Origin of the sequence: Pantoea agglomerans NBRC 102470, from assembly GCF_001598475.1 — a bacterium.
Taxonomy (GTDB): Bacteria; Pseudomonadota; Gammaproteobacteria; order Enterobacterales; family Enterobacteriaceae; genus Pantoea; species Pantoea agglomerans.
Genome location: NZ_BCZA01000002.1, coordinates 284,619 through 342,289, shown reverse-complemented (window position 1 = coordinate 342,289; position 57,671 = coordinate 284,619). Strand labels below are relative to the sequence as shown.

Here is a 57,671-nt window from a genome sequence, read left to right as displayed (position 1 = left end):
GGGACTGTTTCTGGAGATGGCGGCGCAGGAGAACATCGTGATGGCGACGCTGGAACGTGACGCCAGTTACGGGATGCTGAACCGCCGCAAAGGGCAGACCATCGCCAATGAGGCGATCGCTTCACTCAATATTCGCGTTCCTCACGCTCAGGTCCGGGCGGGCGGTCTGTCGGGCGGTAACCAGCAGAAGCTGCTGATTTCGCGCTGGGTGGCGATTGGTCCGCGCATTCTGATCCTCGATGAACCGACGCGCGGCGTCGATGTCGGGGCGAAAAGCGAGATCTACCGCATGATGCAGGAGATGGCGCGGCAGGGCGTGGCGATTCTGATGATCTCCAGCGAACTGCCGGAAGTGGTCGGGATGAGCGACCGCGTTTACGTGATGCACGAAGGCACCATCGTCGGTGAGCTGGAGGGCAGCCACATCAGTCAGGAAAATATTATGACGCTGGCAACCGGTGCGCACAGCGCGTCAGCAGGCGAAATCTAAGGAGACCACCATGACACAACTGGCCCGCACCAAAGCACCGACGCTGAAACGCGCCCTGATGGGCGATCTGCTGCAAACGGTGGGTATCCTGCCGATTCTGATCCTGATCGTGGCGGTATTTGGTTTCGTCACGCCGAACTTCTTCACCGAAGCAAACCTGCTCAATATCACCCGTCAGGCGTCGATTAACATCGTGCTGGCGGCGGGCATGACCTTTGTGATCCTCACCGGCGGCATCGACCTGTCGGTGGGGTCAATGCTGGGGACCACCGCGGTGGTGGCGCTGGTAGCATCACTGGATCCAATGCTGGCTTCCATGACCATTCCGATGGCGCTGGGCGCAGGCCTGGTGATGGGGCTGTTCAACGGCATCCTGGTCGCCTGGGCCGGATTGCCGCCCTTTATCGTCACGCTTGGCACCTACACCGCGCTGCGCGGAGCCGCTTACCTGCTGGCGGATGGCACCACAGTGATCAACTCCGATATTAACTTTGAGTGGATCGGCAACGGCTATCTCGGGCCGGTGCCGTGGCTGATTGTGATTGCCTTTGCGGTGATCGCCATTTGCTGGTTCATCCTGCGCCGCACCACGCTGGGCGTTCATATCTACGCGGTCGGCGGCAATATCCAGGCGGCGCGTCTCACCGGTATCAAGGTCGGAATGGTGCTGCTGTTTGTCTACGGCATGAGCGGCCTGCTGTCGGGGCTGGGCGGTCTGATGAGTGCCTCGCGGCTTTACAGCGCCAACGGCAACCTTGGGGTTGGCTATGAGCTGGATGCGATTGCGGCGGTGATCCTCGGCGGCACCAGCTTTGTCGGCGGCATCGGCACCATCACCGGCACCCTGATTGGCGCACTGATTATCGCCACGCTGAATAACGGCATGACGCTGATGGGGGTCTCCTACTTCTGGCAGCTGGTAATCAAGGGTGCGGTCATCATCATCGCGGTCCTGATCGACAAATACCGTACCCGTCATCATGTGAGTTGAGTCTTATAAGGGCGGATGTGCTATTTCACCTCCGCAACCTAAAAAACGCCATTAAGTGGTTGGCACCTTGAAAACAGCAGGAGAAGGTCTATGCGTTTTAATCCGATTGTAACCGGGCTGCTGGCGGCGACGCTGTTCAGTACCGGCCTGGCTCAGGCAAAAGAACTCAAATCTATCGGCGTAACGGTCGGCGATCTGGCAAACCCCTTCTTCGTGCAGATCACCAAAGGCGCTGAGATGAAGGCACGTCAGCTGGCGGGCGATAAGGTGAATGTGACGCTGGTCTCCAGCGGCTACGATCTCGGTCAGCAGGTGGGCCAGATTGATAACTTTATTGCGGCCAAAGTCGACATGATTATTCTCAACGCCGCCGACTCCAAAGGGATCGCTCCGGCGGTGAAGCGGGCGCGTGATGCCGGTATCGTCGTGGTGGCGGTCGACGTGGCGGCCGATGGCGCGAATGCGACCATCACCTCCGATAACACCGAGGCGGGCGCAATGGCCTGTAAATATATTGCTGACCGCCTGAAGAACAAAGGTAACGTGGTGATCATCAACGGACCACCGGTCTCTGCGGTGCAGAACCGCGTTGAAGGCTGCATGACCGAACTGAAAACCCATCCTGACATCAAGCTGCTCTCTTACAACCAGAACGCCAAAGGCAGTCGTGAAGGCGGACTGGAAGTCATGACCGGTCTGCTCTCTGCCAATCCAAAAATTGATGCGGTGTTTGCCATCAACGACCCCACAGCGATTGGTGCAGACTTAGCGGCGAAACAGGCGCAGCGCAGTGAGTTCTTTATCGTTGGCGTCGATGGCTCGCCGGACGGTGAAGAGGCGCTGAAGCGCAAGAATTCACTGTTCGTCGCGACGCCTGCGCAGGACCCACAGGTCATGGCCGCCAAAGCGGTCGAGATCGGTTATGACATTCTGCAGGGCAAACCGGCACCGGACAAACCGGTGCTGATCCCGGTGAAACTGATCGATCGTAATAATATCGGCAGCTACCAGGGCTGGACGGTGAAATAAGCTTTAGTGCGGCACCTCTAGGGTGCCGCTCTCAGGAGGCCACCATGCAACGTTCAGAGGTTAATTATTACCTGCAACATACGCGCGAGTTTTTCCGACAGCAGGATGTGCATCTGCCGCCGTGGGCCGATTTCGATGTGAGCCAGTGGCGGGCTCAGGATCGTGAGGTAGCGCAGGAGATTCTGGCGTTGCGGCTGGGCTGGGATCTCACCAGTTTTGGCGCAGCTGATTTTCTGCAGACCGGGCTGACGCTGTTTACTCTGCGCAACGGTTCACCAGGCGGGCAGCCGTGGCATAAACCCTACGCCGAGAAAATAATGCACGTGCGGGAAGGGCAGCAGACGCCCATGCACTACCATCCGCACAAGATGGAAGACATCATTAATCGCGGCGGCGGGAATCTGATTGTCGAACTGCATAACCGCGACGGTGACGGGCTGGCTGACTCGCTGGTGGCGGTGTCGCTGGATGGCTTGCGCCAGACCCATGCCGCCGGTTCACAGCTGCGGCTCTCACCGGGTGAAAGCGTGACGCTGGAGGCGGGCATCTGGCACAGCTTCTGGGGGGAAAGTGGCTTCGGCGACGTGCTGGTGGGCGAGGTGTCGATGCCCAACGATGATGAAAACGACAATGTGTTTCTGACGCCGCTGGCTCGTTTCAACCCACTGGAGGAAGATGAAGCGCCGCGCTGGCTGCTGTGCAACGATTACGCGCACTGGCTATCCTGAGCGCGGCAGGCGTAATCAGGCAATCTGACTGGCACGCGTTGTTGAATCGGGTTTCACCACATCGGCCGAAAAGACATAACCCAGTCCGCGAATGGTGCGGATCAGGTTGGGCTGGTGCGGATTGATTTCGATTTTACGGCGCAACCGCATGATCAGCACGTCGATGGTGCGATCAAACACGTCGAGACTTTCGCTATGGGTCAGCTCCAGCAACTGATCGCGGGTAAGCACTTTTCGGGCGTGGCGAACCAGCGCGCGTAACAGGCTATATTCCCCCTGGGTCAGCGGCACCAGCTCGCGCTGCGGATTAAAAAGCTGGCAGCGGCCATCATCCAGTTGCCAGCCGCCAAAACGCCAGCCCTCCTGTTCAGGGTCTGCCTGGGCAATGCGTCCGCTGCGGCGCAGGGCCGCCCGGGTTCGCGCCACCACCACGCGTGGATTAAAGGGTTTGGCGATGTAGTCATCTGCGCCCATCTCAAGGCCCACCACCATCTCCGCTTCAGAACCCATACCGGTCAGCATAATCACCAGCACTTCGGGTCGCTGACGCTGAAGCTGCTGCAACACCAGTAGCCCGTTTGTATCGGGCAGCATCATATCCAGCATCACCAGCGAGATTTCCGGGTGTTCGCCGAGCATCGATAGCGCCTCGCGTCCCTGATGACAGCGGTAGACCGTTAACAGATGTTCACTTAACGCATCCTGCAAGACGTCGCAGACTGCAGGATCATCATCCACCACCAAAATTGCTGGCTTCATTGCGCGGCCTCAATGTTACGAAAGAGTTAATTCAGGAGTCTACACAGGCCAGAAAAGGTTGCTGAGGCAGCGTGCTGAAACGTGACCAGCTTCGCCTGTGAGAGTGCGGAAGCGTGCGCTGGCGCAGAGTTTTTCGGGGCTGCCTGTTTGCCGCAGGAAAACGATTGCGCGGCATCGGTGCATTGCACCATAATCGCGCCTCGTTTTGGTTCGGAATTCTCTTAGGCGTACCCGGCTCTGCCAGGTAATCGATTGCGTCGGTAGATGGCATGGCAATTGCTTTGGGCAGTGGGTAAGTCAGGGATTTCAGGCGATTCTGGCACGCAAGTATGCAGCGGCCGGCATCAGTGTCCCGGAAACAGAATAATCAGCATGCAAACCCCTTTGGCAAGTGAGACTGATGTCTCCTGTATCGAGAGATGATGATGTTAGAAAAACTATTCAAACTCAAAGCGCATAACACGACGGTTCGTACTGAGATTATCGCCGGGATCACCACCTTCCTGGCGATGGCTTATATTCTGTTTGTGAACCCAAGCATTCTGGGCGCGACCGGCATGGACAAGGGCGCGGTATTTGTTGCCACCTGTCTGGCGGCGGCGATTGGCTGCGTGCTGATGGGGCTGATCGCCAACTATCCGATTGCGCTGGCGCCGGGTATGGGACTGAACGCCTTTTTCACCTACACCGTTGTGCTGCACATGGGCTATACGTGGCAGATTGCGCTGGGCGCGGTGTTTCTCTCGGCGGTGATTTTCTTCGCGATGTCGCTATTTAAGATTCGTGAATGGATTATTGCCAGTATTCCGCTGCCGCTGCGCGCCGGGATTGGTGCCGGTATCGGGCTTTTTCTGGCACTGATTGCGCTGGAAGGGGCGGGCATTGTGGTCGATAACCCGGCAACGCTGGTGGGCATTGGCGATCTGACTAAACCGGGTCCGCTGCTGGCGATGCTCGGCTTTGTGGTTATCGTGGTACTGGAAGCGCGTCGGGTGACGGGCGCAGTGCTGATCGGTATTCTGCTGGTGACCTTTATCTCCATGGGCATTGGTCTGTCGCCCTTTGCCGGGGTCTTCTCTGCACCGCCGTCGATTGCACCGACCTTTATGCAGCTGGATATTGCCGGCGCGTTTAACGTCGGCCTGATCAGCGTGATTTTTGCCTTCCTGTTTGTTGACGTGTTTGATAACACGGGCACGCTGCTGGGTGTGACCAAACGCGCCGGTCTGGCGGATGAGCAGGGTAACGTGCCGAAGATGGGCCGTGCGCTGATTGCTGACAGTGCGGCTGCGCTGTTTGGTTCGCTGCTCGGCACCTCGACCACTACCAGTTATGTGGAATCGGCGGCGGGCGTGAGTGCCGGTGGCCGTACCGGCCTGACCGCGATTGTGGTCGCCGTGCTGTTCCTGCTGGCCCTGTTTTTCTCGCCGCTGGCCTCCAGTGTTCCGGTTTATGCCACCGCGCCTGCGTTGCTGTTTGTGGCGGTGCTGATGGCATCGGGTCTGGCAGAGATTGACTGGAAAGATATCACCACCGCCGCGCCGGTCACCGTGACCGCGCTGACCATGCCGCTGACCTATTCGATCGCCAACGGCATCGCGTTTGGTTTTATTACCTGGACGCTGGTGAAGCTGCTGAGCGGACGCGCGAAAGAGGTGAATGCGGCGCTGGTGATCCTGTCGATTCTGTTTGTGATTAAGCTGGGATGGTTGAGTGCTTAGTTGTTGCCTGGCGGCAGGGGGGCGCTTAGCAGCGGGCGGATTTCGCTGTGCAGCGGGCAGGCACACTGAGTAAGTTTCGCCTGGCAGCGGGCTGGCTGTGAGCAGGTTACGCCGCCCAGGCGTTCGGGAGTTTCAGGTCATTTAGCTGCGCGTTAGCACTGAGCGGGTTACGCCCGCCAGTCGATGGGGAGTTCCAGGTTGCCCGTGCAGGCGGACGCGTTAAGGGTCGGACGCCCGCCCCTTAACAATCCCAGCGTCCGGCGTCCGGCTGTCTGCGCGCCCCGCTATGCGGGGTACCTTCGTCACGCCTTGCGGCCGACGGACCGTCCGGACTCGCCATCCCTGGCTCGTGCCGTCCTTTCGCCGACGTCCTGTCGGCTCCCGGCTTCAGGTTGTTCCTCAGCGCTGCGGACGCCTCTGGCAAACCCCTGCCGGTGGGTTTGTTACCCGGATGGGCAGGGCTCAATTTACTGAAAGCGGGGAAGGAGCAGACTGGTTTCGCTTTGCTGCGGGCTGACACTGAGCGCTTTAGTTGTGAATTAACCCGTGATAATTGCGGTTCTCGCCTGTTTAATAAAAATGCAGCCAGGAGAGCAGAGATACAGAGATATTAAGGCATGGGTGGATTTAGTTGCCGCCATCTCCCCCGTTACCTCCCGTGTTGCCACCATTTCCTCCTGCGCCGCCCGCATCACCTTTACTTGATGTATCAGGATTATCGGCACTCCCACTATTGCCGCCATTATCTCCGTTAGTGCCCTCTCCGGTACGCCTCCTTTGCCTTCCGCGCCTCTGTTTTCACCATTACTTTGTTGTCCGTCTTTTGTGCAGACGGGCAGGCTCATCAACGCACTCAGCGGGTGTTCTGCCTGAAGGCTGGCTCGATACTGCCGGGCTGGAAGAGCATCCTTATGCTTGTCTGTTCTGCCATATTCACCGCAAGAATAAAATTCTCATCGCATGCGTCACATTTCAGCTAAAACGATACGGCTAAAGCAGGGACCAGCACATACTCAGATTGGTCACGGGGTGTTCAAGCCGGTCATAAGCCACAATTGATAAAAAAATGGCTCCCATGGGAGCCAAGTACTGCATGTTTATAGGTCATCAAATATCCCTGGTGAAGGGTATAAAAGTTATCGGCCATCTTTCAGCATAATTAAGCGCAGCCACAATAGATTAAACCTGACAGACATCAAATTTTTCAGATGCCAGTACATTTAAAACCCCATCCTGTAAGCGCCACTCTGCACATCTGAACCAGTGCAACTCCTGCACCCGTGAGGAGCCTGCGATCTCAATTTATTCACCACGTCAGCTTAACTGCAATTTTTTACAGCGGTCGGTAGGTTATTATTATGATGGTTTTCCATCATCTTTTTATAAAAATAAGTGGTTAATTTGCAGGTTAATTTTATTTTTTAAATTATTTTTAAGGGTGGTGTTTATTTAAGCGAATAAAATCATGGGTATCCTGGTCGCGGGTTTTGCTTCAATGCTAAAAATTATTTTAACACGCTGTGCCAGCTGTCTGGCATCCGGAGTGACGTTAATTACATAACTGTTATTACCAGGAAAATTGCCGATAAATTATAAGCCAGGCGCTAACGCCCGAACATCATGCTGAGAGACAAAGAGTTCATTAAGGTTCAGAAAATTTCCGGATTTTCTCTTTGGATGCTGTTACTGACCTGGATAGCTGTTGCGCGAGTCCTGCAGGAGGCCCTGGTAAAACTGCGTAATCTCGCAGGAGAAGTGACCCGTGTCACCAGTCAGATTAGCGATAACAACGACATTCTGGCGGGTCTGACTGAGCTGCAGGCTGCAACGACGGCAGTAAGGACTGCCAAATATCAGATTCAGTCATTAAGCGCCATTACTGGCCGCTTTAAATTGAGGAGGTATAACGTCGGTGAGTGAGCGATTGGTCAGCCTGTTGCTACTGTTTATGCCCAACCTCAGCTGGGTGATGCAATGCAAAAAGGGTGAGATATATTTTTCAATATGAACCAGGCCAACGCGATAAGAACGTCACCATAGTGACTACTGTACTGATAGTATTTCACTATTATGACGATATCTGCGCCTGAGTTTTAACTTAATTAAGTGATGAACGGGTAGCTGAATGCACCAGAAGTATGAGCACGTTAAAGACATAAAGGCACGTATTGACCTGTTACTTTTACAACTCAGCGAGGGCCGTTATACCTCGCTTGATACCTATATCAATAACTTAGCGCTTCTGAAAGTTGCTTATCGTGAATTAGAGCCGTTAACCAGTGATCCTGATTTTCTCTTCTGGTTGCAGCAAAAAGATCCCACATTTCTGCTCGAGATTGCCCTGACTGGAAGGGTGTTAATGGCACTGCAAAATTTCTTCAGGTTAGCGTCCGGTGACAATGAATGAGATCAAGAGAGGGAACAGCCTAATCATTTCTTTTCATCCCTGGCACCCTCGTTTTGCAATACCGATTCCAGAAATTTTCTCTGTTGCTCTGTCAAATCAAGCCGTTTTATTTTCTGAACAAGCTGTTCTGGAGGAACGTCACCATAACTGCGGCTTTTTTTATGATGCTGGTCTGCCGCTAAAGCATGGTTAAAGAAAGAGAATATCAGAATCCAGAACAGCGCACAGAACAGGCACAGCAATGTCCAGACAGTTCTTCGTTTTATTTTCAATGCATGTGCTCCGGTTTTCTATTATTCAGACAGTCTGGTTTTACTAACTCAAATTAGCATGGCATTTTGAATCAAAATTGTTTAGATGAAGCAGTATGCACGGCTGATTTATCGGTGCAATACACCCATAGTGATGTTTTCGATATCTTTTAGTGAAAAATATAAAGGCAAATATATGAAGCTGCATCACCTGCGTTATTTCATTGCTGTCGCGGAAGAAGGGCACTTTGGCCGCGCAGCTGAACGGTTAGGGATTGGTCAGCCGCCTCTGAGTTTGCAGATACAGCGTCTGGAAAAGCAGATGAAAATAAAATTGTTTAATCGTCGTTCCAGAGGGGTTGAACTTACTGAAGGCGGAAGTGTGTTACTTAAGCATGCGCGACATATTCTGGCCAATGTTGATGATGCATTGAGTGATGTGCAACGCTTCAGGCGGGGTGAATGCAACGAAATAAATTTAGGATTTGCAGGCGGAACCTATTTCAACCGGGAAATCGCCGCTCGCCTTTGTCAGTTTAAGTGTAATCATACTGAGTTACTGCTGAAGTCCGTACTTGAAGGCCACACGCCTGATCTTATCCGGAAGCTTCTTGAAGGAACTATAGATGCGGCATTTATTCGACCACTAACGGATACGCTGGATGGCCTTGAGCTTACGCCAGTCTTACAGGAGACGCTGGCTGTTGTTTTGCCGGTAAATCATCGGCTTGCTCTTTCAGGAGGCGCTATTTCGCTGGATATGCTCGCCCCGGAGCCGTTTGTTCTCTGCGAGAGAAACAACATCGGGAGAATGTTCGATACTCTTATGGCTGCCTGTCATCAGGCTGGATTCACACCTGTACATGGGCAGGAGGCGCTACAGATTGAGGCGATCATACCGATGGTAAGTGCCGGTTTTGGCATTTCAGTTGTTCCTGATTCTATGCGAAATAATCTGCATAGCGGGGTCGTGTTCTTATCGATTGAGGGGCAGACACTCAATACTGCCGTCATACTCGCAACCCGGTATCGTGATGCATCTCCGGCAATCGGTAAATTGGTGAATTCGCTTAAGAATGATAATGCGGGCGCTGATGATAAAAGAAAGCCGGTTTGAGATGGCTGAATGGTGGTGAGTTACAGTGCCAGATTATCACCGCTCACCATAAGGGGGAACAAATGATGATTTTTCCTCAGGAATTACTTTTCTGTTTCTGACGTTATTTGTAAGCATGATTTATATATATTTCCGAGGGCTACTTTTTTACAGGTGAAAAATGAAGATGAAATTACCATTAATTATATTCTGAATTTTATGGACGGACAGAGTCTGTGTGTTTTAAAGCCTTACAGATACCGACTGCAAAAGTTAAATGACACTTTTATGACAATCGTGGCAGGTTTCTGAACGTGCAGAGTAACGTAATAATAAATTAATATGAAACATAAGTCGTCTGATGATTTTAAGCCTTAATAACAGGGTTATGATTAATTTCAAAGGCTTCAATGCCTGTAAAATTGATGGTTTATTGTGATATTTTGAAAGTGCTGATTAATTTTTCTGTAGATTTTATACGTGATAAATATTCATTGAAGTTAAAAAAATAGATGCCGATAGATCTGTATCGCCGCCCCCTTTTAAGGAAGTATAATGAAAATCTCTACACGCCTCGGTTCCGGATTTGGCACGTTAATCATCTTTTTCTCCATATGTATCGTTGTCGCTATTCACTCTTTATATCAGGCTAAAAGCACGCTTGAGTCAGTTGTTCAGGGTGATATGAAAAAAACAAAATTAATCAATGAACTTACCCTGGCGCAGCGCGATATGGCGATAACCGTCAGGAATTTATCACTCTTTTCAGATCAGGCTCTTATCCAGGAGCAGTCAGCTCGCCTGGTTAAGCTGAAGGCTAAGTTTGCAGCCAGCAGGGATCAACTGAATACGATGATCAGCCAGTCTGGCGATACGGAAGAATATAAAGCCTTTGCGAAGATCAGTGACAGCGAGAAAAACGCCCTGGACGCCTTCAGTAACACCGTTCCGCTGGCGCTGGCTAAAAACAGTGATATCACCGTTAAGTATCTGTTGGAAAAAGTCAGACCCGCTCAGGTTCCACTGCTTGAAGGCCTTACCCGGATGACTGAAATCCTGGCGAAGCAGTCGGATGACTCAGTTAATCAAAACGCGAGAAATACCGAAAGAGCCTACATCATTTTGGTGACGCTTTTAGTTGCGGCTATTTTGTTCGGCACGGGCACCAGCATCTATCTTATTCGTAAACTCATGAGCGAGCTTGGCGATGAACCGAGCACAGCGCGAAAGCTTGCTTATGCGATCACGAATGGGGATCTGACCACTCCTGTTAACTTGAAGAAAAATGACACTCTCAGTCTCATGGCCTCTTTAAACAGCATGCAGGTTCGGTTACGGGATATCGTTTCAGAGATTAAATCAGGATCTTCTTCAGTCGCCCTTTCTGCGAATGAGATTTCTGAAGGAAACAATGAGCTTGCATCCCGTACTGAACAGCAGGCCGCCGCATTGCAGGAAACGGCTGCGAGTATGGAACAGCTCACCGCTACGGTACAAAATAACAGCAGAACTGCCAGGGACACAGCTAACTCAGCGAGAGATACCGCCTCGATTGCAAAACGAGGCGAAACGGACGTCAAACGGATGTCAGATACGATGAGTGATATTTCAAAAAGCGCGTCTAAAGTCAGAGATATCACCGCCGTCATCGAAAGCATCGCATTCCAGACTAATATTCTTGCCCTGAACGCAGCCGTTGAAGCGGCACGAGCGGGAGAGACGGGAAGGGGCTTCGCTGTCGTCGCGTCTGAAGTCAGAACGCTTGCACAACGTAGTGCGACTGCCGCAAAAGATATTAAAGCGTTAATAGAGCAGGCTGTCGGACAGGTTGAATGCGGCGTCACTGTTGCCAGTGATACGGGTTTGAGTATTCTCAAAGTCGTGCATTTAGTGGATGAACTGGCTGAATCCATGGATGCTATTGCGCTGTCGTCGGCTGAACAGATGCAGGGGATTTCTCAGGTGAGTATTGCAGTCAGTCAGATGGATGGGGTGACGCAAAATAACTCTGCTCTGGTAGAAGAATCATCAAGTGCTTCTCAGTCACTCTCTGAGCAAGCGCAGTCTCTCAGGCTGATTGTAGAGACCTTTAAAGTATAAATTGTCCCGGCACTGACATGCGCGTTGGTTAAATTCCAAAGCAAGAGGCCGGTACTGCCTGTCAGCAGTACCAGCCTTATTCCCCGCATCAGGCGGTTAAACGCTTACCTGAAAGGCGGCTCATTAAAGGTACGCAACTTACGCGAATGCAGCTTATCGCCCTCGGCGCGCAGCAACTCAACCGCGTGAATACCAATCTGCAGATGCTCCGAAATCGCCCCTTCATAGAAACGGTTCGCCTGACCGGGCAGCTTAATCTCACCGTGCAACGGCTTGTCTGAAACGCACAGCAGCGTGCCGTATGGCACCCGGAAACGATAACCCTGTGCGGCAATAGTGGCGCTTTCCATATCGACCGCCACCGCACGGCTCAGGTTAAAGCGCAGTGCCGAAGCGGAGTAGCGCAGTTCCCAGTTGCGATCGTCCGTGGTCACCACGGTGCCGGTACGCAACCGCTGCTTCACCTCTTCGCCTGGCATGCCGCTCACCGATTTGGTGGCGTCATACAGCGCGCGCTGCACTTCGGCAATGCTGGGTACCGGGATATCAGGCGGCAGCACGCTGTCCAGAACGTGATCGTCGCGCAGATAGGCATGGGCCAGCACATAATCACCGATCCGCTGGCTCTCGCGCAGACCGCCACAGTGACCAATCATCAGCCACGCATGTGGACGCATCACCGCCAGATGATCGCAGATGGTTTTGGCATTCGACGGGCCAACACCAATATTAATCAGCGTAATACCGCGACGATTTGGGGAGGTGAGATGCCAGGCAGGCATCTGGTGCTTCTTCCACGCCAGATCCGAGAGCATCGACTCACTGTCAGCGGTGTCGGCGGTCAGCACCACATCGCCCGCGCAGGCCAGGCTGTCGTAAGGGGTACTGGGATCGCGCACCTGCTCGATCGCCCAGCGCACAAACTCATCAACATAACGGGTGTAGTTGGTGAACAGCACAAACGGCTGGAAGTGCTCTACGCTGGTGCCGGTGTAGTGGCGCAGGCGGGCCAGCGAGAAGTCGGTTCGCAGCGCGTCGAAGTGCGACAGAGGGGATTTTGCATCGGCATGGAACAGGCCGTCGGCGGTCTCATCACCAATCTGTGACAGCTCGGTGGTTGGGAAGTGGCGCGCAATACCGGCGCTCATGGTGCGATCCAGTGACAGGTCGGAACCGTCGATCACGTAAGGGTAGGGGATCTCCTGGCTGGAGGGCCCCACGTCGATCTCCAGCTGATACTCCTTCTCCAGCATCTGAAGCTGTTCCGAAATATAGTGGCGCAGCAATGCCGGGCGGGTGATGGTGGTGCTGTAACTGCCGGTGTGGGTGAAACGTCCCCAGGCACGCGTGCGGTTCTGTTGCGGACCGTCGCCGCGCCAGGTGATGCGCAGCTCCGGGTAAACAAATAGTCCCTGCGCCCGTGCGGTGGCATCGGGCAGCGTGCCGTTTTCGGTAAAGGCTTTAATCGCCTCGCGCAGCGCATCAACGGCGCCATCGTACAGGCGTTCGAGTTCATCCAGCGCCTGCTGGCTGGTCAGGTTTTTCCGTAGTGTCGGCATGGTTTCTCCTTCCATTTTTTTCCGCAATTTGCCCCAAGCTTAGCGGGTTTGTTGCGGAGATTGTTGAAGAATCTGTGATCGCCGTTTTTTTGCGCCAGCGAAGCGGGAATTCTGAGCAGTGCTGTTTTAAGTGAAGATCTGCTGCACTGAAAAACAGTAAGAAAATCTTTACTATCAGAAGGGGCGGTTCGCCACGTTTGAATGCGTTACCGATGAGGAGATGGCGGAAAAACCGCCAGCAGCAAAGCATGGCCAACCGATCATAACGTCAGGGAAATAATCAGGTTTGCTACAGCGGGCGGGGCAGTGAGGCAGATTGTGCCGTGGCGGCATTAAAAAGTTTGTAACCATGATTAATTTGCACCGGAAAGACTTTGCATATTTCCCTGCCCACTATCATCATTAGAACTCCTGTCCAGTCTCTTCTGATTTGGTAATCCTTTGCAAAATCCCGGCGTAGCAGTGATGCAGGCGATCAAGCGCACGGCGTGGTACCCGAAACGCCGTTCGTATCGCACGCTCTACTGGCGTGAGATATCGCCATTAGCAGTGCCTATCTTTTTCGAGAACGCCTGTGTGCTATTGATGGGCGTACTGAGCACCTTCCTGGTCAGCTGGCTGGGTAAAGAGGCAATGGCGGGCGTCGGCCTGGCCGACAGCTTCAACATGGTGATCATCTCGTTCTTTGCTGCCATCGATCTCGGTACCACGGTGGTGGTGGCGTTCAGCCTGGCAAAACGCAACGGCAAGCGCGCCCGCGCCGCCACGCGTCAGTCGCTGGCCATGATGACGATACTCGCCTTTGTGCTGGTGATCGCCATTGAGTTCTGGGGTCATCTGATCGTCGATGCGATTGCCGGTGCCGCCGATCCAAAAGTCAAAGCGCTGGCGCTGAGCTATCTGCAGACTTCCGCCTGGAGCTATCCGGCCGCCGCCATCACCCTGATTGGCAGCGGGGCGCTGCGCGGTGCAGGTAACACCAAGATTCCGATGCTGATTAACGGCGGCATGAACATCCTCAACATCATCATCAGTAGCGTGCTGATTTATGGCTGCTTCTCGTGGGACGGTTTAGGGTTTATCGGTGCCGGGCTCGGATTGACCATCACCCGCTATATCGGGGCGATCGCGGTGATTTACGTGCTGATGATCGGCTTTAACGCATCACTGAAAATCACGCTGTCGAGCTATTTCCGGCGCTGGAACAGCAGCATTCTGATGGAAGTTTTAGGTATAGGCGTGCCTGCCAGTATCGAGTCGGTGCTGTTCAACGGCGGTAAACTGCTGACACAGGTGTTTGTTGCCGGAATGGGCACCAGCGAGATTGCCGGGAATTTTATCGCTTTTTCTATCGCCTCACTGATCAACCTGCCAGGCAATGCGCTGGGTTCGGCTTCGACCATTATCACCGGTACCCGTCTGGGCAGGAATCAGGTGTTCCAGGCGGAACGCCAGGTGCGGCACGTCTTCTGGCTGGCGACGGTCTGCCTGACCGCGATGGCCCTGCTGACGGTGCCGCTGGCCGGATTACTGGCGCGGTTTTATACCAGCGATCCGGAAGTGATTAACGTGACGAAGCAGCTGATCTGGCTTAACGCGCTGTTTATGCCGTTATGGGCCGCTTCCTGGGTACTGCCTGCCGGACTCAAGGGCGCACGCGATGCACGTTACACCATGTATGTGTCGATGTTCAGCATGTGGGGCGCCCGCGTGGTGGTCGGCTACCTGCTCGGGATTGAACTGGGGATGGGCGTGACCGGCGTCTGGCTGGGGATGTTCCTCGACTGGACGGTGCGTGGCATCTTCTTCTGGTGGCGACTTAACAGTGGCAAGTGGCTCAACCGCTATCGAAAAATGATCGCGAAAACCGGTTAGCGCGTTGTTAACGCCTTTCCCCCGCCGTGGGGAAAGGCGTCATACCTCTTTCAGCACCATTAAAAATAACATCTCCGTCACATCTCCAGACTTTCGAACCGAATTTCAGACAGTTGCACAAAGCCAGTCTTCTCAGACAGGGTTAGCGTAATGCCTGCTGCGCAATGATGCAGACACTACTTATCAAGGTGACCCTATGATCCGTCTGAAAACGGCGCTGGCACTCCTGCCGCTGCTGTGTAGCGCCCCGTTATGGGCGACAACCTTTGTCTATGTGTCCAATGCCGAATCCGGCACCGTTTCCCGCTATCAGCTCAGCGAGGCGAATGGCAGCCTGCAATGGCGTGGCGATACGCCTGCCGGTAAAAAGATTATGCCGCTGGCGGCCAGCCCGGATGGTAAACGGCTCTATGGTGCGCTGCGGAGTCCGCCTTACTCGATCATCAGCTGGCGCGTCTCGGGTCCGCACGGTGACTTGCAGAAACTGGCGGTGACGCCGGTTGCAGCCAGCTTTCCGTGGATCACCACCGACAGAAGTGGGCGCTATCTGCTGGCTGCCTCCTATGACAGCGATATCGTCACCAGCAACCGGATTGATGACAAAGGAGTTGTGACACCACAGGTCACTGGCGAGGTGAAAACCGGGCCGCATGCCCACTCGGTGATCACCGACGTCAGCAATCATTCACTTTACGTCGGCAACCTTGGCGCGGATCGCGTGCTGCAATATGCCTTTGCCGATAACGGCGCGATAACGCCGCTGGGAACCGGTTTTGTTCAGGGCGAGAAGAACAGCGGCGCACGACATTCGGTGATTTCGCCCGACAATCGTTTTCTCTATAACCTCGCGGAGATGAGCGGCACCATTACGCAGTTCCGTCGCGCGGCGGATGGGTCACTGACGGAGCTGAAAACGTGGCCGAATGCGGTGGCGAAGAAATATAACCTGCAGCATGGCGAGCAGCGCCCGGCGGGCTACAGCGATCCCACGCCGCGCATCTGGGCAGCAGACATCAAAATCACGCCTGACGGACAATTTATCTACGTGACCGAGCGCACCTCCGGCACCGTCAGCGGCTACCGGGTTGATAAACAGTCGGGTGAACTAACGCTGATCGGCAGCTGGCCGGTTGAAAAACAGCCCCGCAGTATTGCGATTGATGCGCAGGGTAAATGGCTGATCGTCAGCGGGGAGAAGAGCGCGGTGATTGGCAGTTACGCTATCGATCCCGCCAGCGGCGAACTCAAACGGGTTGCTGAAGCCCCGGCTGGTAAAGGCGCGAACTGGGTGACGCTGATAACGCAGTAACCGTTGTGAGCAGCCGGTGTATGGCACTGGCTAAACAGATGGGGGACTGCTTATGCCATTTACGGCATAAGCAGCGCAGAAATTTTTGGTTCTGATCGGGGGCATAAGCGGGTTTACTCAGGGCATCAACTGATGCGGAGAGCCTGAGATGAAACAGAAACTGATAGCCTGGTTTGAACAGCTGCTGAGCGGCCCTGTGGCGAGTGAACGTGTGCATGATATTAACGTAGAACTGCTGCTGCCGCTGAGCCAGCTGTATGGACTGGAATATTATCCGGCAGTGCATCGCTACCATGAAAAATAATGGTTGTTGTATGTTGTCTGGTTAAAGGCCCGCTACGTTGCGGGCCTTTTTGCATCTGTATTGCGCTGGTCATTTCAGCCAGCAGGCTTCACCACGAAAAACAGCAACATCATTATTTTTTATCCCACTTAATATCCCATCGCCGTTATATGAATAATTAATCCGTCGCGCATGTATATTCTTCAGTGTTCGCCTTAACATCCATTCTCTTAACACTCATAAATGACCTCCGCATATAGAAAGTGGCTAAGTAGTTGCTAATTTAGCTTAAAAAAATTTTTATCACCGCTAATTTCCCTTTTTCTGAAACCACATCATTATTTTAAGTCAATAAGTAATTTCCGATTGTTAAGGTGGTAATCTGCACGCCTGTGCTTACGCAAAACTTACAATAAGCGTTGTTAATCCTTCGATGAAAATGCCTGAAACAGGGAAGTGGCTGGTTTTCGGAGCCAGTTTGTTTATCAGCAATGTCATGGCTGCACCGGTCACGCCTGGCGATCTTGACGTTATTCAAAACCAGCAGCAGCAGCGGTTGCAGCAGGATCAGCAGCAGCGTGACGCATTAACACAGGCGCATCAGGTTGAGCTGCAAAAAACCGAGTCGGCGCCAGCCAGCGGCCCCTGTTTTGAAATCAACCAGATTTCACTGCAACAGGCGAGCTTAATCACGCCTGATACACAGAAGAGACTTGTCGCTCCCTATATCAATCAGTGCCTGAGTCTGGACCGTATTAATCAGCTGGTACGCGCCATTTCAGAGTGGTATGTCCAGCGCGGCTATATCACCAGCCGGGCCTTCCTGACAGAACAGAACCTTTCCCACGGGGCGTTAAATATCACCGTACTGGAAGGAAAGCTTGAGGCGATTCATTTGCAGGGTGCCAGTGCACGTCAGCTGAACATGGCGTTCCCGACCCGTGCAGGACGTATTTTAAATTTACGTGACATTGAACAGGGTATGGAGCAGATAAACCGGCTTCGTACTACGCCGGTTCAGATTGAAATCATCCCATCGACTCAGCCGGGCTATTCCATTGTTAACCTGACCAGCACACCCGAGTTTCCTCTGACGCTGGGGCTGAATATGGACAATAGCGGCCAGCGAAGCACCGGCGTCGGTCAGCTTTCCGGCTCGCTGGTGGGTAATGACCTGCTGGGTGTTGCCGATCGCTGGTTTGTCAGCGGTGGCCGCAGCAGCGCTTTCAGCGACTGGCGCGATGCGCAAAATTTCCAGGCGGGCGTCAGCGTGCCTTATGGCTATGGGCTGCTGGATTACAGCTATAGCTGGAGCAACTATCACAGCCGCTTTAACGCCAATAGTTTCGACTGGTATAGCTTCGGCGACAACATCTCTAACCGCCTCAGCGGATCGTGGGTGCTGTTCCGCAACGGGCAAATCAAAACCGGTGTTCAGCTTGGGCTGAACCATTACGTCAGCCATAACTGGCTGAATGAGACCCTGCTTCAAAGCAGTAGCCGCAAACTGACCAGTCTGCAGATCGGTTTTAACCATACGCAAAAAATTGCGGGTGGGGTGGCCACCCTGAACCCGATGCTGAGCCGCGGGATGCCGTGGTTTGATGCGGAAAGCGACAAGGGTAAAAGCGACGATTTTCCTAAAGCTGAATTCCGCAAATGGAGCGTCAGCAGCAGCTATCAGCGGCCTGTCACTCAGAAAATGTGGTGGCTCAGCAGCTTTTACGCTCAGTGGTCGCCGGATCGCCTCTATGGCAGCGAACGCCTGACGATTGGTGGCGATAACTCGGTTCGCGGCTACAAGGAGCAATATCTGTCCGGCGATGTTGGCGGGTATCTGCGTAACGAACTGAATTACTCGCTGTTTACCCTGCCTGCAATCGGCGAGGTCAGCACCACCCTGGCGCTGGACGGCGGGTGGCTCCAGAGCGACAAACAGGATCGCTACGCAGCAGGCACGCTGTGGGGCAGTTCGCTGGGACTTGGCACCCGTAACGCGCATGTCTCCACTCAGCTGTCGCTGGGTATCCCTGTCAGCTACCCCAATTATCTTGCGCCCGATCGCCTCAGCGTTTACGCGCGTGTTGGACTCGTTTTTTAAAAAAAGGCCCCGATTATGGATGATCAATTAAAGCTTTCACTGCCGCGTCGTCTGCTGAGCTATCTCATCTGCTCGCTGATCGCGTTTCAGCCACTGCTGCCCGCCTTTTCTGCGGCGATAGCGCCCGTCACACCAGGGACCAAAGTCGATGCTGCCGGGAATGGTGTTCCGGTCATTAATATCGCGACGCCGAATGCGGCGGGCCTGTCGCATAACCAGTATCAGAATTACAACGTGGGTCAGGAAGGGCTGATCCTGAACAACGCAACCGGCCGGTTGACGCAGACCCAGCTGGGTGGACTTGTCCAGAACAACCCGAATCTCAAAGCCGGGCAGGAAGCCCGGGCCATTATCAATGAGGTGGTGGGTGCTAACCGTTCACAGTTGCAGGGCTATACCGAAGTAGCGGGCAAAGCGGCCAACGTGATGGTCGCTAACCCTTATGGCATTACCTGTAACGGCTGCGGCTTTATCAATACGCCCAACGTTACGCTGACCACCGGTAAGCCGCAGCTTGATGCGCAGGGCAATCTGCAATCGCTGGAGGTGACGAAAGGCGCAATCAGCATTGAGGGTAAAGGACTGGATGGCAGCCAGGCTGATGCTGTCTCAATCATCGCGCGCGCAACCGAAATCAACGCGGGCATCCATGCCAAAGATCTTAATGTGACGCTGGGCGCAAACCGGGTCGGTGCTGATGGCAGCGTGACACCCATCGCGGGCGAAGGTGCTGCGCCATCGGTTGCTGTAGATACCGGCGCGCTGGGCGGTATGTACGCAAACCGCATCCATCTGGTCTCCAGCGAAAACGGCGTTGGCGTCAATCTCGGCAATCTTAATGCCCGTCAGGGCGATATGGTGCTGGATGCGCAGGGTCGGTTAAGCATCAACAACAGCCTGACCAGCGGCACCCTGACTGCAAAAGGCAGCAGCATCGCCCTGCAGGGCGAACATAAAGCCGGGGGCAACGTCGCGCTGACAGCGCAGCAGGATATTGCCTTAAACGCGGCCTCGCTGGGCAGCGACGCCTCGCTGGACCTCAACAGTCAGGGCAGTATCACGCTCAAAGGCAGCAGCGTTAAAGCAGGCCAGAATGTGCGTCTCAGCGGTGCTAACCTGAGTGTTGATAACAGCAGCAGCGGTAGTGCGGTAGACACGCTGCAGCTCTCTGCCACCTCTCAGCTGGACAATGCCGGTCAGCTCGCCGCCGCAAAAACACTCGATATTCAGGCCGCGCAGATCACTAACAGTGGCAGCCTGGCCAGTAATGGTGACGTGCAGGTTCGCACTAATACTCTGCAACAGAACGGTAAGCTGCTGGCTCAGGGTAAAAATACTTTGGCTGTTAGCGGACAGCTGACTAACCGCGATGAAATCAGTGGCAGCAGCCTGAACATTCAAAGCGGCACTCTTGATAACAGCGGCAAACTGATCAGTACGGGTGATGCCACGATCACGGCTAATCGTCTGAATCAGGACGGGATCTTCTCCGCACAGGGCAACACACTATTCAGTGTTGCGGACACCTTCAGCAACAGCGGCAATCTGGTCAGTCAGCGTCTGCAAATCGATGCCCCGACCCTGAATAACAGTGGCGAGATGGTGAGTCATGGCGATGCCGTGATTAACAGCGATACGCTGCAACAAAACGGCTCCATCACTGCACGCGGTGACGCGCAACTGACCGCTCGTGGCAGGCTGGAAAATCAGGGGGCCATCAGCAGTCAGAATGCACTCATCCTGAACAGTGCACAACTGCGTAACATGGGCTCGTTAACCGCACCCAATCTGACGCTGACCACCGGGCAAATCAGTAACGGCGGCCTGCTTCAGGGCTCTAACCAGCTCTCTTTACATGCCGGACAGCTGGATAACCTGGCTGCGGGGACGATCAGTTCCGACAACGATTTTGCGCTCGATTTGCCACAGCTTAATAACAGCGGATTGATCACCAGCGGCAAAACACTGGTTGTAAGTGGCGACCAGCTGAACAATAGCGGGGAAATCAACGCTGCCAGCCTCAGCGCCCGGTACGGGCATCTGGATAATCAGCTGGGTGGCAAACTGCTGGCCAGTGATCCACTCCAGCTGCACGGCGATGTACTGACTAATCAGGGCATCATCGCCGCCGCAACGCTGAATAGCGATGTCAGCCAGGTCAATAACAGCGGAACGCTCCAGGGTGACAAGGCACTATCGTTGCAGGGCAGCAGGTTAACCAACAGCGGCACGCTGCTCAGCGCAGGCCAGCTGAATATGCAACAGCAGACGCTGGATAACAGCGGACTGATGCAGGGCAAACAGCTGACACTGAATGCTGACCGCTGGCAGAACAGCGGCAATGCCCTCAGTGAAGCCGACGCCGACCTGCAAAGCGACATGCTGGTCAATAGCGGCAAGATTCTGGGACAACAGGGCATCGCGCTAAAAGCGAATCACACTGACAACAGCGGCTGGCTGATTGCTCAGGCGCTGACGCTGCGTGGCGACCTGATTAACAGTGGCCTGATTCAGGGTAATCAGCAGATTACCCTGGCAGGCGACCAGCTGGATAATCAGCAGGGCGGACAGTTGCTGAGTGACGGCACCCTGAATGGCAACATCACTTCACTGAATAACCACGGCGCAATGCAGGCCGATCAGATAGCGTTAAACGCGAAGGCGTTGCAAAACAGTGGCACTGTTCGCGCCGGAAAGGCACTGACAGCCCAGGTCGGGGGTGTGCTGGATAACAGCGGAAGTCTGATCAGCCAGCAGCAGATGAATTTACAGGCTGGAGAGATCGATAACAAAGGCACACTGGCGGCGGATAACCTCAGCCTCGGTGCGCCAGTGCTCAGTAACGCCGGTCTGCTGCAGGGCAACAGCACCTTAACGCTGGATCATCAGCAACTCCACAACCTCCATGGCGGCCAGTTAATCGCCGGAGGACCGCTGACGCTGACGTTAGCGCAACTGGATAACGACGGGCTGCTGCAGGTTAACGGTAAGCTTTCAGTCAACGGCAACCGTCTCAACAACAGCGGACGCCTGCTGAGCGATGACCTCGATCTTCAGATTGCCGATACGCTGAATAACAGCAGCACGGGACAGATCGTGACCGGCCAGCAGGCCGACTTGCATGCCCAAACGCTCAGTAACAGCGGCCAGATTGCGGCACAGCAACTCAGCGCCAGCGGTAATACGCTGGAAAACAGCGGGCTGCTTCAGGGCGACACGCTGCTGGATCTCGGATTTGCTCAGACCCTCAACCACAACAATGGGCAACTGCTGAGCGGCGATCGACTGATCGTCAAGGGCGGTAACGCGATCAATGATGGCAGCTGGCAGGGCCAGCAACTCGACGTCACGCTGGATTCTCTCGACAATCGCGGCAGCATCAATGGCATCAGCGCCTTGCGCGGTAATATCGCCAGCGATCTGATCAACAGCGGCACGCTGGTCAGCCAGGGCAATAGCGACCTGAATGCCACCACGCTGCGCAACAGCGGCAAAATAATGGCGGACCGCCTGGGGTTGCAGGGCACCAGCCTGAACAACGACAGTCTGTTACAGGGCAACACGGCGCTGACTGCTCAGGCCGATAACATCACGCAATCTGCCGGTGGCAAAACGCTGAGCGGCGGAACACTGACGCTGACCGCAGGTCAGCTCAACACCCAGGGAACGCTGCAGGGCGAGCAGGCAACGGTTAACGCTGATAACTGGCTGCATCAGGGATCGCTGCTGGGAAGCAAAGATCTGAACGCCAGCATCAGCAATGAACTGTATAACACCGGCTCGTTGATGAGTCAGAACACCGCACAGGTTACGGCGAACACGCTGAACAACAGCGGCTCACTGCTCAGCGAAGGGGCGATGGTGCTGAACGGTGTCGCGCTGAATAACAGCGGATCGGTGCAGGGCAAAACCCTGACCATTTCACCCGCCAGCGTCATTAATCAGGGCAGCCTGATTGGTCTGCAGGCATTGACGTTTGCCGCTGCGCCACAGGTGGCCGGGCGAATGCTGCTCAGAGCGCTGGCCGCGCCATCACGTCAGCTGATCAATAACCAGGGAGGATCGCTGCTGACGCAGGGCACGCTGAACATTAACGGCGGGGACGTTGTTAACAGCGGCAGCTGGCAGGGACAGCAGATCCTGCTGAATGCCCGGAAACTGACCAATAATGGCGCGATCCAGAGTGCGGATGCGCTGCAACTGATTCTGGCGGATCGCCTTGATACGGGCGCTGGCAGTAAGATCTCAGCGAATGGCACAGCGGCACTGCAGGCACTGACGCTGACCAATCAGGGTGAATGGATTGCCAGAAACCTGACGCTACGGGGCGACACGTTAAACAATAACGGCGCAGTGACCGGTGTCGACGCGCTGACGGTTGGCCTTAACGGTGCACTGACTCAGCAGCAGGATAAAACGCTGCTCAGCGCAGGCAGGCTGACGCTTCAGTCCTCCTCGCTTAATAATGCCGGACGCGTGCAGGGCGGCGATCTGCAGATCACCAGTGGTGCGGTTGATAACAACGGGCGCTTACAGGGTGACAACAGCCTGCTGGTCAATGCCGGTGGACGCATCACCAACGGCGGCAATGGCGCCATGATCACGCAAAACGCCCTGACGCTGACCGGGCCTGAACTGTTCAACTATGGCCTGATTCAGGGCAATGGCAACGGTGTCGCGACAATAACCGGTTTAACGCAAAACGATGGCCGGTGGCTCTCGGGTGGCGCGCAGACATTGAATACGCCGCAGCTGAATAACAACGGCTGGTTACAGGCGTCGCAGCTGATTCTCAATGCCACCAATGCCAGCAATAACGGTACGCTGCTGGCCGACGGTCAGGGCACGCTGACCGGCAATGGCTTCAGCAACCAGGGCACAGTCCAGGGCGGCAACCTTGAGGTCAATTATCAGCAGGTAAACAACAGCGGCACGCTGCTGGGTAACAACCGGCTGAGCGTAATGGCCGCTCAGGTCAATCAGCAAAGCAGTGGTCGTCTGTTCAGTGGCGGCAGTTTGCTGGTTCACAGCAATGGCTTTGACCAGACCGGTCAGGTGGTGGCGCTGGGTAATGCCACGCTGGAGATCGCGAATGGTTTTACCGGTCGCGATGTGCTGGCTGCGGGCGGGCGACTCTCCGTCAGCAGTAATGGCGCGATAGATAACCAGGGCACGATGCAGGGCGGCGCGCTGACGCTGAGTGCAGGCGGCGATCTCACTAATAATGGTCAGCTCACCACGGGAACCGGTGACAGTGCGTTAAGCGGCAATCGTATCGCCATGAACGGGAATGGCAGTCTGCAGGGCGGCGGTAACATCAACTTAGCCAGCCGCAGCGATATTGTCCTGGACGGCTTTACCGGTACCCGCGGCAACCTGGTGCTCAGTGCACCTGGCAGCATCGTTAACAATGCGCTGCTCTATGCGGCAGGCAATCTCTCTCTTTTTGCCAACAGCATCCGCAACCAGCGTGCCGATATGCTGGCAGGCGGCAGTATGTGGCTTCAGGGCGACGCGGCGGGGAACGCCAACGGCGAGGTAGTTAATAACTCCGGCACCATCGAAACGCAGAACGGCGATATCACGATTAATACGGGACATTTGCTGAATACAAGGGATGGTTTGAGTACGAGCTCCTCAACTGTTGCAAATTCCGGACTTCCGTCAGGCGCTGATAATGGTTCGTTTGATATGAGATTATCCGAGCTTTCAGTAGATGCTGGCGAGCTCGGCTATTTACTTAAAGATGCCGGCGGCGGCAACGCTGAGGGGGCAGGCAGTGCTGACCGGTATACCTTAGTTCCTACTGAAAAAGCGCGTGTTAAACGCTACCTGGTAAGCCAGACAACTACAACCGCCGTTGCTTCGGGAGGGGCTGCGAGAATTGCTGCGGGTCGCAATTTGTTCATAAGGGCATTGCAATTGGATAATCAGGCGAGCAATTTGCTGGCTGGTAATGATGCTAATTTGTCCGGAGGAGTGCTTAATAATGCCTCCTGGCAAAGTGGGGTTTCCAGCAAATATTTAAGCTTTGCATTGGCCCCGAAAACTTCCCTTGCTCCGCCAAGTGAGCTGATTGTCAGGAAGAAACCCAACCAGGAATATTTAAATCAAACAAATCTGGAATTTTACGCACCAAAAAATTCTACAGGAGCCACGACAAACACAAGTGACGATACCGTAAAATATATTCTCTCCAGTGGCCCCGAGTACGAGACTGCCTATACCGGAAATGGATTACGCGCCGTTATCCAGGCCGGAGGCAACGTCTCAGCTAACTTCAGCGGCGATATCAGCAACACTAACACCACAGCGAATACCGGCTGGAGCGGTAACACCCTTTCGGCCCCCGCTATACGCGGCCTAACAGCAGCAGGCACCGCAGGCGCGCAGTCTCATCAGCAACTGGCTGCTGCCGACAAAGCCGCAATCAATACCCCGCAATGGCGCGATCAGCTCCAGAATGCCTTGCAGCAGGTCAATGGTGCAGGTGCGCTGGAGACCGCTTCACAGGGCAGCGCACCGCTGACGCAATATGCAACTGCGGGTAAACACAACGCAGCGCTGGGTGAAGCCATTAACCTGACGAATGCTGCTCAGGATCCTGCGTCGCTGCATAACTATAAGGTCGCTGAGGTTGATATCAGCGCCTATCCATTACCTTCTGGTGAAAATGGCTACTTTGTTGCGTCGAACACCAATAGCCGCTATCTGATTACCGTTAACCCCAAACTTAATGGCCTGGGTCAGCTGGATCAGAGCCTGTTCGGCGAGCTGAACGCAAAACTGGGCAAACAGCCTGCCACCACGCCTTTACAGGAAACGCGGCCTCAATACACAGACGAGAACGCCTTCCTCGGCTCCTCATACATGCTGAGCCGCCTGAACCTGAAGCCAGATTATGATTATCGTTTTCTCGGTGATGCGGCGTTTGATACCCGCTACGTCAGCAATGCGGTACTGAATCAGACCGGTAATCGCTACATCAATGGCCTGGGATCCGATCTCGCCCAGATGCGCTATCTGATGGACAACGCTGCGGCGGCGCAAAAGTCGCTGGGACTGGAGTTTGGTGTCTCACTCTCTGCCGGGCAACTCGCCTCTTTAGATAAGAGTATGGTCTGGTGGGAAGCCACCACCATCAACGGTGAAACGGTGATGGTGCCGAAGCTCTATCTGTCGACAAAAGATGTGGAGATGCGCGATGGCAGCGTAATTGCTGGTAACAACGTGACGCTGAAAGGCGGGAACATCACCAATACCGGTAGTAGCGTGATGGCCAAAAACGATCTGACTATCGACAGTCAGAACACGCTCAGTAACCTCAACGCCGGTCTGCTCCATGCAGGTGGCGATCTGCAGCTTAGCGCACTGAATGATATCAACAACGTCAGCGCGACTATCAGCGGTAAAAAGGTGGCACTGGAGAGTGTTAACGGTGACATCAACAACCTGACCACATCACAGCTCTGGCATCTGGATGCAGACAACGGTAAGGGTGCGAAGAAATCCTATACCGAAACTCTGAGCGGGCCAACGGCGAGCATCACGTCACTGGATTCTCTGAGCCTTAAGGCGGGCAACGATATTATCGTCACCGGCGCTAACCTCAAAGCGGGTGGCGATCTGCTGCTGAACGCCTGGAATGATATTGCTATCACCGGGAACCAGAACGTCACTGGCAGCGCGCAATCCGGCTTCGGAAACCGCTGGCAAAAAGTTGACCCAACCAGCACCACCTCCGTCACCACGGTCGGCAGCCAGATCGCCGCAGGCGGCAATATGGCGATGCAGGCGGGTCACGATCTGACTGTTACCGCCAGCAACATCAGCGCCGGTAAAAACGCGGCGCTGGCAGCCGGTAACGATCTTAATCTCAACAGCGCGACGACCAGCCAGAATGATGTGAAGGGCAAACGTGAAACCCATTCAACCGGGCTGGATCGCACGACGCTGACCAGCGGAGGCGATTTAGCACTTCAGGCCGGACGCGATCTCAATAGCCAGGCGGCAGGCATCGCCGCAGACAAAGACGTCACCTTGCAGGCGGGACGTGACGTCAATCTGCTGGCAGCTGAAACCGGTTCTGGCAATAGCTACAAATCCGGTAAGAAGGTTGAGATTAATGAGTCGGTACGCCAGCAGGGCACTGAAATTGCCAGTGGTGGGAGTACGACGGTTAAAGCGGGTCAGGATGTTAACAGTGAAGCGGCTCAGGTTACGGCCAGCGGTAATATCGCAGTGGGTGCCGGACGCGACATCAACCTGACCACCGCCACTGAAAGCGATTATGCCTACAAAGAAGAGACCAAAACCAAAAAAGGATTTTTGAGTAAAAAGACCACGCATACCATCAGCGAAGACAGTGACACCCGTGAAAATGGCACCTTACTGAGCGGCGACAATGTCACGCTTAATGCGGGCAACAATTTACTTGTCCAGGGTTCTCAGGTCGTGGGCGATGGCACGGTAGCGCTCAGGGCCGGTAACAACGTGGATATCGTTGCTGCGACCAACACGGACTCAACCTGGCGTTTCTCGGAAACTAAGAAAAGCGGCCTGATGGGAACCGGTGGCATCGGCATCACGGTAGGCAGCAGTAAATCGGTCCATGACTTACGTGACAAGGGCACCACCCAGAGCCAGAGTGCCAGCACGGTGGGCAGTACGGGCGGTAATGTCAGCATTGTTGCGGGCGGACAGGCTCATGTCAGCGGCTCAGATCTGGTGGCGGGGCGCGATCTCGCCATTACCGGCGACAGCGTGATCATCGATCCGGGTCATGATAAACGGACTCATGATGAACTGTTTGAGCAGAAAAAAAGCGGGCTGACGCTGGCGCTCTCCGGGGCGGTGGGTGAAGCCATTAATAACGCGGTTGCCGCGGCGCAGACATCGAAAAAGGAGAGTGACGGTCGCCTTGCTGCCCTGCAGGCTACCAAAGCCGCGCTTTCAGGCGTGCAGGCCGTGCTGGGCGGGCAACTGGCGGAAGCGAGCGCCGATCCCAACAACGGCCTGGGCGTCAGCCTTTCCCTGACCACACAGAAATCAAAATCGCAGCAGCATCAGGCGTCCGACAGCGTCGCCGGATCCACGCTCAATGCCGGTAAGAACCTCTCCATTACCTCTGCCGGTAAGGGCCGTGGCGAGCACAGCGGCGACATTCTTATCGCCGGCAGCCAGCTGAAAGCCGCAGGTGACAGCAGCCTCAATGCTGCCAGGGACATTGTGCTGAGCGGAGCGGCCAACACTCAGGAAAGCAGCGGTAAAAACAGCAGCGGCGGCGGTGGCGTGGGCATCAGTTTTGGTGCCGGACAGGGCAGCGCGGGTATCAGCATTTTTGCCAGCGTTAACGGCGCCAAAGGTAAGGAGAGCGGCAACGGTACTCGCTGGTCTGAAACCACCCTGGACAGCGGCGGCAGGGTAAGCCTGAACAGTGGAAGAGATACCACGCTCAACGGCGCGCAGGTCAGCGGGAATCAGGTAACGGCCGATGTGGGCCGGGATCTGACCATCACCAGCCAGCAGGACAGCGACCGTTACGATTCAAAACAGACCAGCTACGGCGCGGGCGGCAGCTTTACCTTTGGCTCAATGTCGGTGTCCGGCTATGCCAGCGTCAATCAGGACAAAATGCACAGCAACTTTGACAGCGTGCAGGAGCAGAGCGGTATCTATGCCGGTAACGGCGGCTTTGACATCACCGTCGGCAATCATACCCAGCTGAACGGTGCAGTGATTGCCAGCCAGGGCGATGCGGCAGACAACCGTCTGGATACCGGTACGCTCGGCTTCACCGATATCGGCAATGCGGCGGACTACAGGGTCAGCCACAGCGGCGGCAGCATCGCGCTGTCCAGCGGTGGCGGCATGGGTGCGCAGATGCTGTCCAGCGTGGCGTCCAATGCCGCCAGCACGCTGCTGTCGGGCCTGAACAACAACGGCCATGCCGAAGGCACCACGCAGTCGGCGGTGGCAAACGGCACCGTGATCATTCGCGACCGGGTCAACCAGAAGCAGGATGTGGCAGACCTCAGCCGTGACACAGAACATGCCAATGACAGCATCAGTGCGATCTTTGACAAAGAGAAAGAGCAGAAGCGGCTTCAGACTGCTCAGTTAGCCGGTGAAATCAGCGGCCAGATGACAAATATCGTCACGACCATGGGCGATATCAAAGGGCTTGAAAAGGCGCGGAGTGCGAAGAACGCCGAGACGCTGCCCGCCGGAGCAACGGAAAAAAAGCGGGGAGAGTGGCTGGAGAAAATGCGTGATTCGCCAGAGTATCAGGCGGAAATGAAGCAGTGGGGTATTGGCAGTACATCTCAGAAGGTCGCACAGACGGTCGGCAGTATTCTGACGGGGCTGGTGACCGGCAATGCAGGTCAGGCGGTCGCAGGTGGCCTTAATCCGTGGGCAGCTCAGCTGATTAAGAAGGAAACGACCGACGCTTCCGGCAACGTTGATGTGGCAACCAATGCCATGGCCCATGCGGTGTGGGGTGCGGTATCATCGCAGATGTCCGGGGGAAGTGCGGCAGCGGGTGCGGCAGGTGCCTTCAGCGGCGAGCTTGCCACCCGCTACATCGCAGAGAAGTACTGGGGTGCAGATACCCCGGAGAAGATAGCGGCGCTGGGGCAGGAAGACCGCGAGCAGCTGAGCCTGCTCGGCACGCTGGCGGCAGGACTGGCGGGCGGCATGGTGGGCAACAGCAGTGCTGCGGCGACGAGCGGCGCGATTGCGGGTAAAAATGCGGTTGAGAACAACTCTCTCGCTGATATAGCTCAGGCGCAGGCTGAAGGCAAAACGGTTGAGCAGAAGGCTGGTGAGTACGTTGAGGCCGAAAACGAACGCTATAGGAAGGCCAACTGCGGCGGGATGAGCGCCGAAACCTGCTCGGTGAAAATGTACGAAGAGCGGCGTGAGGCGCTGAAAGAAACAGCGTTACTGGGCGCTGACTTTGTGCCGGTTGTAGGCGACATCAAGAGTTTTGCCGAGGCGCGGAGTGCGCTGGATTATCTTGCGGCTGCAATCGGTATTATACCCGGCGCAGGTGATGTGGCAGGAAAGGTCATCAAGGCCGCAGAAACGGCGCTGAAGAAAGGGGATGTGGCTGAAGCATCGAAGCTGATTAATAAGGCCAGTGATCAAATTCAGGCAGTTAAGCCGCTAGATGTTGGTTCATTTAAAGAACTCAAAGATCGTGCCGTGGTTGGTGATGGACTGGAGCACGATCATATCCCATCATTTGCTGCTATTCGTCAGGCAAAAGAAAATGAGTTGGGAAGAAAGTTAACTCCAACTGAAGAAAAAAGCCTATACAATAATGCAACAGCTATTGAAGTACCTAAAGATGTACATCAGGCAGGCCGTACTTATGGTGGTAAAAATACGCCATCCCAAATAAAAGAAGATGCCATAGATCTTTGTGGTGCAGAATGTCGAGATACAGATTTACATAGAAAAAATATGCTGGACCGAGGATATGATCCTAAACTTGTTGATGACGCTATAATAGAAATCAAAAAAAGAAATTCTCAAACAGGAGTAACAAAATAATGTTGATGTGGGATGGGTTTATTAAGTTATTAGGCTGCAAAAAATTCGATGATGATTTTATTAATATTTCAAGTGATTTTAATGAGTTGCCTAAGATTGAGGAGAGTGTTTTAGGTGACAGGAGCTACTATTCATTTTTACAGTCTGGTGTTTTATTTTTGTTAGAAGATAAAATTATCGATCAAATTACATTTTACGCAACAAAGGATGAGGGATTTTCTGAGTATGAAGGGGATTTACCATTATCAATTGATAGTTCGGAGCATAAGGCTGTTCAAATGCTAGGCCACCCCTTAGATTCTGGTGGTGGAAAAATGGATGCACTTATGGGTTATATTGATCGTTGGATAAGGTATGAAAAAGAGGGATATAAGCTACATCTACAATTTAATCAGAATGATAGATTATCCAGAGTTACTCTTATGAGGTCGGTATAAATTCCTATCTAATCCGTTACGCCGATCATTTAAGGCAGAAATGATCGGTTGAATGAGGCGATGGCTGTGTGAAAATCCATAATTTAATCTTGAATGATTACAAATTTTTTAAGCTCATTTCCTACCTCGATGATCGGGCTACTCTTATTGCCTCTGTTATACCACATCCAGTCTGCACCCAGATCTTGTGGAAATGACTGAATAAGCTCTTTCAATGGATAAATACGATGAGTAATAGCAATATAATCATAGATGGTCGTGATATACATACAGAATCTGATGTTCATAGTATTCTGGCTGAGATGATGGGTTTTGGTCCATATTATGGCAGGAATCTGGATTCCCTATGGGATCGCCTGAGTACAGATATTGAAAGGCCAAGAAAAATAACATGGCATCATTCAGATTTATTAAAAAAAAGGCTCGGAGAGCGATTTGATCAAATCATCCAGATTTTCGAACGGACAAAGCAACAGGATATAAAATTTTGCTGTGAAGATAAATTTGAATACTTTCTAAAATGACCTATGATCAATATTAAGGTCATCTATTGAAAATTCTTCCGCATCTTCCCCAAATCTAAAAGATAAAAGCCCATACTTTCGCAGCAGGCTTTTATCTTTCAATGGCATCACGCTTAGTGCATTAACTGACTCACCAGACCGGTAAGATCGGCTTTTTTATCCACGACGCCCGCCGTAGACGCTTTATCCACCAGCTGCGGCAGATATTTTGCCAGCAGATTCAGTGCATCGCTGGTGTTAATACCCATCCGCGCAGCCAGTTGCTCAATCGCCTCAGAGTTAATCATCTTCTGCACCAGGTCGCTGCTCAGCGCAACATTCTGCTCATCACCCAGCCAGGAGTTAACCACCTCACTGTACTCGCCGCTCTGCAGGTGACTCACGATGGTATGTAAACCGCCTTGCTGCTCAACCCACTCCAGCACACCTTTCACTTCCTGGCTGGTCTGATTATTCAGGCCGCACATGGCCAGTACTGTTTCCAGTAAACTCATTCTGTTATCCCCTTTGAAGTAATCTATTAAGACTGTTTACACGCTCTGATTTTATGAATGACAAACAGCACAATAATTGAACCCACGGTGGCAATGCCAATGCTGTAAATATTGAAGCCATCGACCTTGCCAAAACCCAGAGCGGTACTGACGACACCGCCAATCAGCGCACCGATAATACCCAGAATAATGGTCATGAAAATGCCCATATGTTCTTTACCTGGCATAATACATCTGGCGATAATGCCGGCAAGTAATCCGAATACAATCCATGACAATATACCCATCATTAATATCCTCTGTTTTTATATTAATTACAGCAACGTTTAGCAGTGGTTTAACCCATGAATTAGAAGCAGGTGTATCGTACGCCGAGCAGTATTTGCCTGGCAATCCTGTTTTCTTTATTAAACTAAACGTATCAGAAAAGATAGGGGAGTAAATATGAGCATTCTGGATAATATTAAAAATATAGGCGGTGAGTTGTTACATGCTGTGGATAAAAATGTTGATGATAAGTCTGTAACCGCCGCAGGAAGTAATCGTACATATACGGTTAAATCAGGCGACACGCTCAGCGCCATCGCAAAGCAGTTTTACAATGATGCGTCCCAATATATGAAAATCTTTGAGGCGAATAAAAACCTTCTCAGCAGCCCGGATAAAATTGCACCGGGTCAGGTACTGACCATTCCTGAGTAATAATTCGTCACTAGTGTGAGCCAGCCGGCGTAAATATTGCCCGGCTGGTTTTTCATTTAAAGCCATCTCGTCACAACACCATGACAGGGTTGCGCCAGACAGCCTGCGTTGATCCAGACTTAACGGTGGTCTCGGTAATAACAACCGCAGACGAGTTGAGATGAACAGTCAGACAGGAAGAGAATACTGGGATCGCTGAAAAGCAAAAAACCCGCTCAGGTTTCCCTGAGCGGGTTTTTCTAATCTGGCTCCTCTGACTGGACTCGAACCAGTGACATACGGATTAACAGTCCGCCGTTCTACCGACTGAACTACAGAGGAATCGTGTGAACGAGGCGAATATTAACGGCGTCGCTCTAAGGTGTCAACAGCAAAAAATACATTATCATTCAACTGGCTAGCTTTAACGCAAAGCGATCGTGATTTAAGCAGTTTGCGCAGTGTCAGCGGCGATTCTGGGCAGGGGATCCTGCTGGTAAAACTGGCGCAGATGCTGATACATGGCGGGAAAGCGTTCGGCCAGCAGTACCGGAGCCGTAAAGAAATATTCAGAGAGCACGGCGAAGCACTCAGCGGGATCGCTGGCGGCGTAGGGATCGATCGTGGCGGCCTGCTCACCCACCAGTTCAACTTCACTCTCTATCTCCGCCATCGCGGCACGCAAATCCTTCTCCCAGAGTGCGACGTCACGCAGCGGCATGACCGGAATACCGCTGGTGTAACCGCTGCCGCGGGCATCCAGCTTGTGCGCAACCTCGTGGATCACCAGATTAAAGCCGGAGAGATCGAAGGAGTCCTGAATATCGAGCCAGTTGAGTACGACCGGCCCCTGCGTCCAGCTCTGTCCGGCGTGAACCGCAGGCGCGCTGTGAACCAGCCCATCGTCATCCTGCCACTGATCGTCCACCTCGAACGGCTCGGGATAGATCAGCACATCGTGGAAACCGTCCAGCCACTCCAGGCCCAGTTTCAGCACGGGCAGGCAGAACAGCAGGGCGATCCGCACACTGCGCAATTCATCCAGCTGAACACCGTCGAGCGACACCAGCTTTTTCTGCTGCAGAAAGCGCTGCGCCAGCTCAACCAGCGCCTGCTGTTCAGCCTCATCCAGCTGGCTGAATATCGGCTGCGCCAGCCCATGCTGCCATGGCAGCGCGGCCAGGGTGGCGTCGTTATGCGTTTTCCAGGGCCATTTAAACATCGCAACTCCCGCACAGAACCGGACTATTTCGCTATCCTGACGCGCCAGACATAAAAATGCCAGCATCGAAACACCATGCTGGCACTGTTCATCTGGCGACAGGGCTAAGGGCCGTCTATTCAACCTGTTAGCACGGTCGTTGTCTGTGATTCAGCCCGCAAAGCGTGGGGCCGGGGCGTCAGTTGCGCTCAATACGATGAAACTCAATCACCCACACCCAGGGATTCACTTCCCAGCTGGTCGCACCATACTGTTTTTCCCAGGCTTTACGGTACGCCTCTTTGGGCGATTCAGAATTGACGTTCATGGTGAAGAAGTTGTTGAGGAAGTGCGAATCGGTCTGCACGCCTTCCGCCATAATGTCATCTTCACTGATGTCCTGAATTTTCTCGGCGCGCACGCCGGTAATTTCCAGATTGATGCGGCTGGCCCAGCGCGGCATATGAATGGCAGTCTGCCAGCCAAACTGTTCCGCTTCCGGCGTGCTCAGTGCATGCTGGCCCAGCTCGTTGCTGTCTGCACGATACTGGCAATATTCTGGCTGGCGGAAGGGCGTCGGGTCGCGTTCATAATCGGCCAGATACTGCTCGGGTACCATCGGGCCACGCCAGGTTTCACGCACCCAGAGCACGTCACCCGGTTTACCGTAAGGACACTGATAGCTGATGTCCGTCATCGACATCATTTTATAACCATGCAGATGATTAGCACTCACATCGAAAGCGTGTACGCCCTCGTGATGATCCTGTCCCGGACCGAAAGCCTGAGTTTTCATAATGCGCCGGGTTTGCGTTTGCTGGCCAACCAACAGGGCACGAACACGCTGTTCGGAAAAAAGAATCGGCCGTTCTTTCATGGATTACCTCTTTTTATTAGTAGAACCCGGTTACTGCTGTAAAAGTCCATTTGCTTCACATCTGAGAGTTATCATAAAAGCTTTAAATCATTTTGCTTAATAATTTGTAGGCTGACTGTCACTGTATAATTGTCACTTTAGTAGTTAAAAACCAGCAAAATGCAAAAAGCGCACCAAAGCTTATCACGCAACTGGCAAAAAGCGACGAATAGCCCGGATACAGTACGTTATAACCGTAAAAATAGGAACCTTTTCAGACTTTTTCACCTGTCATAACGTGCAGTTTTACACTTAATCGCGTGACAAAAAAACGCTGAACATGAGGCAGGAAGTTGGTTAAGATCGAACCAAACATTACGCCTGTTAAACTAATTTTCTTAGCAGCAATTCACTGAGGAAAGACTGAAAACAGCCGAAATTGCGGTTATTGTGTAACAGAGATGCTATACAGATGATCCAGATCTCATTTTTCTGCCCGGAATTGCTGGCAGCGCTGCTCTTTTCAACTGCACTGTAAAAAAAGTGTCATTAGCCAGTCGCTATGATGGCTTGCCGTTTGCGCACTGATCGCGACAGAAAAACTGCTGTCGATCACTACAGGGAGATAGATTATGTCACTCACACTCTGGCAATCTCGCTATGAAAGCTGGTTTCAGGCGAACTGGATCCACGACGACGGCGCGCACGATATCGCCCATCTGCGGCGTGTCTGGATGAGCGCACAGCGAATCATGAACGGCACGCCCGCTGATCCGCTGGTGGTGCTGACCGCCTGCTATTTTCACGATGTGGTGAACTTGCCGAAGAACCATCCGGAACGTCATCTCGCCTCAACCTATGCCGCGACGGAAACCCAGCGCATTCTGCAGCAGGATTTTCTCGACTTCCCCGCTGAAAAGATTGATGCCGTGATGCATGCCGTTAAAACCCACAGTTTCAGCGCCGGCATACCGCCTCAGACGCTGGAAGCTAAAATTGTACAGGATGCTGACCGGCTGGAGTCGCTGGGTGCGATCGGACTGGCGCGGGTCTTCTACACCGCTGGTGCGCTGAATCGGCCATTATTCGACAGCCAGGACCCGCTGGGTAAAGATCGCGAGCTGAATGATGTTAAGTGGACGCTGGATCATTTCCAGAAGAAGCTGCTGCGTCTGCCGGAAACCATGCACACTGAAACCGGCCGCATGCTGGCTGAGCATAACGCAGATTTCCTGGTACGCTATATGGCTAAGCTTTATGCCGAGCTGCAGGGCAATCTGGTGGGAATGGATGAGGGTGTGCTGCGGGACTTCACACCTTTGCAAACCGAATATTAAATTTTTGTGACAGTGTATTAATCGAAACGGTCATCCGGTAGCTTGTAGCAATAACAAAAAGGAGCTGCCCGATGACTGAAACTGTTAATTTAACAATTAAAATTGATCCTGAGCTGAAAGAAACGATTAAACAGCTGGCGCTGGAAAATCAGATTTCGATGAGCCAGGAGATTGTGCAACGTTTGCAGGCCAGTCTGGAAACGCATCCACATCCGGCGATTGATAATCAGGACATCACTGAAGAGGGGACTGAGGGATCCAGTGCCGCTGACGTGAAGACCGATGCACTAAGTGCAACAGAGCTGAAGCAGATTCGGCTGCTGCTGAAGAAGCAGAGCAAGAAGAAGAAATAAAACAGAAACCCGTCGCCAGACGGGTTTTTTCATTTCACGGTGCTTACGACTTCAGCTGACGGATATGTGGCAGTAACAGCTGAGCCACCGCTGCAAACACAGGCACTACCACCGAGTTACCAAACTGCTTATAAGCCTGGGTGTCCGAAACCGGAATGCGGAACGGCTCGCGGCCTGGCACATCAAAGCCCATCAGGCGGGCGCACTCGCGCGGGGAAAGGCGGCGTGGCCGACGCGCCATGTTATCGGCATCCTGAAACTCCGCTTCGCCCAGCGCACTGTCCCAGCCGCGATCGATCAGAATCTCTGAGCCATCTTTGTAGTAACGTGCTGACAGCGTACGCACGCAGCAGTCAGGATTACGCGGATCGTTGAGGCCAAAGCCAAAGCCATTGCCTTTGGCTTTATGTTTTTTCGCATACTGATAGAGGTAGCGCCACAGGACCGGTGACAGGATATATTTGTCGTCCGGCGAACTCTCCAGCAGGCTCTGCAGGCTGGGTACCTGCGCCGGGTAGAAACGGCGGATATCACGCAGCGTAAAATCCTGCTTTTTCAGGTCACGGCGAATACCCACCAGCACAATGCGTTCGCGATGCTGCGGCAGGAAGTGACGCGCATCGATCACTTTGGCATCCGGGCTGCTGGCACCCGCATCCGCAACGTCATAGCCCAGCTCATCCAGCGTCTCCATGATAATGGCGAAGGTGCGGCCCTTGTCGTGACTCTTGAGGTTTTTCACATTCTCCAGCACAAAGAACGGCGGCTTCTTGGCAGCCAGGATACGGGCCACATCGAAAAACAGCGTGCCCTGTACCTGACACTCAAAGCCATGTGCACGACCCAGCGCATTTTTCTTGCTGACGCCCGCCAGCGAAAAGGGCTGGCAGGGAAAACCGGCCAGCAGCACCTGATGATCGGGGATTGCCGCATCAATCGCGCGGTATATCGCTTCATCGTCAGTCAGACCTTCCGGCTGGGTGACCTGACGGATATCGGTATTGAAGTGATGCTCCAGCGGATCGCTGTAGTGGTTGGCTTTGTAAGTGCGGACCGCCTCTTTATTCCATTCACTGGTAAACACGCACTTGCCGCCGATCGCCTCGAATCCCTTACGAATGCCGCCAATACCGGCAAAGAGATCGATAAAACGAAATTCAGGATTATCATAATGGGCGGGGCGGGGCGGCAGCAGCCCCTGTAACAGCGACAGTTCCGCCTCACACAGCGGTGGCAGGGCGGTTTTACCCTGACGAATCCGGTTCAGGAGTGCCGGCGTCCAGCAGGAAAATCCTGCCTGCTGCAGGCGGGCCGTGAGATCACGAACCGAATAGATTGCCAGCACCTGCTGAAAGAGTTCAGACGCATCAGCAGATGAAAGTGCAGCAGAGAGTGGTTCAGCGAGGGCGGCGGGATGCATGCGTTTTTCCTTAACAGTAAGACGCCTATGCTATCACTCCAGACGCTGTGAGGAAATTGCCTGGATGTGCCCTGTGCCAGCCCCCCGGAATGTTCTGTTTTTGCGGCGCACTGTGTGAAGTCGTCGGGCGGCGGCTTTCACTTTTCGTGGCGCAGGCTAAAGTTGAAGTACCAGCAAAAAAGGAGAGGTTATGGCTGATGTTCACTCCAGCGAAATACGCAGCAAAAATATGCGTGCCATTCGCGCTCAGGATACGGCCATTGAGCAACGTATTGCGCTGCTGCTGAAAGATCGGGGGTTCAGCTTTCGCGTGCAGGATAAAAACCTGCCGGGACGGCCCGATTTCGTTCTGACAGAACATCAGGCAATTATTTTTGTTCATGGCTGCTTCTGGCATCGTCATCACTGCTATCTGTTTAAACTGCCGGCGACGCGCACAGAATTCTGGACCGGCAAAATCAACAGCAACGTTGAACGTGACCGGCGTTATGTGCGCCAGCTGCAGGAGAGCGGCTGGAAAGTGCTGATCATCTGGGAGTGTGCGCTACGTGGCAAACTGCGCCTGACGGATCAGGACCTGCTGGAGCGGCTGGAGGAGTGGCTGCTGGCGATGCCGGAGAGTGCCGAAGTCGACCATCAGGGCATTCATCATTACAACGCCGATTGCTAATCACAGACATAATTGGTTAGATCTGCGCTTTCTCCGTGGCCAGGAGCCTGAAATGAGCAGCATAAAACTGACGGTAAAACGCCTTTACCAGATTCGTGACGAGCGGATGGTGAATACCAAAGCGACCGCGCGGGTTTACTGCGGTGACAGGCTTGTCGCCACGGAGGAGATCACCGGCATGACCGAAAGCCCGGTCAGCAAATATCTGCATGCTGAAGGAGCAGCAGGCGAGACGGTGCGGGTAGAGTGGGATTGTGAGGGCATCGCCGAGATGACCGTTACGGAAATTGAGCGCTGCCCATGTTGTCAACATAACGAACCAGACTAAGGATAAGATTTTGGCGGGAACCAGTTTACTGACTTTACTTGATGATATTGCAACACTTCTGGACGATATTTCCGTCATGGGGAAAGTGGCGGCGAAAAAGACCGCTGGCGTACTGGGCGACGATCTGTCGCTGAATGCTCAGCAGGTCAGCGGCGTAAAAGCCAACCGTGAGCTGCCGGTAGTATGGGGCGTTGCCAAAGGATCGTTTCTTAACAAACTGATCCTGGTGCCACTGGCGCTGATTATCTCCGCGTTTGCGCCCTGGCTGATTACGCCGCTGCTGATGATTGGCGGTGCCTATCTCTGCTACGAAGGCGTGGAGAAGGTGATGCACAGTTTGCAGCATGACAAGCAGAGCAAATCACCGGAAGCGCGTCAGCAGCGACTCGATTCGCTGGCGAATCAGAATGCGGCAGAGTTTGAGAAGAAGAAGATCAAAGGCGCGGTGCGCACCGATTTCATTCTGTCAGCCGAAATTGTTGCGATTACCTTAGGCATCGTGTCGGAATCGCCGCTGCTCAACCAGGTGATTATCCTGGCGGGCATCGCAATTCTGGTTACGGTAGGCGTTTACGGCATCGTGGCGGCCATCGTAAAAATTGATGACTTCGGATTCTGGTTGCGTGAGAAACCGTCCCGCCTTGCGCAGGGTTTGGGTAGTGTGCTGCTGGCTGCCGCGCCCTGGCTGATGAAGATCCTCTCGGTGGTCGGTACCATCGCCATGTTCCTGGTCGGCGGCGGTATTGTGGTACACGGCATCGCACCGCTGCATCATCTGATCGAGGAAGTCAGCAGTGGCTTCAGCGGCTGGATCGCTATGCTGCTCAGCAACGGCGCCAACCTGGTGCTCGGCTTTATCATTGGGTCGATCGTGCTGTTAGTGGTCAACCTTATTGCCAGAGTGCGCGGAAAATCGGTATAAAGCGCACTGTGATTTACGGTCAGGAGAATGACGATGAACGACGACATGTTTGAATTTGATATCGACGCACAGCTGGAGCAGGCTGAAGCGAAAGCAGAGAAAAAAGCCAGCGAAGTGCCGGATGATCTCGGCGACGAAGCCGATTGCGAAGGCTGTAAAATCTGACGTCAGCGTCAATACTTCATCAAAGCGGATAAGTTTTTTTATCCGCTTTTTTTATTTTCCGCATATCCAGCTGATTAATTCCTAATTTGCCCTTTTTTTGCGTGCCTTAACAGGCAGGAACGTTATTCGCCTGCTATAAAGAAAATAATCACTCAGGTTAATAACACTCAGGTTAATAAAAGGAGCGCATCATGGTTTTCGCAATCAGTGAAGAAGTGCAGCATAAGGAAGAAGGGCAGACGATGGTGGTGACCGGCTACGCGAGTGGCATGGTGGAGTGCCGCTGGTACTACGGCTATGCCGTGCGCAGCGAAGCCTTTCGCAGCGATGAGCTCTGCGCTCTGAATCCCGCGCAGCAACTGGCGGGCTGACAGCATCAGGCCTGTGGGTTCTGCGACCCGCCAGGCCCGGTTTCTGCTTTTTCTGGCCCGGCACGCTCCCTGTGCCGCCCTGTTTTCAGACGTTACCGTCGTTATCTTCTTCAACCGCCTGATAGATTCGCTGCAGCACATCCGGGAAGGCTGACTGGACGCGACTCCAGCTTGGTATAAACGGCTTATCGTTAGGACGCTCAATAAACGCCTGACCCGCTTCCAGAATCGACTGGGTAAACATCTCTACCGCTGCCTCTTCCACATGCTGATCAAACTTCAGCCCGTTCATCGCCGCCTCGTGGTTATAGGTCTCCATCATATCCAGCGCATTACGATAATAGGTTGCTTTCAGCACCCGGAACGAGTCGCTGGTCAGCGGCACACCCATGGTGGCGAGCTTACGCAGCAGTGACTGGACGATATCGCTGCTCATGCGCTTCAGGCCGCCGGTGCCATCATCTTCAGCCAGCGGCTGATGCTTGTGATCGTAGTTATCGGCGATCTCAACCTGGCACGACTGGCGGGTGGTGTAGTTACGGTAAATCTCCGACAGCACGCCAATCTCCAGCCCCCAGTCGCCGGGGATTTTAATCCCGTTCAGCACATGCGTCCGCATGGCGAACTCCCCGGAGAGCGGATAGCGGAAGCTCGACAGATATTCCAGATATTCTGAATGGCCATAAACTTTCTGCAGCGATCGCAGCAGCGGACCCACCAGCAGACGTCCCACGCGGCCATTAAGCTTGCCATCCGCGACGCGCGCATAAAACCCCTTACAGAACTCATACTGAAATGCCGGGTTCGCCACCGGGTAGAGCAGGCGTGCCAGCATTCCGCGCTCATAGGTGACGATATCGCAGTCATGCAGAGCCACACAGCTGGTACGGTCTGACGCGAGCGTATAGCCGGTGCAGAACCAGACGTTGCGACCTTTGCCGGGATTAGTGGGTGATAAACCCTCTTTATCCAGCTCGGCATCAATCGCCTTCAGACGCGGGCCATCGTTCCACAGAATGCGATGCCGTTGCGGCAGACGGGAGAAAAACTCGCGGGCAAACAGGAACTGGTCGCGGTCGGCGCGATCCAGCCCAATCACAATTTCATCCAGATAGGGCACTTTAGCCAGCTCATCGACGATTTTCGTCAGCGCCGGGCCTTCAAGTTCGGAAAACAGCGATGGCAGGATCAGCCCCATTTTGCGTTTGCGGGCAAAGCGTACCATCTCTTTTTCCAGCGACTCCACGCTACGGTGGGTGAGGTTGTGAAAGTTGGTGATTACGCCATTCTGATAAAAGTCACTCATCGCATCATCCTTTTAATGCCCGTGGGCAGCTCATTGAGGTTGAGTCAAAAAATAGTCCAGTCCTTCACGCCAGCCCTCAGGGCCATGGTGAGCTGTGTGATAGATCTGCTGCTGATCGGATCGGCTGAGTGTCACCGGTGTTTTACTGTAGCCCTTAATTACGACCGCATAATCAACCGCATCCAGCATCGGCGCATCGTTAGGGCCGTCACCCAGTCCGATGGTCACGCGTGCCTCACCGGGTGAATGCGCCAGCAGCCAGCGCAGGGCTTCGCCTTTGCCGCTGCCCGCAGGCATCACATGCCAGAAACGCCCGCCCTGGGTCAGCGCCAGGCCCTCTGCACGCAGTGCGTCATGGAACTGGTCAAACGCCTCGTCACTGTCGCGCCAGACAATCACTTCTGACGCATCGCGCTGACGCGACAGTTCTGCATCCGCCTCACTCAGGCCGGTCATTGCGGCCACTTCCGGATCAGAGAAATCATGAAAGCCGGTAAAACGGTACGCTGTTTTCAAGGCAGCCAGCCGCTGGCAGATAGCGTCATAGGTCAGGGTGTTATCGGGCAGGCGAATACGCTGCTGATCATGCGTTTGCACCACGGCACCGTTTTCAGCAATAAACGGTGAACCGCTGATGCCAAGCCTTTTTTGCAGCGGAATAATCTCGGCTGCCGTTTTACTGGAACAGATCACCAGCGGAACAGCGTACTGCTTTAGCGTGGTAAGCCATTCGGTGGCCGCATCCCAGCGATAGGTATGATGGTCGAGTAACGAACCATCCAGATCGGTAATTATCATTAACGGCTGGTGGAGATCGGGCATTTACAGGCTCCTTTCATCACATTCGCGGCTAAAGCGGCGATTTTTCAATATTATAGTTGAATATGGCTCACACTTTTTTTCCTGCCACGCTGGCTGGAAATCCAGGATAATTCTTAAAACGAAACCGCAGTAAAAGTGGGTATGCAAGAAGTGTGCAGGGCTAAGTCACTGGCGGGCGCGGTGTTTTTGGTAACTGTCGCTCCATAATTACCCGATCGGTTGCAGAAACGTGCATATCTGATGCTTGTTTCGGAGTCGGGAAAGGGTAATCTGCAGAGGTGTTAAGAATTCCCTGGTGTAACGAATTGATTTTTTACCCGGCCTTCCCGCCGGGTTTTTTTTGAAATCGATTTCAGCGGTTCGCTTCATAGGCGCGATAATCACAAATATCAATTTCAAACGCCTCCGCCAGTTCGCTATAGGAGTGGAAAACCCGGCCTTCTACTTCCAGCCGTGGCGTCTGATCCTGCTCCATATACTCTCGTACCTCTCCCGACGTTCTGGCCTGAATTGCCGCCAGTAAACCTTCGACATCAATCTGCAGATCGGATGGCTGAGCATCGCCGTGCTGTTTTTCGTCTGTCATTTTCTGACTCCTGAGAGCAAACAGAGTAATGAGTATAGAACGCAGGGCAGAAAGGCGGGAGCGGAGAGATCGCAGGCAAAAAAAAAGCCCGCGCTGCGCGGGCAAAATCCTTGTTACTTTCAGGTTGGCTGCACCTATGGGGTGGTGCAGTGAGAAGAGTTTAAAGGTCTGACGCGTAAGAAGTCTTGCGGTGAAATGTTAAGGAATTGCAAAAGTTTCTCCTTACTCAGATTTACCTGACTTTTCGACTAAACAGAGCAGAATCAGCTATAGTTAGCGATAAAGCTGATTTTTATCAATACCTAAAGGAATGGTTATGGACATCTTACGAATTATTATCGCTATTCTGCTGCCACCACTGGGCGTGTTTATGCAGGTTGGTTTTGGCGGCGCCTTCTGGCTGAATATCCTGCTGACACTCTGTGGTTATATCCCCGGTATCATCCATGCCGTCTGGGTCATTGCCCGCCGCTAACGCGCTGCATCGCCACGGTTCTTCGTTTAGACTGTACTCAGTCAATAATCTGGAGAACCGAAATGAAGGTAAATGACCGCGTCAGCGTCAAAACCGATGGCGGCCCGCGTCGTGTTGGCACCATTCTGGCTATGGAGCCGTTTAATGAAGGCACCATGTTCCTGGTGGCGCTGGAAGATTATCCGCTGGGCATCTGGTTTTTTAACGAGACGCAGCAGCCGGATGGGATTTTCGTGGAGCCTTACCACGAAGCCTGAGCCTGACGCGCAATAAAAAAGCCGCCTTTCCGTTTACCGGAAAGGCGGCTTTTTGCTGTCGGAGATTACGCGGCGGACATCAGCCGCTGACGGTTAACCGCTATAACCTCAGAAGGTTTCCCAGTTATCGCTGCCGCCTGCCAGCGCCGGACGGGGTGCCAGAGCCGGTGTCTTTAACGGTGAAGAGACGCGTGCAGCCACACCTGTGGTTGCAGGCGTGTCCTGCAGGCGGAATGCCGCGACCGCCTGCGTCAGTTTACCCGCCTGATCTTCCAGCGAGGCCGCTGCGGCGGAGGCTTCTTCCACCAGCGAGGCGTTCTGCTGGGTGACGTTATCCATTTCGGTGACCGCCTGGCTCACCTGCTGAATACCACGGCTCTGCTCGTCTGACGCCGCCGCGATCTCCGACATAATATCGGTAACGCGTCGTACGGCTTCGACAATCTCACCCATGGTGCTACCGGCTGCGCCAACCTGATGCGAACCGTCATTGATCAGCGTGACGGACTCAGCAATCAGCGATTCAATCTCTTTCGCCGCCTGCGCACTGCGCTGGGCCAGATTACGCACTTCGCTGGCCACCACCGCAAAGCCACGACCCTGCTCACCGGCACGCGCCGCTTCTACCGCCGCATTCAGCGCCAGGATGTTGGTCTGAAACGCAATACTGTTAATGACGTTGGTGATCTCAGCGATTTTTTTCGAGCTGCCGGAAATATTGGTCATGGTTTTCACGACGCTGCTCACCAGCTCGCCACCGCTGCGCGCTTTGCCCGAGGCATCCGCGGCCAGCTGGCTGGCGTGATGCGCATTCTCGGCGTTCTGCTTCACCGTAGCGGTAAGCTGTTCCATGCTGGCTGCGGTCTGCTCCAGTGCCGCAGCCTGCTGCTCGGTGCGTGAAGAGAGATCGGTGTTGCCGGCTGAAATTTCGCTGGAGCCCTGATAAATCGCGACGGCGCCTTCACGCACCGTACCAACGGTGGTTACCAGCGCCTGCTGCATCAGTTGCAGGTTATGGATGAGCGTACCAATCTCGCTGCGGCCATGGGGCAGGGGAGCGGAGGTCAGATCACCCTGCGCAATGCGTTCGATACGCAGCACCGACTGGCGCAGCGGACTAATCACCACGCGGCGCAGGAAGACAAAGGTCAACAGCACCAGCACCAGGGCGGCACTGAATGCTACGGCCATGGAGATAAAGCCGATGCGCGACTGTTGATCGGCCTGGGCGGTAATGGCATTGGCGCGATCAGTTCGGATCTTGATCGCCTTCAGCAACACCGCGTTATAGTCGTCATCCAGCTTGCGGGTTACATCGGTCTCCTGAGCGATGATGCCCTCAAAGCTGCCCTGTTTACCGGATTCAATCATCGGTATCAGGCCTTTGGTAATGTAATCGTTGAAGCGAGCCTGCAGCGTGGCATCCAGTTCCATATCCGCGGGCGTCTTAACTTCACGAGCCTGATAAATCGCGAAGCCAGCTTTTGCCTGCTGGATCCGTTTTTCGGCGGCAGCAATATTGGCGCGAAACTCGTCCATTTCACCAATACGCGCGGCGGCACCGGCCTGAATAATGGTCAGGCGCGCAGTACGCAGATGGTTTGAACTGTTAGAGAGGCCCATACGAACCTGAATTTCGTCCGTGGCATCATCGAGGGAGTGATTGCCGGAAATCAGAAAGTAACTGGCGACACCAATACAGAGTGCGAACAGCAGCAAAATGCCGCCGAAGATCAGGCTAAACAGCGGCACCAGGCGGAGATTCTGCCAGATGCCTGCGCTTTTCTGTCCATTATTATCTCGTGCAGTGTTCATATCCTTGCTCTCTTGAGGCTGTTGTTATAAGGCATAACATCGGCAAAAGAGCGTAAAGGCTTAGCAGTAAGAGTGAGACCTGGATCGCAATTCCGGGCAAAAAAAAACCGGCCAGAGAGGCCGGTTCTTCAGATGTTATGATCAGCGGATATTAACGTAAATACCTGAAGTCACATTATCCGTTAAACGCACCACATGATAAATAACCTGCTTATTATGGGTTTTGATTTTGCGTTTAATATTACCTTTGTGTGACGATACCGTTTTGGCCTTAATTTGCATTTTATCTGAGATCTGGATGGTATCATGACCTGACATCCACATCTTCAGCATGTTTGACTCAGTCTGGCTCAGCGTTAATGGATGTACATCCATGCCCGAAGAGATACGCGCAGACTGGTTAAGCTTCTTCTGCAAATAGGTGCTGAGTAAGGAATCCAGGGTCGATGTCTTCATCGATTTTGATGTAATAATCAGGTTCTTACGAACGTAGAGATATTCCTCAAAATGGATATTGCTAATCGCCATGAATATAAAGAACAGCGTATCAGGATGCTGCGTAATAATGCTGCGGATACGTTCACTGGAATCAGATTCATGAATGAAGCAATCTTCATTAATAAAGACGACACCAGGGTTTAATTGCTCACATTTTTGCTGTAGTTGCTCAATATCGGAGACAGAAGAGATATTCTTCTTCTTAACTCCTTTTAAAGACATGTAGTCTGATAATCCCAGGCGTGTGTAGTTGCAGGAATCCATAATAATAGTTGGCATAATAGCGACCCTCACCAATTTGTTATCCGTTTAAATCAACGATGAATACGCGTTGCGGTACGAGAGAGATTTCTTAGGTACTTTTTTATTCTGCTCGTGCAGTTTGGCAACAGGCAAACGCCCGTAAAAGTCTTCATCCCTGACCCGTTCTGCAAAAAATTTGTGCTGCCATGACGTCACATATTCTCCGGCCATGGCGGGGAGTGCCAGTGAAATGTCGGAGGTTAAGTAAGACTCATTTTTTTGGGAGCCAGGTCACTATCCTTGAAAACGCGGAGTTTTCTGATAGGACAATTCTCAAAAACATTTGTTTTACGAAAGTGTGATGTCTCAGCGTGCGATGACAATGCCGGAAAAAACATTTTTTAACAAGAAAAATCACTTAAAGATTTTTTTCTTGTAAATTCAGTGTCTTGTCGATTTTGCCTGCACATTCACAGTCTGACCGCTCCTGTGAACCACCCCACTAAAATACGCGAAGCCCGGTTTAATAAGAATTATTTTCAGACTCTCCGCACGTTTATCAGAATTTCCTTAGTTGCATTCTGGAAAACATGGTTCGGAAAATGCACGGATGGTTTTGCGCTACTTAAGTATCGTTATGCAAAGATAGTTAGAAACTTAATGTTCAGGGACGGGATAGTTCTGTCAGGAACACGGCGAGTAAATCAAATACTTCACCGAACAAATGCTCACAGAACGGGGCTAGCAGAGGCATCAGCAAGCTGATGGTTAAAATTCCGACTGATAAGGTAATCGGGAAGCCAATTGCGAAGATTGATAACTGTGGTGAAACACGGTTTAACAAACCCAGTACCAGATTTACCATGAGTAACAAAACGATTAAGGGCAGCGCTAACATCATGCCATTAAGGAAAATTAATCCGCCAGATTTCACCAGCGCCATAAACGCATTGGCATTTAGCGGCTGACCGCCAATCGGCAGCGTATGAAAACTGTCCGCCAGCAGCGAGATCAGCCACAGGTGTCCGTTAAAGGTCAGGAACAGCAACATCGCCAGCATGTCGAGAAAACGGGCCAGCACCGGCATGTTAAGACGGCTGCCAGGATCGAAAAAGGTGGCGAACGAGATGCCCATCTGTAAACCAATCACTTCCCCGGCAAGGCGCACGGCAGCAAAAGCGAACTGCATGGTGAAGCCGAGTGCAATACCAATCAGCATCTGCTGAATCAGTAGCAGGAAGCCCTCAGGGGAAAACAGGGTGACATTGACCGCAGGTAACAGCGGCATCAGCAGCCAGGTGATCATTACCGCCAGACCGATTTTGACACGTTTGCTGACGGATCGTTCATTGAGGATCGGTGCGGTGGCGAATAGCGCCATGATGCGCACCAGAGGCCAGAAGAACTGGCTGACCCATTGAACCAGCTGGCTGCTGTCGAGAGTAATCATCAGCCGATGATGTAAGGCAGGTTGGTAAAGACGGTGCGGATATAGTCCAGCAGCAGATTCAGCATCCACGGGCCGGCAATGATACCGGTGGTGGCAACCGCCAGAATCTTAGGAATAAAGGATAAGGTCTGTTCGTTGACCTGAGTCGCGGCCTGGATCAGGCTGATCAGCAAACCGCTGACCAGTGCGGCCAGCAGCAGCGGGGCGGCCAGCATCAGGGCGACGCGCATCGCTTCCTGTCCCATTACCATTACTGATTCGGGTGTCATGTGTTGCTCCGGTAAGAAAAGGGGGATCAGGAGTAGAAGCTTTGCGCCAGTGAACCGACCAGCAGTTGCCAGCCATCGACCAGAACAAACAGCATCAGTTTAAACGGCAGCGCGATGGACGCTGGCGGGACCATCATCATCCCCAGCGCCATCAGCACGCTGGCAACCACCAGGTCGATGATCAGGAACGGGATAAAGACGGTAAATCCAATCTGGAAAGCCGTCTTCAGCTCGCTGGTAACATAGGCTGGCAGCAGAATACGCATTGGCACCGCTTCAGGACCGGCAATCGGGGCGGTATTCGCCAGACGGGCAAACAGGGCTAAATCCGCTTCACGGGTCTGACGCAGCATAAACTCGCGCAGCGGCTGGGCACCTTTATCAATCGCCACTTCCATGCTGATCTTGTCCTGGCTGAACGGCAGATAAGCATCCTGATAAATTTTGTCGAAGGTCGGCGCCATAATAAAGAAGGTCAGAAACAGCGACAGTCCGAGCAGCACCTGGTTAGGCGGCGCAGAGGGCGTGCCCAGGGCGTTACGCAGCAAACCAAACACAATGATGATACGGGTGAAGCTGGTCATCATCAGCAGCACGGCCGGAATAAAGGTCAGCGCAGTGATAAAGACCAGCGTCTGTACCGGCAGTGACCAGCTCTGACCGCCATTCGGCAGCGAGTGACTCACCAGACCCGGCAGCTGGGCATGGGCAACCGGTGCCAGTAACAACAGTGGCAATAAAGGAAGCAGTCGACGCATCATTGTGGTTTTCCGGGACGTTTAACCAGGTTCTGTAACAGCTGACGAAAATCCTGTGGCGCACTGTTAACCGGCGTCACAGAGACCGGTTCACCCGGCGGCAAAGTATGCAGATGGGTAATCTGCTGTGCGGTGACGCCCAGCACCAGACGCGCATCAGCGGTATCGACAATCACCACCCGCTCGCGCTGGCCCACTGAAACGCTGGCTGTGAGTTTAAGCTCCTGGCCGCTGACCTTTTTCGGCGCGAAGCCGACACGGCGTGCCAGCCAGGCGCAGGCCAGAATCAATAAGATAATCACTGCTAACACGCTGCTGACCTGGGCCAGCATGGAGCCGGTCGAGATCGCCTGAGCGTGCGGTGCAGCCGGTTGCAGCGTTTGATTCTGGCTATTCATAATGTAACTCTTTAGCGACTCAGACGACGCATACGTTCAGATGGGGTGATGATGTCAGTGATGCGCACGCCATATTTGTCGTTCACCACCACCACTTCACCCTGAGCAATCAGATAACCGTTGATCAGGATATCCAGCGGCTCACCCGCCAGGCCATCCAGTGCCACCACTGAACCCTGCGCCAGACGCAGCAGCTCTTTGATGGTCATTTTGGTGCGACCCAGTTCCACGGTGAGTTTCACCGGGATATCCATAATCAGATCGATATCCTGCAGCGATCCAGCGACGTTGCCGCTGTCGAATGATTTAAAGACTTCGTCGGTCTGCGGCGCACTGCCGCTGCCGACCTGCTCATTCATCGCTTCAGCCCACAGATCGTCCGCAGAGATATCGTCAGACGGTTTATTACTGTCAGTCATGGGGCTGTTCCTCGTTCAGCGAATTCAAAATCGGGTTAATCAGGTGTTCGACACGGAGCGCGTACTGACCATTCATCGTGCCATATTGGCTGGTTAAGACCGGGACGCTATCGACATGGGCGATAATGCGTTCCGGCTTCTCAATCGGCAGCACATCACCGGGTTTCAACTGCAAAATCCGTGACAGACGCAGTGAGGTTTCGGCAAAGTGCGCGATCAGTTCCAGCTCAGAGTGCTGCACCTGTTTGACCAGGTTGTCGCGCCAGTGGTTATCTTCCTGACGTGAGTTTTCGAGCGGTGGATTCACCAGCAGCTCGCGCAGCGGTTCAATCATTGAAAACGGGATACAGATATTAAACTCACCCACCAGGTTACCAATCTCCACCTGGAACGGCGTGTTAACCACGATGTCGTTCGGTGAAGTGGTGATGTTGGTGAACTTTACCTGCATCTCTGAACGTACATACTCGACGTCCAGTGGATAAATGGCCTTCCATGCGTCGCTGTAACCATCCAGCGCCAGCTTCAGCATGCGGCGAATAACGCGCTGCTCGGTATGGGTAAACTCACGGCCTTCGACTTTGGTCGGAAAACGTCCGTCGCCACCAAACAGGTTGTCGACAGCGATAAACACCAGGCTCGGTGAGAACACCACCAGCGCGGTGCCGCGCAGCGGCTTCAGGTGGATCAGGTTCAGGTTGGTTGGCACCGGCAGATTGCGGGCAAACTCGTGATACGGCTGAATCTTGATCGCCCCGACGCTGATATCCGGGCTACGGCGCAGCAGGTTAAACAGCGCCATACGGAAACTACGGGCAAAACGCTCATTAATAATCTCCAGCGCCTGCAAACGCTCGCGAACCACACGGCGCTGGGTGTTCGGATCGTAAGGACGAATATCGCCTTCCGGTCCGTTTTGTTTCTTTTCTTCTTCCGCACTGCCGCTGTCGCCGTTTAAAAGGGCGTCAATTTCAGCCTGGGAGAGAATGCTATCGCCCATTGATTCACCTCAAAATGAAGGCAGTAAACAGCACATCGTTTACAGCCTGCGGAGGTTGACCTTTTACCAGCGGGGGTGTCAGCGCCTGTTTGACTTGTTCAACAAGCGCCTGCTTTCCTTGCTCTGTCGCCAGCGCCGCAGCGCTCTGACGCGAGAGCAGCAGCAGCAAACGGCTGCGCACCTCAGGCAGATAGTCATTCATCCGACGCCGGGTATCCTCATCGGCCAGACGCAGGGTAAAGCCTACGTAAAGCACGCGGTCGGGATCGTTGTCGGGATTGACCAGGTTAACCGTAAATGTATCAAGTGCAAAAAAGACCGGAGCGGGAGGCGGTTCAACTTTCGCCACCTCAGGCTTATCGCCCTCATGTTTATTCATCATTCGCCAGACTGCATAGCCTGCCACGCTGCAAGCGGCCAGCGTCAAAATGAGCAGCACTGGTATTAAGAGTTTACGTTTGCTGCCTTTTTTTGCTTTCGCGTTATCAGACATGGTGCAGTTACTTCCTGTGAATTATGGGCAAGCCTCTCGGCTCACGAGACAGATTATCCGCGTCTTAAGTCAAACCAATGGGTAGAAAAGACGCGGGTTTTACGCTTACCTTCAGCGTTTGCCGCTGTCAGGCGAAAGTGTCGACGGCGCTGTTGCCGCTAACGCGAGCCTGAAGGGCGGCGGGAACGGCGATCGGCGTAATGTCGGTGTCACTGTCCTGGGTGAGGGAGAAGCGGCCATGTTGTCCATCGCGGCGCGCCTCCTGCTGCTGCTGGAATTGCTGACCCTGCGCGGAACTGTCACTGCTCACCTGACTCTCGCCCAGGTTGATACCGCTCTCTGCCAGCGCGCTGCGCAGCTGCGGTATCGCGGCTTCCAGTGCTGCTCTGACGTGGCTATGGCTGGAAACCAGATTAATTTGTGCCTGGTCGTTATCCAGTTTCAGGCTGATCTGGATAGCGCCAAGGTCTTCCGGATGTAAACGCAATTCCGCGTTCTGCTGGCCGTTGCGACTGAACATCACAATCTGCTGACTCAGCGCCTGCTGCCACTCGTCGCTGCCCAGCTGTGAGTTCAGCATCGGCGTTGACGGTGTGCTGGTGGTCGCGGAGGCGGTCACCGGCGCGGGCAGGCTGCTGGCGGTGGCGATTGGCGTAGCGTTGACCGCGTTATCGCTGGCGCTGGCTTTAATCGCAGCCTGATCATCCTGCTTAACCATGTTGCTCAGCGCCTGCTGGAAACTGCTGTCGAGCGTCAGGCCGCTACTGGTCGCACTCTGCGCCGTGTTGTTACTCTGGCTGGCGGCAGTGGTGACGGCAGGTTTGCTCTGTACGTCGCTTCTGGCGTCAGACTTTTCATCTTCGCCCGGTGCGTGGCTCTGCTGCGCGCTGTTCAGCAGTTGCATCAGCGAGCTCTGGCTTTTCCGACCGGTATCGGTCTGGGCGATCATCTCGCCCGCTTCACTGCTGACCGGGGTCGACGTGGTGGCTGTAACAGCCGCTACACCCGGTAACATGGCGAACAGCGCCTGCATATTCTGCATATCGCTGGCGCTTAAGGGTGCAACGTCCGGCTTGTCTTTATCATCGGCTGATTTTGACCCACCTTTAATATTTTCCGGCTTAAACAGAGCGGTCAGCGCAGCAGGATTTTCCAGTGCTGCCATCAGGGCATTCAGCGGGGCTTTCGGGCGGGCGTCATCGGCAATTTCTGCTTTGACGTCAGCGGATTGCGCCGCTTTTCCCTGCTGTTTAGCCAGGCCGAGTAACTGGTTTCCCAGTGCGGTCAGAAAGTCCTGCGGCAGGGCATCGGCACCCGCAGCAAGGTCAGTTGAGACTGAGGGTTCTGCGTCGGTTTTTACCGTCGCTTTCATAGCAATGTTTGGCAGCGTAATCATTCACCTCTCCTCGATGCGGCCCGTTGGGCAAATTCGTCCATCCGTTTCTGATCGAGACGGTTTTCCTGTCGTAATGCATTTTCCGCTGCGCGCGTAATCAGCGTCTGATAGGCGTTCAGCCGTTGCTGTTTGTCACGCCAGTTGATCAGCGCCTGTTCCAGCCGCTGATTCCAGTTATTAAGCTGGTTGCGGTGCTGCTCAATCGCTTTTTCCAGCGTCTGAATAAACTGGTGATAGTTGGTCCAGCGGGTGCTGGCGATGCCCGACGACATGTCATCGTTGAGCTTGTTGCGATATTCGTCCTGATAGTCGAGCAGCATCGTCAGCTGCTCGTTCGCGGCATGCTGGCCGCGACGCATATCGCCTAAATAGATGGCAGCGCGTTCGAGATCCTGCTCCGCTAAGTCGCGCAGCGTATCGATGGCATTTGCAGTTTTCATTGCCGTTACCTCGCGTTAATTCGTGTGACTAGCCAAACAGCGCATGCAGATGCAGGCTGGCGTCGTCGTAATCACTGCGCTCAAAGATGCCCTGTTGCAGGAAGGCTTCCATCTGCGGATAGAGCGTGATCGCTTTATCAAGCATCGGATCACTGCCCGCGGCATAAGCACCGACGCTGACCAGATCGCGGTTACGCTGGAAGCTGGAGAGCAACTGCTTAAACTGGCGCACTCGCGCATAGTGGTTCTCATCGATCAGCGAGGTCATCGCACGGCTGATCGAGGCTTCTATATCAATGGCCGGATAGTGACCCGCTTCGCCCAGCCGACGCGACAGCACAATGTGGCCGTCGAGAATGGCGCGCGCGGAGTCGGCGATCGGGTCCTGCTGATCGTCGCCTTCGGTCAGGACGGTATAGAAGGCGGTGATCGAGCCGCCGCCGTCGATGCCGTTACCGGCACGCTCAACCAGGGCAGGCAGTTTGGCGAATACGGAAGGCGGATAGCCTTTGGTGGCCGGCGGCTCACCAATCGCCAGCGCGATCTCACGCTGCGCCATAGCGTAGCGGGTCAGGGAATCCATAATCAGCAACACATGCTGGCCGCGGTCGCGAAAATCTTCTGCGATACGCGTGGCGTAAGCGGCACCCTGCATACGCAGCAGCGGCGAAACATCGGCCGGGGCGGCGATCACTACCGAACGGGCGCGGCCTTCAGCGCCGAGAATGTTCTCGATAAAATCTTTTACTTCGCGGCCACGTTCGCCAATCAGACCGACCACGATAACGTCCGCTTTGGTGTAACGCGCCATCATGCCAAGCAGCACGCTTTTACCCACACCCGAACCGGCGAACAGGCCCATACGCTGCCCGCGACCGACCGTCAGCAGGGCGTTGATCGCCCGCACGCCGGTATCCAGCACGTCGGTGATCGGCGTACGCTGCAGCGGGTTAAACGGCGGGGTGTTCAGCGGCGCGCGATAGCCGGTATCCGGAGACGGCAGGCCGTCCAGCGGTCGCCCGCTGCCATCGAGTACGCGGCCCAGCAGTTCCGGCCCCAGCATCATCTGTTTGCCTGCCTGCGGGTTCTCTCCGTTCTGGCGCGCATAGACCCGCGCACCCGGTAAAATGCCGTCTACTTCTTCCAGTGGCATCATCAGCAGCTTCTGACCGTTGAATCCCACCACTTCGCTTTCAATTTCACTGATGGTTTTGCCATCGTTGCGTTCGATTACGCAGGTCGCACCCAGCGGCAGCTGTAAGCCGGTCGCTTCCAGCACCAGGCCGGTGGCGCGAGTCAGGCGGCCATAACGGCGCACCGGCTGCACCTGGGCGATGCGTTTCTCAAAGGCATCGAGCGAGCCGAGCCAGCGATTCAGACGAGTGGTCATTACAATTCTCCCGGTGCGGCAAGACGGCAGAGTTCCTGCCAGCGCGTCGCGACGCTGGCATCCAGGTCACCATCTTCTGCGCTGAGTTTACAGCCGCCAGGATGCAGGGTGCTGTCAGCGATCAGCCGCCAGCCGTGCAGATCCAGCGTCGGACCCAGGGTCTGCTCAATGCGTTGTAAGTCATCCGGGTGAACGCGCAGTTGCGGTTTGCCGCTGAACATCGGTTCCTGCTGCAGTAAACCCTGAATCTGGCGCAGCAGGGCGGTGCCATCCACCGTGGTCGCCTGACCAATCACCGAACGTGCCGCTTCCAGCGCCAGCTGCATCAGACGCGCCGCAATCACGCTGTCCAGCGATTCCAGCGTGTTCTGGAACTCGGTTACCAGCTGCTGCATACGCGCCTGAAGTGGCGCCTGCTGCTGCTGGGCATCGGCCAGACCCTGCTGAAAACCAGCGTCGTAACCGGCTTTCTGGCCTTCGGTCACACCCTGCTGATAGCCTTCGTTGTAACCCTGACCCTGTGCCTCTTTACGCATCTGCTGCTGCAGGCGTTCGAGCTGCTGTTGCTGCTCATCAACGCCATCTTCAGCTTCGTAAATTTCTGGCTGCAGCTCCGGTTCAGCAGGCTCATCGAAACGGCCTAAATCCGTGGGCTGCCACAGCTGCCAGGGGCGCGCAGAAAATGCATCAGACATAAGTTTCCTCGCCACCACCAATCACCATCTCGCCTGACTCGGCCAGGCGGCGTACCACCAGCAGGATCGCTTTCTGTTCGTTTTCTACTGCGGACATACGCACCGGGCCACGGTTGGCCAGATCGTCGCGCAGGATATCCGCCGCACGGGCTGACATGTTTTTGAGGAACTTCTCGCGCAGTGGCTGTTCGGCACCTTTCAGTGCAACCAGCAACTGCTCGGACTCCACTTCCTGCAACAGACGCTGGATGCTGCGGTCGTCCACTGCCACCAGGTTTTCGAACAGGAACATCTCGTCGATAATTTTCTGCGCCAGTTCGCCATCGAAGTCGCGTACGGCTTCGATAACCGCCTCTTCCTGCTGCGTTTTCATCAGGTTGATGATCTCGGCTGCGGTTCTCACGCCGCCCATCTTCGCACGCTTGAGGTTGGTGCCATCCAGCAGGCCGTTCAGTACTTCTGTCAGTTCGGCCAGCGCGGCTGGCTGGACACCACCGAAAGTGGCGATACGCAGCATCACGTCGTGACGCAGACGTTCGTCGAACAGCGCCACAATATCGGCGGCCTGGGCACGCTTGAGGTGGACCAGGATGGTGGCGATGATCTGTGGATGCTCGTCGCGAATAAGGTCGGCAGCAGCCTGCGGCTCCATAAAGTTGAGCGTTTCCATGCCGCTGGTGGTGTCGCGCGTTTCGAGAATGTCCTCCAGCAGGCTGGAGGCGCGCTCTTCGCCCAGTGCCCGGGTCAGCACCGAACGCAGGTATTCGTTGGAGTTCAGGCTCAGCGCCGCGAACTGCTCAGCATCCGCTTCGAACTCACGCAACACTTCAGTCAGCTGTTTATGCGACACCTGACGCATGTTGGCCATCGCGCCGCTCAGGTGCTGGACCTCACGCTGGTTCAGGTGTTTGAAAACTTCCGCGGCGCGCTCTTCGCCAATGGTCATCATCAGGATGGCGCTTTTTTCGGTTCCGGTCAGACTCATAGCTCTTTACTCATCCATTCGCGAATTACCAGCGCTACAACGCGCGGATCGTTTTCTGACATGTCGCGGATGCGTTGACTCATCACTTCTGCGCTCATGCGGTTGTTAGACTTACGTTCCTGATCCAGCTCATCTTTGCTGAGCTGCACATTAAAGGCTTCTTCTTCCGGCTGCTCAGTCGCACGGGCAGCAACGGCTTCCGCGGCGGCTTTCTCTGCGGCCTGCTTGCGAACCAGATGCGGACGAACCAGTTTGCGGTAGAGGATGAAGGCTACCAGAGCAATCAACAGCCACTTACCGGCATTCATCAGCTGATCAAAGAACGACTGCTGTTGCCAGAAGGGCAGATCGGTGGTCACTGGTTCAGTAGTGTTGAACTGCGAGTTCACCACGTTGATGCTGTCGCCACGGTTCTGGGAGTAGCCCATCGCTTCGCGGGTCAGATCTTCAATCTGCTTCAGCTGCTGTTCGTTCAGCGCAACCGCTTTGCCTTTATCATCTGCACGGAAGTTCACCACGACCGCCACCGACAGGCGCTGTACGTCACCAACGTTGACCTTGGTATGACGAATGGTGCGATCCAGCTCGTAGTTCACCGTGTCGTCACGACGCGAGTTGGTCGGTCCGGCACTGGCCGCTGCGGTGCTGGTGGTCTGGTTAGCGTTATTCGCCGCGTTGTTCTGACCGTTAGCATTCTGACCATTGGCGTTCTGGCCATTGGCGGCATTGTTGTTCGGCGTCGTCACCGGCGCAGTGTTAGCTGGCGCAGGCTGGTTAGAGAGCGCGCCCGGCACGCCGCCCGGATAAGGGCTGCCTGACTGGTCGCTGGTGCTGGTCTGACGCGAACGAATCGCTGAGTTCGACGGGTTAGCGTTAGGCTGATATTTCTCGTCGGTTTGCTCGGCGGTGTCGAAGTTAATCTGCGCGGTAACCTGCGCATGCACATTGCCCTGACCGAGAATCGGATTCAGGATCGCTTCGATACGTTGCTGGTAGCGTGCTTCAACTTCAGAGGCATACTTAAGCTGTGCATCATTCAGGTCGCGACCGGCGGAATCAGAGCGGGTCAGCAGGCGACCGGTCTGATCGACCACGGTGACGTTGCCCGGCGGTAAACCGGCGACGCTGCTTGAGACCATGTGGGCGATGGCCTGAATCTGGCCTTCATCCAGCGCACGGCCAGGCTGCAGGGTTAAGGTGACAGAGGCGGATGGCGCTTTCTGCTCACGCACAAATAAGGTGGGTTTTGGCATCGCCAGATGAACACGGGCGCTTTTAACCGGGCCGAGTGATTCGATGGTACGAGCCAGTTCACCTTCCAGCGCGCGCTGGTAGTTAACCTGCTCGCTGAACTGGCTGATACCGAACTTCTCTTTATCCAGCAGCTCAAAACCCACCGAGCCGCCTTTCGGCAGACCCTGCTGAGCCAGACGCAGACGCAGCTCATGCACGTTCGCTTCCGGCACCATCAGCGCGCCGCCATTTTCGGCGAAGCGATAAGGGATGTTCATCTGCGTCAGCTGCGTGACGATGGCACCGCCATCTTCATCTGTAAGGTTGTTATAAAGGACGCTATAGCTGGGCTGCTTCGCCCAGAGCACCATCGCGATCACTATCGCCACAACGGCGGCGGCAGCGACGATTAAAGGAATACGCGGATTTGCGCGCAGGCGAGCGAGCAGGTCACCGAAGCCTTTCTTTTCTTGTTCTGTTGTGGCGGCTGTACTCGCATTCATGACCGATTCCTGCCTGACGTAATTGACCGGGTAAGTTGAGATGGCAAAACAGACTCCCTGACCTGCGTAGATAAAATTTCCACTTCAATGCCAGGCATTATTAGGTGATAAGGAAAATTCGATGGCTGGATAAGGTAGGGTTTTTGATGTCATTTAGCGGCTTTGTCTCATTGACAACGTGCTAACTTTTGCTCACATCAAAAATATCATCCTCCTTTATAAG

51 protein-coding genes, 1 tRNA gene and 1 pseudogene (1 of these 53 only partly in view) are annotated in these 57,671 nt (G+C 54.1%); 26 read left to right on the top strand and 27 right to left on the bottom strand.

The features are described from left to right. The 4 genes from PAG01S_RS05190 to PAG01S_RS05175 form a co-directional block, all read left to right on the top strand. Positions 1–490, top strand: partial view of a sugar ABC transporter ATP-binding protein gene (locus tag PAG01S_RS05190; protein ID WP_010247760.1) — the final stretch only. 1,025 nt of this gene lie to the left of the window's left edge; the window shows 490 of its 1,515 coding nt (coding positions 1,026–1,515); its start codon lies beyond the left edge, outside the window; its stop codon occupies positions 488–490. Positions 491–500: 10 nt separating this feature from the next. Further along, positions 501–1,481, top strand: coding sequence for an ABC transporter permease subunit (locus tag PAG01S_RS05185; RefSeq protein ID WP_010670880.1), 981 nt, complete (start codon positions 501–503; stop codon positions 1,479–1,481). Positions 1,482–1,571: 90 nt separating this feature from the next. Then, on the top strand, positions 1,572–2,510 hold the full coding sequence (locus PAG01S_RS05180) for an ABC transporter substrate-binding protein (protein ID WP_010247755.1): 939 nt from the start codon (positions 1,572–1,574) through the stop codon (positions 2,508–2,510). A 44-nt stretch (positions 2,511–2,554) separates the two neighbouring features. Then, positions 2,555–3,238, top strand: coding sequence for a D-lyxose/D-mannose isomerase (locus PAG01S_RS05175; RefSeq protein ID WP_045140228.1), 684 nt, complete (start codon positions 2,555–2,557; stop codon positions 3,236–3,238). Positions 3,239–3,253: 15 nt separating this feature from the next. On the opposite strand, the gene PAG01S_RS05170 is transcribed toward PAG01S_RS05175, so the two are convergent. After that, positions 3,254–3,997 (bottom strand): response regulator, encoded by a 744-nt coding sequence (locus tag PAG01S_RS05170; protein ID WP_062757897.1) that lies wholly within the window; start codon positions 3,995–3,997, stop codon positions 3,254–3,256. A gap of 422 nt (positions 3,998–4,419) precedes the next feature. Between PAG01S_RS05170 and PAG01S_RS05165 the strand changes: the two genes are divergently transcribed. From PAG01S_RS05165 to PAG01S_RS05150, 3 genes are all read left to right on the top strand, one after another. Further along, a complete protein-coding gene (locus tag PAG01S_RS05165) occupies positions 4,420–5,718 on the top strand; it encodes an NCS2 family permease (RefSeq protein ID WP_212685931.1) in 1,299 nt (432 codons plus the stop codon). A 1,677-nt stretch (positions 5,719–7,395) separates the two neighbouring features. Continuing rightward, positions 7,396–7,638, top strand: coding sequence for a hypothetical protein (locus PAG01S_RS05155; protein ID WP_140417637.1), 243 nt, complete (start codon positions 7,396–7,398; stop codon positions 7,636–7,638). Positions 7,639–7,843: 205 nt separating this feature from the next. Continuing rightward, a complete protein-coding gene (locus tag PAG01S_RS05150) occupies positions 7,844–8,125 on the top strand; it encodes a hypothetical protein (RefSeq protein ID WP_062757891.1) in 282 nt (93 codons plus the stop codon). Positions 8,126–8,148: 23 nt separating this feature from the next. On the opposite strand, the gene PAG01S_RS05145 is transcribed toward PAG01S_RS05150, so the two are convergent. Continuing rightward, on the bottom strand, positions 8,149–8,397 hold the full coding sequence (locus PAG01S_RS05145) for a hypothetical protein (RefSeq protein WP_031591060.1): 249 nt from the start codon (positions 8,395–8,397) through the stop codon (positions 8,149–8,151). An 85-nt stretch (positions 8,398–8,482) separates the two neighbouring features. On the opposite strand from PAG01S_RS05145, the gene PAG01S_RS05140 reads away from it, so the two are divergent. Then, positions 8,483–9,493 carry a LysR substrate-binding domain-containing protein gene (locus PAG01S_RS05140; protein WP_081114141.1) on the top strand — a complete coding sequence of 337 codons (1,011 nt, stop codon included), beginning with the start codon at positions 8,483–8,485 and terminating at the stop codon, positions 9,491–9,493. A gap of 534 nt (positions 9,494–10,027) precedes the next feature. Continuing rightward, the gene (locus PAG01S_RS05135; protein WP_033769371.1) at positions 10,028–11,572 is read left to right on the top strand and encodes a methyl-accepting chemotaxis protein; all 1,545 of its coding nucleotides are present in this window, start codon (positions 10,028–10,030) and stop codon (positions 11,570–11,572) included. Positions 11,573–11,676: 104 nt separating this feature from the next. Here PAG01S_RS05135 and PAG01S_RS05130 read toward each other — a convergent pair whose 3' ends face one another. Then, positions 11,677–13,131 (bottom strand): AMP nucleosidase, encoded by a 1,455-nt coding sequence (locus tag PAG01S_RS05130; protein WP_010670874.1) that lies wholly within the window; start codon positions 13,129–13,131, stop codon positions 11,677–11,679. A gap of 465 nt (positions 13,132–13,596) precedes the next feature. Between PAG01S_RS05130 and PAG01S_RS05125 the strand changes: the two genes are divergently transcribed. The 7 genes from PAG01S_RS05125 to PAG01S_RS21535 all read left to right on the top strand — a co-directional run bounded on the left by PAG01S_RS05125 (position 13,597) and on the right by PAG01S_RS21535 (position 31,219). Further along, positions 13,597–15,006, top strand: coding sequence for an EmmdR/YeeO family multidrug/toxin efflux MATE transporter (locus PAG01S_RS05125; protein ID WP_010670873.1), 1,410 nt, complete (start codon positions 13,597–13,599; stop codon positions 15,004–15,006). A 196-nt stretch (positions 15,007–15,202) separates the two neighbouring features. Continuing rightward, positions 15,203–16,315 carry a lactonase family protein gene (locus PAG01S_RS05120; protein WP_062757887.1) on the top strand — a complete coding sequence of 371 codons (1,113 nt, stop codon included), beginning with the start codon at positions 15,203–15,205 and terminating at the stop codon, positions 16,313–16,315. A 148-nt stretch (positions 16,316–16,463) separates the two neighbouring features. Next, positions 16,464–16,619 carry a hypothetical protein gene (locus tag PAG01S_RS22405; RefSeq protein WP_010670871.1) on the top strand — a complete coding sequence of 52 codons (156 nt, stop codon included), beginning with the start codon at positions 16,464–16,466 and terminating at the stop codon, positions 16,617–16,619. A 412-nt stretch (positions 16,620–17,031) separates the two neighbouring features. Beyond that, positions 17,032–18,699, top strand: a complete 1,668-nt coding sequence (locus PAG01S_RS05115) for a ShlB/FhaC/HecB family hemolysin secretion/activation protein (protein ID WP_062757885.1) — start codon at positions 17,032–17,034, stop codon at positions 18,697–18,699. A 15-nt stretch (positions 18,700–18,714) separates the two neighbouring features. Further along, positions 18,715–30,258: a hemagglutinin repeat-containing protein gene (locus tag PAG01S_RS05110; protein WP_062757883.1), complete on the top strand. Its 11,544-nt coding sequence runs from the start codon at positions 18,715–18,717 to the stop codon at positions 30,256–30,258. Next, a complete protein-coding gene (locus PAG01S_RS05105; protein WP_062757881.1) occupies positions 30,258–30,695 on the top strand; it encodes a DUF6392 family protein in 438 nt (145 codons plus the stop codon). Before PAG01S_RS05110 ends, PAG01S_RS05105 begins: the two co-directional genes overlap by 1 nt. A 227-nt stretch (positions 30,696–30,922) precedes the next feature. Then, the gene (locus PAG01S_RS21535) at positions 30,923–31,219 is read left to right on the top strand and encodes a barstar family protein (protein WP_073970648.1); all 297 of its coding nucleotides are present in this window, start codon (positions 30,923–30,925) and stop codon (positions 31,217–31,219) included. 113 nt (positions 31,220–31,332) lie between these two features. On the opposite strand, the gene PAG01S_RS05095 is transcribed toward PAG01S_RS21535, so the two are convergent. Next, a complete protein-coding gene (locus tag PAG01S_RS05095) occupies positions 31,333–31,713 on the bottom strand; it encodes a YidB family protein (RefSeq protein ID WP_010247730.1) in 381 nt (126 codons plus the stop codon). A gap of 26 nt (positions 31,714–31,739) precedes the next feature. Next, on the bottom strand, positions 31,740–32,000 hold the full coding sequence (locus PAG01S_RS05090) for a GlsB/YeaQ/YmgE family stress response membrane protein (protein WP_062757877.1): 261 nt from the start codon (positions 31,998–32,000) through the stop codon (positions 31,740–31,742). 259 nt (positions 32,001–32,259) lie between these two features. Between PAG01S_RS05090 and PAG01S_RS22775 the strand changes: the two are divergent. Continuing rightward, positions 32,260–32,415 (top strand): annotated as a pseudogene (locus tag PAG01S_RS22775) (LysM peptidoglycan-binding domain-containing protein); the annotation flags it as partial. Positions 32,416–32,660: 245 nt separating this feature from the next. Here PAG01S_RS22775 and PAG01S_RS05080 read toward each other — a convergent pair. The 3 genes from PAG01S_RS05080 to PAG01S_RS05070 all read right to left on the bottom strand — a co-directional run bounded on the left by PAG01S_RS05080 (position 32,661) and on the right by PAG01S_RS05070 (position 34,472). Next, positions 32,661–32,736 (bottom strand) — tRNA-Asn (locus PAG01S_RS05080). Positions 32,737–32,839: 103 nt separating this feature from the next. Then, positions 32,840–33,616, bottom strand: a complete 777-nt coding sequence (gene mtfA, locus PAG01S_RS05075) for a DgsA anti-repressor MtfA (protein ID WP_170933474.1) — start codon at positions 33,614–33,616, stop codon at positions 32,840–32,842. A gap of 178 nt (positions 33,617–33,794) precedes the next feature. Continuing rightward, positions 33,795–34,472, bottom strand: coding sequence for an ASCH domain-containing protein (locus PAG01S_RS05070; protein WP_010247721.1), 678 nt, complete (start codon positions 34,470–34,472; stop codon positions 33,795–33,797). Between the two features lie 611 nt (positions 34,473–35,083). Between PAG01S_RS05070 and PAG01S_RS05065 the strand changes: the two genes are divergently transcribed. Then, positions 35,084–35,788, top strand: a complete 705-nt coding sequence (locus PAG01S_RS05065; protein WP_010670862.1) for a phosphohydrolase — start codon at positions 35,084–35,086, stop codon at positions 35,786–35,788. Positions 35,789–35,859: 71 nt separating this feature from the next. Next, positions 35,860–36,141, top strand: a complete 282-nt coding sequence (locus PAG01S_RS05060) for an Arc family DNA-binding protein (RefSeq protein WP_010247717.1) — start codon at positions 35,860–35,862, stop codon at positions 36,139–36,141. Positions 36,142–36,184: 43 nt separating this feature from the next. Here PAG01S_RS05060 and dcm read toward each other — a convergent pair whose 3' ends face one another. Beyond that, positions 36,185–37,561: a DNA (cytosine-5-)-methyltransferase gene (gene dcm, locus PAG01S_RS05055; protein WP_062757871.1), complete on the bottom strand. Its 1,377-nt coding sequence runs from the start codon at positions 37,559–37,561 to the stop codon at positions 36,185–36,187. Between the two features lie 190 nt (positions 37,562–37,751). Here dcm and PAG01S_RS05050 point away from each other — a divergent pair, with 190 nt between their 5' ends. The 5 genes from PAG01S_RS05050 to PAG01S_RS05035 all read left to right on the top strand — a co-directional run bounded on the left by PAG01S_RS05050 (position 37,752) and on the right by PAG01S_RS05035 (position 40,017). Next, positions 37,752–38,231, top strand: coding sequence for a very short patch repair endonuclease (locus PAG01S_RS05050; RefSeq protein ID WP_010247714.1), 480 nt, complete (start codon positions 37,752–37,754; stop codon positions 38,229–38,231). Positions 38,232–38,283: 52 nt separating this feature from the next. Then, positions 38,284–38,559 carry a hypothetical protein gene (locus PAG01S_RS05045; protein WP_010247711.1) on the top strand — a complete coding sequence of 92 codons (276 nt, stop codon included), beginning with the start codon at positions 38,284–38,286 and terminating at the stop codon, positions 38,557–38,559. 10 nt (positions 38,560–38,569) lie between these two features. Further along, positions 38,570–39,481 carry a DUF808 domain-containing protein gene (locus tag PAG01S_RS05040; protein ID WP_010247708.1) on the top strand — a complete coding sequence of 304 codons (912 nt, stop codon included), beginning with the start codon at positions 38,570–38,572 and terminating at the stop codon, positions 39,479–39,481. Between the two features lie 33 nt (positions 39,482–39,514). Then, positions 39,515–39,646 carry a hypothetical protein gene (locus tag PAG01S_RS22570; RefSeq protein ID WP_003854444.1) on the top strand — a complete coding sequence of 44 codons (132 nt, stop codon included), beginning with the start codon at positions 39,515–39,517 and terminating at the stop codon, positions 39,644–39,646. Between the two features lie 191 nt (positions 39,647–39,837). After that, on the top strand, positions 39,838–40,017 hold the full coding sequence (locus PAG01S_RS05035; RefSeq protein ID WP_062757869.1) for a YodC family protein: 180 nt from the start codon (positions 39,838–39,840) through the stop codon (positions 40,015–40,017). An 85-nt stretch (positions 40,018–40,102) separates the two neighbouring features. Here PAG01S_RS05035 and PAG01S_RS05030 read toward each other — a convergent pair whose 3' ends face one another. The 3 genes from PAG01S_RS05030 to PAG01S_RS05020 all read right to left on the bottom strand — a co-directional run bounded on the left by PAG01S_RS05030 (position 40,103) and on the right by PAG01S_RS05020 (position 42,731). Continuing rightward, entirely contained in the window at positions 40,103–41,323 is a 1,221-nt protein-coding gene (locus PAG01S_RS05030) for a glycosyltransferase family protein (protein WP_010247700.1), read from the bottom strand. Between the two features lie 30 nt (positions 41,324–41,353). Then, the gene (locus tag PAG01S_RS05025) at positions 41,354–42,145 is read right to left on the bottom strand and encodes a mannosyl-3-phosphoglycerate phosphatase-related protein (RefSeq protein WP_061901350.1); all 792 of its coding nucleotides are present in this window, start codon (positions 42,143–42,145) and stop codon (positions 41,354–41,356) included. A gap of 352 nt (positions 42,146–42,497) precedes the next feature. Further along, positions 42,498–42,731: a DUF2525 domain-containing protein gene (locus PAG01S_RS05020; protein ID WP_010247694.1), complete on the bottom strand. Its 234-nt coding sequence runs from the start codon at positions 42,729–42,731 to the stop codon at positions 42,498–42,500. Between the two features lie 316 nt (positions 42,732–43,047). Here PAG01S_RS05020 and PAG01S_RS21530 point away from each other — a divergent pair, with 316 nt between their 5' ends. Both PAG01S_RS21530 and dsrB read left to right on the top strand, forming a co-directional pair. Continuing rightward, complete coding sequence (locus PAG01S_RS21530; RefSeq protein ID WP_010247691.1) at positions 43,048–43,206, top strand: YqaE/Pmp3 family membrane protein; 159 nt, start codon at positions 43,048–43,050, stop codon at positions 43,204–43,206. 62 nt (positions 43,207–43,268) lie between these two features. Then, positions 43,269–43,463, top strand: coding sequence for a protein DsrB (dsrB, locus tag PAG01S_RS05015; RefSeq protein WP_062757866.1), 195 nt, complete (start codon positions 43,269–43,271; stop codon positions 43,461–43,463). Between the two features lie 108 nt (positions 43,464–43,571). Here the strand turns inward: dsrB and PAG01S_RS05010 are convergent, their stop codons facing one another. From PAG01S_RS05010 to fliF, 15 genes are all read right to left on the bottom strand, one after another. Further along, positions 43,572–45,278 carry a methyl-accepting chemotaxis protein gene (locus tag PAG01S_RS05010; protein ID WP_010670856.1) on the bottom strand — a complete coding sequence of 569 codons (1,707 nt, stop codon included), beginning with the start codon at positions 45,276–45,278 and terminating at the stop codon, positions 43,572–43,574. Between the two features lie 141 nt (positions 45,279–45,419). Then, the gene (gene rcsA / locus PAG01S_RS05005) at positions 45,420–46,055 is read right to left on the bottom strand and encodes a transcriptional regulator RcsA (protein ID WP_010247685.1); all 636 of its coding nucleotides are present in this window, start codon (positions 46,053–46,055) and stop codon (positions 45,420–45,422) included. Between the two features lie 628 nt (positions 46,056–46,683). After that, positions 46,684–47,469: a flagellar biosynthetic protein FliR gene (gene fliR / locus PAG01S_RS05000; protein WP_010247683.1), complete on the bottom strand. Its 786-nt coding sequence runs from the start codon at positions 47,467–47,469 to the stop codon at positions 46,684–46,686. Further along, positions 47,469–47,738 (bottom strand): flagellar biosynthesis protein FliQ, encoded by a 270-nt coding sequence (fliQ, locus tag PAG01S_RS04995; protein ID WP_003854466.1) that lies wholly within the window; start codon positions 47,736–47,738, stop codon positions 47,469–47,471. Before fliQ ends, fliR begins: the two co-directional genes overlap by 1 nt. A 26-nt stretch (positions 47,739–47,764) precedes the next feature. Then, entirely contained in the window at positions 47,765–48,496 is a 732-nt protein-coding gene (fliP, locus tag PAG01S_RS04990; RefSeq protein WP_010247675.1) for a flagellar type III secretion system pore protein FliP, read from the bottom strand. Next, on the bottom strand, positions 48,496–48,894 hold the full coding sequence (gene fliO / locus PAG01S_RS04985) for a flagellar biosynthetic protein FliO (protein ID WP_010247672.1): 399 nt from the start codon (positions 48,892–48,894) through the stop codon (positions 48,496–48,498). The genes fliP and fliO overlap by 1 nt, the downstream gene beginning before the upstream one ends. A gap of 11 nt (positions 48,895–48,905) precedes the next feature. Then, a complete protein-coding gene (gene fliN, locus PAG01S_RS04980; RefSeq protein WP_010247669.1) occupies positions 48,906–49,313 on the bottom strand; it encodes a flagellar motor switch protein FliN in 408 nt (135 codons plus the stop codon). Continuing rightward, the gene (gene fliM, locus PAG01S_RS04975) at positions 49,306–50,313 is read right to left on the bottom strand and encodes a flagellar motor switch protein FliM (protein ID WP_003854473.1); all 1,008 of its coding nucleotides are present in this window, start codon (positions 50,311–50,313) and stop codon (positions 49,306–49,308) included. Before fliM ends, fliN begins: the two co-directional genes overlap by 8 nt. Before the next feature lie 4 nt (positions 50,314–50,317). Continuing rightward, positions 50,318–50,806: a flagellar basal body-associated protein FliL gene (gene fliL, locus PAG01S_RS04970; protein WP_033778945.1), complete on the bottom strand. Its 489-nt coding sequence runs from the start codon at positions 50,804–50,806 to the stop codon at positions 50,318–50,320. A 127-nt stretch (positions 50,807–50,933) separates the two neighbouring features. Next, positions 50,934–52,202, bottom strand: coding sequence for a flagellar hook-length control protein FliK (locus tag PAG01S_RS04965; RefSeq protein WP_033758169.1), 1,269 nt, complete (start codon positions 52,200–52,202; stop codon positions 50,934–50,936). Then, entirely contained in the window at positions 52,199–52,642 is a 444-nt protein-coding gene (gene fliJ / locus PAG01S_RS04960; RefSeq protein ID WP_003854478.1) for a flagellar export protein FliJ, read from the bottom strand. The genes PAG01S_RS04965 and fliJ overlap by 4 nt, the downstream gene beginning before the upstream one ends. 28 nt (positions 52,643–52,670) lie before the next feature. Then, a complete protein-coding gene (fliI, locus tag PAG01S_RS04955; RefSeq protein ID WP_010247655.1) occupies positions 52,671–54,032 on the bottom strand; it encodes a flagellar protein export ATPase FliI in 1,362 nt (453 codons plus the stop codon). After that, the gene (gene fliH, locus PAG01S_RS04950; RefSeq protein WP_010247652.1) at positions 54,032–54,727 is read right to left on the bottom strand and encodes a flagellar assembly protein FliH; all 696 of its coding nucleotides are present in this window, start codon (positions 54,725–54,727) and stop codon (positions 54,032–54,034) included. The genes fliI and fliH overlap by 1 nt, the downstream gene beginning before the upstream one ends. Next, positions 54,720–55,712 (bottom strand): flagellar motor switch protein FliG, encoded by a 993-nt coding sequence (gene fliG / locus PAG01S_RS04945; protein WP_010670853.1) that lies wholly within the window; start codon positions 55,710–55,712, stop codon positions 54,720–54,722. The genes fliH and fliG overlap by 8 nt, the downstream gene beginning before the upstream one ends. After that, positions 55,709–57,448, bottom strand: a complete 1,740-nt coding sequence (fliF, locus tag PAG01S_RS04940) for a flagellar basal-body MS-ring/collar protein FliF (RefSeq protein WP_010247649.1) — start codon at positions 57,446–57,448, stop codon at positions 55,709–55,711. The genes fliG and fliF overlap by 4 nt, the downstream gene beginning before the upstream one ends. Positions 57,449–57,671 lie beyond the last annotated feature (223 nt).

Bases quoted from the DNA above. Each gene is read 5' to 3' on its own strand.
- PAG01S_RS05185 (WP_010670880.1), top strand. From the start codon at position 501: ATGACACAACTGGCCCGCACCAAAGCACCGACGCTGAAACGCGCCCTG.
- PAG01S_RS05180 (WP_010247755.1), top strand. From the start codon at position 1,572: ATGCGTTTTAATCCGATTGTAACCGGGCTGCTGGCGGCGACGCTGTTC.
- PAG01S_RS05175 (WP_045140228.1), top strand. From the start codon at position 2,555: ATGCAACGTTCAGAGGTTAATTATTACCTGCAACATACGCGCGAGTTT.
- PAG01S_RS05170 (WP_062757897.1), bottom strand. From the start codon at position 3,997: ATGAAGCCAGCAATTTTGGTGGTGGATGATGATCCTGCAGTCTGCGAC.
- PAG01S_RS05165 (WP_212685931.1), top strand. From the start codon at position 4,420: ATGATGTTAGAAAAACTATTCAAACTCAAAGCGCATAACACGACGGTT.
- PAG01S_RS05155 (WP_140417637.1), top strand. From the start codon at position 7,396: ATGCTGTTACTGACCTGGATAGCTGTTGCGCGAGTCCTGCAGGAGGCC.
- PAG01S_RS05150 (WP_062757891.1), top strand. From the start codon at position 7,844: ATGCACCAGAAGTATGAGCACGTTAAAGACATAAAGGCACGTATTGAC.
- PAG01S_RS05140 (WP_081114141.1), top strand. From the start codon at position 8,483: ATGAAGCAGTATGCACGGCTGATTTATCGGTGCAATACACCCATAGTG.
- PAG01S_RS05135 (WP_033769371.1), top strand. From the start codon at position 10,028: ATGAAAATCTCTACACGCCTCGGTTCCGGATTTGGCACGTTAATCATC.
- PAG01S_RS05130 (WP_010670874.1), bottom strand. From the start codon at position 13,131: ATGCCGACACTACGGAAAAACCTGACCAGCCAGCAGGCGCTGGATGAA.
- PAG01S_RS05125 (WP_010670873.1), top strand. From the start codon at position 13,597: ATGCAGGCGATCAAGCGCACGGCGTGGTACCCGAAACGCCGTTCGTAT.
- PAG01S_RS05120 (WP_062757887.1), top strand. From the start codon at position 15,203: ATGATCCGTCTGAAAACGGCGCTGGCACTCCTGCCGCTGCTGTGTAGC.
- PAG01S_RS22405 (WP_010670871.1), top strand. From the start codon at position 16,464: ATGAAACAGAAACTGATAGCCTGGTTTGAACAGCTGCTGAGCGGCCCT.
- PAG01S_RS05115 (WP_062757885.1), top strand. From the start codon at position 17,032: ATGAAAATGCCTGAAACAGGGAAGTGGCTGGTTTTCGGAGCCAGTTTG.
- PAG01S_RS05110 (WP_062757883.1), top strand. From the start codon at position 18,715: ATGGATGATCAATTAAAGCTTTCACTGCCGCGTCGTCTGCTGAGCTAT.
- PAG01S_RS05105 (WP_062757881.1), top strand. From the start codon at position 30,258: ATGTTGATGTGGGATGGGTTTATTAAGTTATTAGGCTGCAAAAAATTC.
- PAG01S_RS21535 (WP_073970648.1), top strand. From the start codon at position 30,923: ATGAGTAATAGCAATATAATCATAGATGGTCGTGATATACATACAGAA.
- PAG01S_RS05095 (WP_010247730.1), bottom strand. From the start codon at position 31,713: ATGAGTTTACTGGAAACAGTACTGGCCATGTGCGGCCTGAATAATCAG.
- PAG01S_RS05090 (WP_062757877.1), bottom strand. From the start codon at position 32,000: ATGGGTATATTGTCATGGATTGTATTCGGATTACTTGCCGGCATTATC.
- mtfA (WP_170933474.1), bottom strand. From the start codon at position 33,616: ATGTTTAAATGGCCCTGGAAAACGCATAACGACGCCACCCTGGCCGCG.
- PAG01S_RS05070 (WP_010247721.1), bottom strand. From the start codon at position 34,472: ATGAAAGAACGGCCGATTCTTTTTTCCGAACAGCGTGTTCGTGCCCTG.
- PAG01S_RS05065 (WP_010670862.1), top strand. From the start codon at position 35,084: ATGTCACTCACACTCTGGCAATCTCGCTATGAAAGCTGGTTTCAGGCG.
- PAG01S_RS05060 (WP_010247717.1), top strand. From the start codon at position 35,860: ATGACTGAAACTGTTAATTTAACAATTAAAATTGATCCTGAGCTGAAA.
- dcm (WP_062757871.1), bottom strand. From the start codon at position 37,561: ATGCATCCCGCCGCCCTCGCTGAACCACTCTCTGCTGCACTTTCATCT.
- PAG01S_RS05050 (WP_010247714.1), top strand. From the start codon at position 37,752: ATGGCTGATGTTCACTCCAGCGAAATACGCAGCAAAAATATGCGTGCC.
- PAG01S_RS05045 (WP_010247711.1), top strand. From the start codon at position 38,284: ATGAGCAGCATAAAACTGACGGTAAAACGCCTTTACCAGATTCGTGAC.
- PAG01S_RS22570 (WP_003854444.1), top strand. From the start codon at position 39,515: ATGAACGACGACATGTTTGAATTTGATATCGACGCACAGCTGGAGCAG.
- PAG01S_RS05035 (WP_062757869.1), top strand. From the start codon at position 39,838: ATGGTTTTCGCAATCAGTGAAGAAGTGCAGCATAAGGAAGAAGGGCAG.
- PAG01S_RS05030 (WP_010247700.1), bottom strand. From the start codon at position 41,323: ATGAGTGACTTTTATCAGAATGGCGTAATCACCAACTTTCACAACCTC.
- PAG01S_RS05025 (WP_061901350.1), bottom strand. From the start codon at position 42,145: ATGCCCGATCTCCACCAGCCGTTAATGATAATTACCGATCTGGATGGT.
- PAG01S_RS05020 (WP_010247694.1), bottom strand. From the start codon at position 42,731: ATGACAGACGAAAAACAGCACGGCGATGCTCAGCCATCCGATCTGCAG.
- PAG01S_RS21530 (WP_010247691.1), top strand. From the start codon at position 43,048: ATGGACATCTTACGAATTATTATCGCTATTCTGCTGCCACCACTGGGC.
- dsrB (WP_062757866.1), top strand. From the start codon at position 43,269: ATGAAGGTAAATGACCGCGTCAGCGTCAAAACCGATGGCGGCCCGCGT.
- PAG01S_RS05010 (WP_010670856.1), bottom strand. From the start codon at position 45,278: ATGAACACTGCACGAGATAATAATGGACAGAAAAGCGCAGGCATCTGG.
- rcsA (WP_010247685.1), bottom strand. From the start codon at position 46,055: ATGCCAACTATTATTATGGATTCCTGCAACTACACACGCCTGGGATTA.
- fliR (WP_010247683.1), bottom strand. From the start codon at position 47,469: ATGATTACTCTCGACAGCAGCCAGCTGGTTCAATGGGTCAGCCAGTTC.
- fliQ (WP_003854466.1), bottom strand. From the start codon at position 47,738: ATGACACCCGAATCAGTAATGGTAATGGGACAGGAAGCGATGCGCGTC.
- fliP (WP_010247675.1), bottom strand. From the start codon at position 48,496: ATGCGTCGACTGCTTCCTTTATTGCCACTGTTGTTACTGGCACCGGTT.
- fliO (WP_010247672.1), bottom strand. From the start codon at position 48,894: ATGAATAGCCAGAATCAAACGCTGCAACCGGCTGCACCGCACGCTCAG.
- fliN (WP_010247669.1), bottom strand. From the start codon at position 49,313: ATGACTGACAGTAATAAACCGTCTGACGATATCTCTGCGGACGATCTG.
- fliM (WP_003854473.1), bottom strand. From the start codon at position 50,313: ATGGGCGATAGCATTCTCTCCCAGGCTGAAATTGACGCCCTTTTAAAC.
- fliL (WP_033778945.1), bottom strand. From the start codon at position 50,806: ATGTCTGATAACGCGAAAGCAAAAAAAGGCAGCAAACGTAAACTCTTA.
- PAG01S_RS04965 (WP_033758169.1), bottom strand. From the start codon at position 52,202: ATGATTACGCTGCCAAACATTGCTATGAAAGCGACGGTAAAAACCGAC.
- fliJ (WP_003854478.1), bottom strand. From the start codon at position 52,642: ATGAAAACTGCAAATGCCATCGATACGCTGCGCGACTTAGCGGAGCAG.
- fliI (WP_010247655.1), bottom strand. From the start codon at position 54,032: ATGACCACTCGTCTGAATCGCTGGCTCGGCTCGCTCGATGCCTTTGAG.
- fliH (WP_010247652.1), bottom strand. From the start codon at position 54,727: ATGTCTGATGCATTTTCTGCGCGCCCCTGGCAGCTGTGGCAGCCCACG.
- fliG (WP_010670853.1), bottom strand. From the start codon at position 55,712: ATGAGTCTGACCGGAACCGAAAAAAGCGCCATCCTGATGATGACCATT.
- fliF (WP_010247649.1), bottom strand. From the start codon at position 57,448: ATGAATGCGAGTACAGCCGCCACAACAGAACAAGAAAAGAAAGGCTTC.